Raw genomic sequence first — 42,384 nt, 5'->3', positions numbered from 1 at the left:
ACCTCATCTTTCGCTCGAAACGCTATATGTTATTCTACCACAAATATAGTCTGTATACTTACGCCGAGCTGTACTAGGTATTTCTCGTGAGGAGGTGAAAGAAATCCGGCGGGCGATAAACCTCAAGCATGAGCAAGAGCTTTGGCAAGTGACGGAAGCATTAGAACCAAATGGTTCAAAGACTAAGTTATTGAGCGTCCGCGAACAATACCGCCTCCAACCAGCAGCGGAGAATCTTTAGTTTTTGATAACAATTTATCTCGTTAAGTGAGCAATGGCTAAAAAAACAGAATACTCAGATACCCGACTTCTTAAAGAAGTCGGGTATCTAACAGCCCTGATAACACACATTTAAAGGCTGAGCCTTCTACTTCTGATGCGACACCTCAATCACGGTGTGGACGTTCCCCCGCGGCGAAAAATCGCCCTTAATCGTCGCTTCCAGCGGCGCGCAAGCCGCCACAAAATCGTCTAAAATTTGATTGATCGATTCTTCGTGAGAAATGTAGCGATCGCGATAACTGTTGACGTAGAGTTTCAGCGCCTTTAACTCTACCACCCGCTCGTCTGGCACGTAAGTAACGTGAATTGTCGCAAAATCTGGATAGCCAGAAAACGGACACTTGCAAGTAAACTCGGGCAACGTAATGTTAATCGAGTAGCGCCGCCCGACTCGCGGATTCGGGAAAGTAATTAATTCCCCTTCCAAAATCTGGCGTTCGCCGTATTTCATTTCCTCGGTGCTTGACTTTTGCGACATAGTTTGTTCCGGTGCGTGGTTGTTCATAGCGATCGACTAAAAACTTGTAACATTAAATTAATTTAACGTTCAATATCTGTAACAAATATCTTGACGAATTGTGTTGCGATCGATCTAATTGCAAATACTCTCAGGCTAAACTAAAACAAGCTCACCCTCGCCATCTACAATTATGCAAAATACTACCTTATCTGACAATACTTCCCCTGAAAACTCAAATAGTTACTCTCCATCGGTACCAATTTCCCTCTATCGAGAAGTCACGGCAGAGCTCCAAGCAGCCCAAGCGATGGTGGACTCCCTCAAAACCCACAATCAGCAATTAGTCCAACAAAATCAACAACTGCGGCGAGAAGTAGAAACAGTAGTTCAAGTATCCCAACAGTTACAGCAAGTAGTCAACTCGGCTCAGAGTATCACCCAGACAGGGATGCCTCAAATGCCGTCAGTCAAATTCAATTTCAGCGTTCAACCTCCGCCCCCACCACCTGCAACCTCGCAGACTAACTCTGGCATACCTCAACCACCTCAGACAGTGGCTTTCCCCTTCCCCCTACCGGAACCGGAGCCAACAGCCACCTCAATGCCGCAGCCACTTCCCGAAAAATTATTTACAGAGATGCCGGAAACTCCTTACCGTGTGCGATCTCAACTCAAAAAAACCTCAGACTTAAGCGGATTGTGGTTGGCGATCGCGATTTTTCTAATTGTGATTGCAGCTTTCGGTGCAGGTTATTTAGTTGTTCGCCCTTTATTAATGAAAAAGTAAATTCCAACAAGAATCCCACGGTTCGATCCGTGGGATTTTAAACAAAACCTAGCATAAATTGTTCAAAGTTACGCTAATTGGCCATCATCCTCTGGCGGCAATCGTTTCTACTGAACGAGGGGCATACTGCTCTTCACAAGCAGAACCTACGATGCCCACTCCTGGCTCGAAACCGCGCGTGAACTCAGTGAGTTTTACCTGTTTAGCTTCCAAAGCTGTCTGTAGCACCTTCATGGCTCGGTGAGGGTCGCCGGCTCCGCAGAAAAATAAGTCTGCGGCAAAATAACCGTGTTCAGGCCAAGTATGGATTGCTATATGAGACTCTGCCAAAGTAGCAGTAGCTGTCACTCCGTGAGGACTAAACTGGTGGACGCACAAATCGATGAGAGTAGCTCCTCCGGCTTCGATCGCATCGAGAATAGCGCGGCGGATACGTTCAGGATCGTTGAGCAAGTCTCCAGGAGACTGCCAAGCATCAGCGACCAGATGGGTTCCCAATTGTTTCATTCTGCGGGGTTTTACCTCTATTGATTTTAAGTCTCAAACCTTTTAACGTTAGCACGAGGTCAAAAATTTTGCAAGTATTTTTCACAAAGAAAGATGCAGATTAGGAGAAGTACGCATCCCCAACCGCTGACCGTATGCTGGGGTCAAACTGGGGAGCATCTCAATGAAAGGAGCCAAGCTAGAAATTGGAGTTGGGAGCCAGGAGCTAGGAGCCAGGAGGAAAGAGGAAGCAAGAAGGAGGAAGAACGAAGGAGGAAGAACGAAGGAGCCAGAAGAAGTGTTTTTACAAATATGAGATGCTCCCTCAAACTGTCTCACAAGCAGAGGTCACTAATCGAATTCGTGTTATTTCAGCGCTGCCTTGTTCTGATCGAACAACCTTCTTTGATTAAAGCGATCTGTTGTTTTACTTGGCGGCAAAAAAACCAAAGCTCGATCGTTCCGGCTGTGGCGAAGTTGATATGAGATCGAAAGGCAAAAGATGGACGGCTATGCTCTCATGCGTAAAATTCGCCAGATCCTAGACGATCGCCCAAGGGCAGATTCCGGCGATCGCTCTTGCCGTCTATGCTGGAGAAGTTGACCAGCAACAGGCGATCGCCGCTGGGTTTCTGGCCTGACATACCTAAACCCGCCAGGTCAGCAGAGATAATGAAGATCGTTGCCCGTTTCTGTGGGCCCAATGGAAAGACAAGCGCATGATCCAGCAGTATCAACTCGTCGAACAGATTTTTGCAGGCAATAGCGAGATGGCGATGCTGATGCGATCGCACGATTGGTCGCTTTCGACCCTTGGTGCCGTTGAAACCTGGTCGCAAAGCTTGAAAACCGCGATTCGGATCATCTTAGGCTCTCGCTACCCCATGTTCGTCTGGTGGGGACAGCAGATGACCAAGTTTTATAACGATGCTTACATTCCTATCCTCGGCAAGCGACATCCGCAAGCACTAGGTCAGCCTGCCTCACGGGTATGGGCTGAAATCTGGGACACGCTAGGGCCGCAAGCAGAAGCGGTTTTGAACCAGGGACAATCGACGTGGAATCAAGAATTGCTTCTGGTAATGGAACGCAACGGGTATACAGAGGAAACCTACTTTACCTTTTCCTACAGTCCGGTGGCGAATGATGATGGCCCAGTGGGGGGCATTTTCTGCGCCTGTAGCGAGGACACTCAGCGCGTTTTGAGCGATCGCCGCTTGGCAACGCTGCGCGAATTAGCAGCAGAAACAGTCACTGCCAAGACGCAAGAAGCAGCTTGCGAGATTTCCGCCACCGTATTGACCAATAACGCCTATGACATCCCGTTTGCGCTGTTTTATCTACTCGATGGCGAAAGCGAGATCGCACGACTCGCGGGTACAACCAGGTTAGCAGCCGGAACCATTGCCTCTTGTGAAGCGATCGAGCTTACATCCGCCCAAAAGTGCCAGTGGCAATTGAAGCAAGTCATCGAGACGGGCGAAAGCAGAATCATTGAAAATTTGGAGGCGCAATTTGGACTTTTACCCGGCGGCGCGTGGTCGGAATCTCCTCATCAAGCGGTAGTTCTACCACTAGCTCGATCGGGAGAAACGTTCGGGTTCCTGATTGCTGGAGTGAGTCCGCTTAGAACGTTTGATGATGATTACAAAGGTTTTTTTGACTTGATGGCAGGGCAGGTGACAACAGCGATCGCCAACGCCCAAGCCTATGAAGCAGAACGCAAACGCGCCGAAGCACTGGCAGAACTCGATCGCGCCAAAACCGCGTTTTTTAGCAATGTTTCGCACGAATTCCGCACGCCGCTGACCTTAATGCTGTCGCCGTTGGAAGAGGCGATCGCCAACCTGGATGGAACAATTCCACCTCAAGAACGCGAACAATTACTACTGGTGCAGCGCAATGGAATGCGGCTGCTCAAACTCGTCAATAGCTTGCTCGATTTCTCACGCATCGAAGCAGGTCGAGTCCAAGCATCTTATGAACCTGTAGATTTGGCAACCTATACGGCGGAACTTGCCAGCACGTTTCGATCGCTGATTGAACGGGTGGGAATGTCGCTGATTGTTGACTGTCCAACCTTGCCGGAAGCGATTTATGTCGATCGCGAAATGTGGGAAAAAATTGTTCTCAATTTATTATCAAATGCCTTTAAGTTTACGCTAGCGGGAACAATTACTGTTCGATTGCAATGCGTCAAAAATTGTGTTAAATTAACGGTTTCAGATACAGGAGTCGGTATTCCGTCCGAAGAACTACCGCATTTATTTGAGCGATTTCATCGAATCAAAAACTCGCAAGGACGGAGTTTTGAAGGCTCCGGCATTGGGCTATCGCTAGTGCAAGAACTCGTCAAACTACATAGGGGAGCGATCGATGTCACCAGCGCTTTTGGGCAGGGCAGTTGCTTTACAGTGACGATTCCCACTGGCACAGCTCATCTGCCGCCGGAGCGCATTGGCGCCAGTCGCACGTTAGCATCAACGGCGTTAGGGTCGATGCCCTATGTCGAAGAAGCTCAACGGTGGTTGCCTGAGAATGGCGATTTTAGATTAGAAGAATGGAGCATGGCTCCATCCACTAATGAACTCGTCAATCAACCCGCTCAATCTAAAATCCAAAATCTAAAATCTAAAATACTCCTGGCCGATGATAACGCTGATATGCGTGATTATATTCGACGACTCCTGAGCGGTTCTTATATTGTTCAAACCGTCGCCGATGGCGTTGCCGCTTTGACTGCCATTGAGAATAATCCACCCAATTTGGTATTGACAGATGTGATGATGCCGGGGATGGATGGGTTTGAGTTGTTGCGATCGCTGCGTTCTAATCCCGCAACCCAAGACATTCCCATCATTCTCTTATCAGCCCGCGCCGGTGAAGAATCCCGCATTGAAGGACTCGAAGCTGGAGCCGACGACTATCTGATTAAACCGTTCTCGGCGCGTGAACTGCTGGCAAGGGTAGAAGCAAGTTTGAAGTTGGCACGGCTACGACAGGAAGCAACTGTGCGAGAGCGAACCATTCTGGGGCGCGTAACCGATGCGTTTATGGCAATGGATCTCGACTTTCGCTTGACCTACGCTAATGAAGCCGCACAACGAGTGTCGCGAACTCCCCTAGAAGCAATGGTGGGCAAAACGATGTGGGAAGCCTTCCCAGGCACGATCGGCAATCAGTTTGAATTCCACTATCGCCGATCGCTTAGCGAGCAAATCGCGGTGGATTTTGAGGAGTATTATGCTCCGTTTGATTTGTGGGTTGAGGTTCACGTTTATCCTTCACCGACTGGACTGTCTCTTTTCTTCCGGGATATCAACGATCGCAAAAAAATTGAGCAGGAACGGGAACGGTTTCTTGCCGTCGGTTCAGATTTGCAAGTGATTACGGGCATAAACGGGTATTTCCACTGGGTGAGCCCAACCTTTGAACGAACCCTCGGCTGGACACCAGACGAAATGACATCCCGCCCCTGGACTGAGTTTGTCCACCCAGACTACCTCAGGGCCTCCATTGCAGAAGCCGACAGTCTTTTCGCTGGCAACGAAACCTTTTCGTTTGAAAACCGTTATCGGCACAAAGACGGCTCCTATAGCTGGTTTCTCTGGAATGCCCAGCCGTACCCAGAAGAGCAAGTGATTTACGGGGCTGCCGTTGACATCACCGATCGCGTGCGCGTTGAAAACGATCGCAAACAAACCGAAGAAGCCCTGCGAGAAAGTGAAGAACTAAAGCAACGTATTCTAGAGAGCAGCAAGGACTGCATTAAAGTTTTAACGCTAGATAGCGAAATCGTTTATATCAGTACAGGCGGGTTGTGCCTTTTGGAAACCGACGATCCGACACTCATTCTGAACACCCGTTGGCTTGATATCTGGCAAGGTGAACATTATGAAAATGCCTCCAGGGCGATCGCGGCTGCCAAAGCGGGCAATACAGGCCAGTTTCAAGGCTATCTTCCCACCCGAAAGGGTACGCCGAAATGGTGGGATAGCATGATCACGCCAGTGCGGAATACTTCTGGGCAGGTGACCCAACTCGTTGCAATTTCACGAGATATCACGAAGCAAAAACAAGCTGAAACTGAACGGGAACGACTGCTGGCGCAGGAGCAAACCGCACGAGAAGCCGCCGAAACCGCCAACCGCATCAAAGATGAGTTTTTGGCGGTGCTGTCTCACGAGTTGCGATCGCCCCTCAACCCCATTCTCGGCTGGTCGAAGCTGTTGCAGCAAAGCAAACTGGGCGCTGCAAAAACGGCTAGCGCCCTTGCCTCGATCGAACGCAACGCCCGACTCCAGTCACAACTGATTGATGATTTGCTCGACATCTCCCGCATTCTGAGCGGCAAACTGAGTTTGAATCGGATGTCCGTTGATTTGAATATGGTGAGCTCAGGCGCTTTAGAAACCGTTCGACTAGCCGCCGAAGCCAAGTCGCTGCAAATTCAAACCACCTTTTCACCTTCCCAGGGAATGGTAATTGGCGATTCCGGGCGTTTGCAGCAAGTAATCTGGAATCTTTTATCCAATGCGGTGAAATTCACCCCTCAAGGCGGGCAAATTACGGTTAGGTTAACCCAAACTAAAACTTATGCCCAGATTCTGGTCACCGATACTGGAAAAGGCATCAATCCTGAGTTTCTGCCTTATGTGTTTGAGCATTTTCGGCAAGAAGATGGAGCCACAACTCGTAAATTTGGGGGTTTGGGATTGGGGCTGGCGATCGCACGTCAAATTGTGGAACTGCACGGCGGCAAAATTTGGGTTGAGAGTAGGGGTGAAGGACAGGGAGCCACCTTCAGCGTTGAACTTCCTCTTTTGCATACCGCGAATCTGCTTGAAGAAGTTGCCGATACAACTGAAGCTCAATGGGACGATCTTCACCTGGCCTCTGTGCGCGTGTTGGTTGTGGATGATGAACCGGATTCACGCGAGTTTGTGGCATTTGTAGCGGAACAAGCCGGAGCCAAAGTGACTGCCGTTGGGTCTGCGATCGAGGCGTTGCAACTGCTCTCAACCACACCCTTCGATATCCTCCTGTGCGACATCGGAATGCCAGATATGGATGGCTATATGCTAGTGCGGCAAGTGAGAGCTCTACCACCAGAGCAGGGCGGGCAAATTCCGGCGATCGCCCTGACTGCTTATGCAGGAGACTTTAATCAGAAACAAGCTCTTGCTGCTGGGTTTCAACGTCATGTTACAAAACCTGTCGAACCCAATGAGTTAGTCAAAGCGATCGTGACATTGCTTTGAAGACTCGATCGCTGACAACGATCGTTGGTGAAACCCGCCCCCCACAACTTAAAACTCAAAACTATTTTCTTTTAATCAACTCATCAATCCCGGCTGTGAGTAGCTCCATTGGGCAAAATCGCCCCGCCCAAAGCTGCTTCATTCAAATTATCAACATTCAAGCTCGCCCCAATCAAATTAGCCTCCGACAAATTAGTTCCTGTCAAATTCGCCCCTGTGAGAGAACTTAGCAGCAAACCCGCTCCCGACAAATTGGCGTGACTCAAATTCGCCCCCCGCAAATCCGCTTCCAGCAAGCTAGCACCTGCCAAATTTGCACCGCTCAAGTTAGCTCCCCGCAAAGAAGCTTTGTTCAAATTCGCAGCCCTCAAATCAGCATTGTGCAGAATCAAACCATTTAAATTAGCTTTACTCAAATTAGCTCCCTGCAAGTCGGCACCGCTCAAATTAGAGCCATTGAGATTGGCCGATTGCAAGTCAGCGCCGCTCAAGTCAGCACCGCTCAAATTAGCAGCGCTAATAGAAGCCTCCCGCAGACTTGCTTCGCTCAAACAAGCCCCAACTAAATTGACGCCGCTGAGATTTCCGCGATTGAGATAAGCCCGAGTTAAAGTTGCTCCGCTCAGGTTCGCCCCGGTCAAATCTACCTCGCTGAGAATCGCTCTAGTCAGATTGGCTCTGCTTAAATCTACTCCGCTCATAATTGCTCGGCTCAGCGTCGCCCCGCTCAAATTAGCCTCCGTTAGTTTTGAGCCGCTTAGCAAACAAGCTCCTACTAAACTCGCTCCCGTCATCACAGCTTTGCTCAAATCAGCCTGAGACAATATTGCTCCGCTGAGATTTGCCCCGCTAAAATCTGCGGCGATCGCCACAGTTCCAGTTAAACTAGAACTCCCGATGTTAGCTTCAATTAATTTCGCCTTAGACAAATTAGCCCCGCTCAAGTCTGCGGCGTTTAAATTAGCTCCAATCAGTTTGCTTCTAATTAAGTTTGCACCTTTCAAATTAGCGTTGCTCAAATTTGTTCTACTGAGATTAGCTTCACTCAAATGAGCTGCAATGAGGTTAGCCCCTCGAAAATCTCGTTCCCCGTTTCTATGTCTAGTTAAAAGTTCATCGCCACTTAAAATTTCAGTGAAATTCATAAAAAAATTGAGTGAGTTTCCTTAATTTCTCGATGTTCTATGTTGTGCGAAAGTTTGTACTATCGTGTTTGCCAGTCAGTTTTTTAAACCAATACTGCCACATTAACAATTGTCAAAACTGCTTGATTTCTACCATCACCCTGCTCACCTAGTTAGAATTTAGGAAAATAAACCGGATTATGGTAAAATCTGAAGTTGGCTAGCGCGGAAGTTATGAAAAAACCGCGTTTATCGCCGCCTGTAAGTCCTGTAAGTATTATTTTGCTAGTAATTAGTTGGCGGTAGATGTTAGTTGTTAATGGTTAGTTATATTTATACTAACTGCTAACCACTAAATATTACCTGCTAACTCTTTACCAAAATACCGAGAAGTTGTCGATCGATCTTGTCAAGGTCGATCAAATATTGGGGGTATTGCTGGCGGCATCCGTGCCGACTTCTGACCGGAAAAATTGCCAGTACAGGCGATCGAATTAATTAGTGCAATCAAGAAACAAGATATCGGAGCTTCAACCCCTAATGCCTTCTACATAAGTGCCTTCTACCTTCGAGTAACCCGCACGGCAGCGCCAGGCCAGCTCAGCTAGTGTCACCTCCCCCTACTGTGATCCGTGCCAGTGAAAACCAACAGGAAGGCTGTTTCCCTCGGAGTGCTGAGCGAGTCGTCGGCGAAGCAAGCAATACGCTGTGCTGAGCCTGAGATTGCGCGAAAAAATGGATCGCGAGTCGTTCCCGTATTCCCGCGCTGCTGTGCTTGCTGTTAATGTTTTCTCGATCCATGAGCGCTTGCGGTTCTAATTTACAGAACACTCGACACCAGACGCGCTCCCGGACATAAAAGCTGTTCCTGGGGTTCTCAAATACTTCCCTGAGACATTCCCAGAAAAACTGTATTCATGCCGCAGGTCTTGCCAACAGCAATTGGGCTGCTACAGCCAAGCAATGACCAGCCTAAGTCTTGCGGGAAGGCGACGACAATATTATTCTAATAGTTGCCGACCACTGCAGGCCATACTCGGCGCGCGGGACTGGCTACTTCACCTGTATAAGTTGCTCAAATTAGCTACCCATAATTCAAAGATAGTCGCTCTTTGACTAACTGGGCAATATCTGTGGTAATTTAGGTCATTAAATTTGATAATACTGTGGGGTTTAAAATCGAGCAGTAGTGAGTGTTACAGACTAAAAAAACGCTGCGGATTTCTGCTGTAAAATTTCAGGGAGCCGATCGATCCTCCGGCGCAAAGCCCAGCTCACGGATTGAACCCCTAATCAAAATTAAACTTTTGAGAGGTGGCGTTTTTAGGTTTCCAGAACAAAACAAAAGCCGGCTTTCAGAGAAAAAGCCGACTTTTGAGATTATTTTACCGACGAAGCATAAAACCGCTAGGTCGCCGCTGTTGGTTGCATCACTTTCCACAATCCGAGTGCGCCAGTGGGACTAGCCTGCTGAAAGTAGAAACAATGCCCAAACAAAGTCTGAATTATTAAACCCGACGGTTGCCGGTAACGCCCTGATTGGGATCGTAAATACCAGGCGTAGTATCAACCCCTGGAGTGCCAGGAGCGCCGTAATCAGCCCGAGCACTATCGACGCTGGGATAGTCGTAGGTGTTCCAATGTTGAATACCTCCGCGGCTCAGAATGCTTTCGGCTTTAGCGACTTCTGCTTCGCTGCCGTCAACCAGTACCAAGTAATCTCCTCTCGCCACGCGATCGTTGTATACTCTAGCTTCCTCTTCGGGAATTCCCATACCGACTAAAGCTCCGATCAAGCCGCCTGCTGCCGCACCCAAAGCTGTACCGGCTAGTGTAGTGGCGATCGCCGTAGCTGAGGCTCCTGCCAGCATAATCGGCCCGATGCCCGGAATTGCCACTAGGCCCAGACCTACCAACAAACCTGTCAAACCGCCCAAAGTACCACCTGTGAGTGCGCCCTTTGTGGCGCCTTCATCGGCCTTGTTGTCCGCGTTGTCGTGCACGTCAATGCCTGCGATGTCCCCTTTAGAGTCAGCATCCTTAGCGATGACCGAAACCCGATTCATGTCGAAACCGGCAGTTCTCAGTTCTCCCAGTGCGTGTTCCGTCTCGTGGCGGGTTGAAAATACTCCCACGGCGCGCTTCTGGCGACCCGAAGCTCTGCGGCCAGTATCTGCAGGCACATCGTAAATGCCCCAATCCTGAATGCCCCGCACGGTCATAATTCCTTCGGCTGTGGCAAGTTCGGCATCTGTTCCTTCTACGAATACCAAATATTCTCCGCGCGAGACGCGATCGTTATAAACTTTAGCTTGTTCTTCGGGAACTCCCAAGCCGACCAAACCGCCTACCAAACCGCCTGCTGCTGCCCCAATCGCGCCTCCAACCACAGTATCTGCTAGCAGAGTTGCGATCGCGCCCCCCGCCATCACCGGGCCAACTCCCGGAATCGCCAGCGCCCCAATGCTTCCGAGTAACCCAATCAAACCGCCCGTCACGACTCCCGCTGTCGCGCCTGCTTTTGCGCCGCCGGCCACTTGGTCGTCAGTATCCTTACCAGTACCAGTACCAGTACCAGTACCAGTGCTAGCGCCCGCAATTTTGCTGCGATCGAGATTTTCGCCAACTACCGAAACTTTATTCATCGGAAACCCGGTACTTTGCAGTTCCATCAGGGCTAGTTCCGTATCTCGATAACTAGAAAATGCTCCTACAGCTCGCTTGTGTTGACCTAAAGCCATTTTTTTTCTCCTGGAAAATATACTACTTTTACACAACCACAGAATTTATGCTCTGCCATCAATCACATTTAGTCATTTTTTCCCAACAATTTTCATCGGTCGCTGGGAATAAATTACCGCTCTATCTTCAGGTTGGTTTCCCACTAATTCTCCGGGATGGAAATCGGAAATTGGGAAGGGGAAGTTGCAGGTATTGCGCGAGTTTTGAATGGTTGAATTTAAAATTCAATTTAAACTCTTTCACTTAAAATCCCGTTCTTCCTAGAGAGTCACCTAAGCCTTGCAATCTGCTCCGCAAGCAATCTTACAAGGCCAAACTTTACCCTCTTCCCTCAGACTTCTCTCTTAGATAACTACATCTTTCTCCCTTCTTTCCCTCGGAATTCTTCCGGCTAATTTATTGATTGCTGCTAGGCGATGCGGGTACAGCGGGGGCGACAACAGCCGTAACATTGACATCTTTAACACCCTTAATCTCTTTAGCTAGTGGCTCAATTTTAGCTAAATCAGTTTGATTGGGAACTGTGCCACCTACGGTGACAAGCCCGTCTTTTGCCTCAACAGTTAGCTGACCTTTAGTGATGTTTACTTCTAACTTGGACCGCACTTCACTTTGCAGGTCGCTATCAGCTCTGATTGCATCGCCTCCCGTCACATTGTTGCGCTGTTCTCTGGCCCTGATATCAGCATTTGCTTGGTTTTGGCGAATCTGGCTAGTGGCGTCACCCTGAGTTTTTTGAACAGTATCGGCTGGGGGCGGGCTAGTGGTATTTCCTGTGGGAGAATTAGGAGAATCAGCGCTAGTTTTAGCCACGTCACTGCAAGCAGCACCTCCAAATAAGAGGATGCTGCTGAGGAGAATTGGTGTTAATTTGTTCATAATAGGTTAATACCCTCCGGGTAAGCTTTCAATGAGGCTGACTTGGTTGAGCCAGATGGGAGCCAGATGGAGCAAGACAGCATCTTTATTTGTGCTTTCTGCGATTTAAAAATCCTTATATCAAAGATATAAACTTGAGGAAGTATCTACATCGCTCCACGGGTGTAAATTTTATCTATGCCGTTAGATAGAGTACAAAAAATACAATAAGGTACTAAGTCAAATTTAGCGTAATTTAGTTCTGACTACATTCTTCCTCAAAAACGCGGTTGATGGGCATCTTTTTTGTTGCCCAAGCCAATATTTTCCTAAACACCCAGTTGCCAAGCATAAGTTTTATTAATGAATTCGATCGCCATTCCCAACTTATTTTTCTCTCTTCCCTGGAACCTGTGATTTATTCGCTCAACATCTCTCCGTTAAATCTGTTAAATCTCGTACACTACTCATTGCCAAACTTCCTGCTTCAAAACAAACGAAAAGAGTCGAGAAATTTTTGAGCATTTTCTGGTTCTGGGGTAGTGGCAACCAGCCCGTAAACGCGGGTTTCCACCAAAAAAACTTGACCTACACCTATCGGTTCAGTGGGGGAAAGCGGCTGAAACTCAAACTCTTTTCCCGGATAGCCTCCGAGGGAAATATCCCGCACTTGCAACAATTTAGCATTCGCTCCCACGACGAAAAAATCAACGGCACTATTTAAAGTTATTCTGATATTATTGATATTATTATTACTCAGCCGAAAATCTAGGTCAAAGTATTGAAGCAAATAAGTTTCTTTGTTTTTTAAGTTCGATCGATATGTATGAGCAATAATTTGATTTGAAAAAATTTCGGAATTAATTTTGGGATTTCCCGGCATATCGATCGCAAACTGACCCATCGCCGAGCAAAATGGCTGCCACTCTGGCGTCTGAAGTGCTTCCCGCAGCGGGGCTCGTTGAGATGCAGCGGGACTGGCAAACTTGGCAGGCGAGACAAGCAATGTAGCAGTAACTAGAAGTATATACAGAAATTTCATTTGGGTAAGAAATATATTTGCCCGATCGATCTGCGCTAGCCTAGAAATATATCCGCAAAGGGGGGATTTATGCTGAATATTATATTTACTCAACGGCGAGGCAACTCTCAGGGGCGATCGCCAGCTAAAACCAGTAAAACCAGTAAAACCAATATACTCGCTGCTGTAAATACTTGGCTAGCGGTGTGTCTGCTGGCTGCTGTCACAGCTTGTGCAAACAGCCCCAACAGCAAGGCACTCGAAGAATCTTTAGCCGCTGATCCGCAATTAAAACAAAATCCAGTGGTTTTCTCTTCCCCGCCACCAGCGACAGCCATTGAGACAAACTCTACCGCCAAACTTCCTCCCGATTTCCCAACAGAGATTCCACTCTATCCTAATGCTGAGTTAATCGAAGTTGGTGGGCAAACAGATCCGTCGCCCAAAAATGTGCGGCTGCGCTGGGAAAGCACAGATCCTGTTAATTCGATTCAGAACTTTTACTCCACAGAGTTTGGGCGTCGCAACTGGGAAATAGTCAGCCGCCCCACTGCCGAGGGACAAGGTTCTTTGGTAGCAACGCGAGATAATTTACGGGTAACAGTGTCGCTTTCTCCTACTCAGAAAGTAGGGGGTTCTACAGAATTTGCGATCGACTACAGCAAAGAAAGCCCCGAAATTGCCGCCAGTCCCCAACCTAATAATTCCGAGTCTAGCGCATCTCCAACCGCTTCACCAACTCCATCTAATTCAGAGGAAACTACTTCCACACCATCCGCCTCTCCAAAATCAGCAAAAGTTAGCCAACTAGACACCCAAATTCCTCAACAGTTGCGGCAGTATGTGGCTGATTTAAGTCAGTTGGAAGTGCTAAAAGTGCGAGCCTCAACGACAGAAAGTGCTAATTTAGAAACAGCCAGCACTTTGCCCAAACCCAACAAAATTGTCACTCGCCGCGAATACGCCCGCTGGTTAGTCGCAGCTAACAACCAGATTTATGCTAGCCGTCAAGCCAAACAAATTAGATTAGCAGTAGACTCTAGCGAACCAGCCTTTTCTGACGTACCCAAAACAGACCCGGATTTTTCAGCAATTCAAGGTTTAGCAGAAGCCGGTATAATTCCGAGTTCGCTTTCAGGAGAAACTAAAGATGTGAAATTCCGCCCGGATGCACCTTTAACTCGCGAAACAATGATTCTCTGGAAAGTGCCTTTAGATAGTCGTCAAGTTTTGCCGACAGCTAACATTGAAGGAGTGAAAGAAAAGTGGGGTTTTCAAGATGCTTCTAAAATTGATTCCCAGGCATCGCGGGCAGTTTTAGCTGATTTTAACAATGGAGATTTGGCGAATATTCGTCGCGTTTTTGGTTTTACTACTCTGTTTCAGCCGAAGAAATCAGTGACTCGCGCCGAAGCTGCTGCTAGTTTGTGGTATTTTGGCGTTCAAGATCAGGGATTGTCTGCTAAAGATGCCCTGGAAGCAAAGTCTCCACCTGCTGAGTAGAGTTGTTTGGGGTGGTTAAAAGTTTTGAACACAGCATCTACTTACCAATACCTCAAAAACCGGGTCTTTTCTCTGTAAGCAAACCCGGTTTTTGCGTCCAACACTGACGAAATTGTACCAATTTTTGATTCATCCGCGTGCGATCGCCCGACACAAAAATTGCAGCTTGAGTTTCTAGGATTTCGGTGAATATGGCTTACCCCGAAACCGACTTTTATCTACGAAAACGCCACCTAAAACGCGAGGCAGATCCGGTGAAAAACCTTATTTCTTTAATTCCTATGGGGGAGTTCTCGTAAAAACCCTGTGTATCATAAATCGGCTTTTCTGTCGTTGTGGCCTACCCTAGGAGATAGATTTTTTTTGCTTTAATCTTAATTTCTGTATCCTGCCATACAACCGCTGCATTTGGCGGGCAAATTTTATACATATTTTAACTAACACTTTGTTCAAAACTCTCAGTAGGATTCCGGATGGCTTAGCGGCCTTAACGATAAATGAAAAACAGTGTTTGAGCTCTTGGAGAGCATTTTTAATGTACGATATTACCTTATTTACCTCGCAAAACATGGCGAAATGCAGCTTAGTCCTGCGCCACTTAGGTAGAAATACTGCTAGTATGGAAGCCAGCAGCCAGAAGATTGTTAACTATATTTACCGACATTTTTGCGATTCGCAAACTGGAGAAAATACCTGTGCCTTAGTGCGTTTGTTCAAAACTCATCCCTACGGGGAATTAGAACACTCATTGCAACAATCCGCCCGCCGCTTGATGAAGGGCAATTCCCCCGCCGCCGGCATGAAATGTTGGACTCTGCTAGCAGCCGCAGGCAGAGAACCGCAGTGGAATTCTCGGCACACAGCAGCAGAAAATACAGCTATTCCATTAGTTAGTACAAAATTAGTGGCTCAAATGCCGGCGATTTCGGAAATAACCCGGCAGTTCGGTTTAGACATTCCTACATTCCTCGGAATTGAGCGAGAAAGGTTCTTGCAATTAGAGCCCGCAGTATTAAATATTTTTCACGTATCAGAAGCAAAAGGCAGCCCCTTTATTCCTGAGCAAAATTCCTTAATTATCCCCTACCAAGTCAAGTCTGTCTTGGGATTTGGGGGACTTCTGCCGTCAGGAAGTGTGTTTGCGGTAGTGATGTTCCTGAAAGTTAAAATTCCCCAAAGCAGGGCTGAAATGTTTAAAGATTTGGCACTTAGTGTAAAAACCGCATTATCCATGCCCGACGAACAAAGTGTTTTTGACTATTCAGAAAATCCTACAATTTTTGTTACAAATAACAATATTTACGAAACCCAATTACTGGAATCTCAAGTTGCTAATCTGATTCAATTGCTAGACTTTTCCGAACAAGAAATGCTCAGACAAGCCGCTTGCTTTCAACAGAGAATTGACAATTTACAGCGCGAACTGGCAGAAGTTAAAAATAAGTAACAAGCTTTGAGAGTAAGCCAAAATTCGTTTACAGGCATCCTCACTATTTCCAAAGATGCTATTTAGCGCTTAGATAAAAATCAAGGAAGTCAGCGTTTTAATCAAGGGGAAGAACAGATTTAAACTAAGGTCTGTGTTTAGCAACCCGGTTTATTTATGAAACCGAGTTGTTGCGGTGTTTGCGGATACGAATTTACGATCGCACATTTTCCCGATCGAGTTTTTCGCTATCAGCCAACTTACAAATGGCTAGCGGCGCGCCTTTCTGCGGGAAATTGGTCGCACTGGCGAGAAGGGCTAAACGCTTTGAGCGTAACTTTTGTAGCATTTGCTATTTCCTTAAGTGTTAGTTCGTTTTTGCTTCCGGCTCCCTATGGAAGCGCCAACTTAGATTATTATTTGTTAAGGAGGAGTCTATTTTGGTTGAGGCTAAGTATCATGCCAACAATATTTTTTATAGGGCCGGCTTACCCCTACAAATATGACTGTAAAATTCAACATCCGAAAAGCCTGAGTCGTAAGTTTTTGGCAGGGGAGAATTGATGGGGATCTACACAAAAGCGCAGTTACAATAGGAAAAGAAAATAACTGCTGGGACTAACGTGCGGCGCGATGGGGATACTGAGTGAACGAAGGCTACAAATCTCCCCGATTTGAAGCCTTATATTTGTCAATAGGAATTTTTGACAGCAACAACGCGAATTCGGCGATAATCTGCACTCCAATTACCATCGCGGTACAGCGTCGGCCACAAACGCTCTTCAACGGAGTTAATTACCTGCGATCGCACATTATCAGACAACCCCGACAAAAACCCACCAGCAAACATTTCAATCCAATTTACCATACCCGCGCTGCCACCTTCTAGGGGAGTCGGTCGATCGAACAAAACCGCATAACCCACATCAAATCCCTGCTTTTCCAAAAGCCCAGCATACTCGCCAATACTCGGAAAATACCAAGGATTAAGCGCTTGAGGCTCCTCGCACCCAATTTCTGACAAAACACTCAAAACTGCCCGGACGATCGCCCCCACGTTCCCTTTACCCCCAAACTCAGCCACAAAACGCCCTCCCGGCTTCAACGATTTTTCCACACAATTAATCACAGCATCCGGCTGTTTAACCCAGTGCAAAACCGCATTAGAAAACACAGCATCTAACGGCTCTTCTACTTGAAAACTCCTCGCATCTGCGACTGAGAAGTTAATGTGAGGGTAGTTAACTTTTGCCGTAGAAATCATCGACAAAGATGAATCAATACCTTGCACAAAAGCACCACTTTTAGCAATCTTTTCAGTTAACTGTCCCGTACCGCAGCCCAAATCCAGAATTTGTTCACCAGCTTTCGGAGCGAGTAACTCCAAAAGCGATTCGCCGTACTGCCAAACAAAAGCATGATTTTGCTCATAAAGAGCTGTATTCCAAGAATTTTCTGACATCTCTTCTCTTCTTTCCTCTTCTCTTTTCTCTATTATTCTCTTCGCGTTCTAGCGCTAACGCGCCGCTTCGCTAACGCGCCTTCGCGGTTCGTTATTAAATTATTTGCTAGCAAGCAGATTAATTCCATCCCCATCAATACGGCAAACTCTAATATTTTCCAAAATCCGCGCTCCCTGCTTTTGATAAAAAGCAATTCCCGGCGCATTGCCAGTATTAACAGTCCATTCAATCCGCCCGCAATTTGTGGACTCAGCAATTTGTGCTAAATACTTTAACAGCGCTGTACCGACTCCCATACCGCGCATAGGAGCTTGCACAAATAAATCATCAAGCCAAAGACACGGCTGCGTCAACAAACTTGAATAGGAGGAATAAAAAAGAGCAAATCCTACGGCTTTTTCGGCAACTTCCGCCAACAAAACCCGCACTAGCGGAGGCTGGCAAAACAACGTTTGCTGCAATTTCTCGACTGTTGTCGCCAACAAATTTTTAGATCCATCAAACTCGCTTTTTTGCGAAATAAAATCCACAATTAATTCCAAATCTGCTAGCTCTGCTTCTCTAATTTTGATATCCAAATTACCCATTGTTTAATTCTCAACTTCGCCTATTAATCACTGTACGAAATATCATCATCAATGTCCAATATATGTTTAACTAACCACTTATACTTTTAAAATATCAATGATTGGGGAGCTATGGAACTTCGGCATTTGCGTTATTTCATTGCAGTTGCAGAGGAACTGAATTTCACTCGCGCAGCCGAAAAACTGCATATTGCCCAACCTCCGCTGAGCCAACAAATCCAGCATTTAGAGGGAGAGTTGGGGTTTCAACTGTTTCGCCGCACCAAGCGGACGGTGCAGTTAACGGCTGCGGGACAGGTTTTTTTCGAGGAGGCCGGGAAAATTCTGCAGCAAGTCGATCGAGCAATTCAACTCGGGCGACAAACCAGTCGGGGCGAACTCGGCCAACTGACGATCGGCTTTGTGAGTTCCTCCGCACACAACGTGGTTCCAGCGATTTTGCAAGCCTTTCGCACTCGGTGTCCCGCCGTTAAGCTCGAACTGCACGAACTGACGACAAACGAACAGTTGCAGCGGCTGCGGTTCGGGCAAATTGATATCGGCTTCGTGCGTCCTCCGGTTGAGGAAGATGGGATAAAGTCTGAAATCGTTTTTCGAGAACCGCTGATCGTGGCACTGCCAGAAACGCATCCGGCGGCCGATCGCGCGAAGGTGGAATTACACGAACTCTCTACCGAACCGTTCATTTTATTTCCGCGATCCCAGGCTCCGGGATTGTACGATGCGATCGTCAGTCTTTGTCAGCAAGCAGGTTTTAGCCCGATCGCGGCTCAAGAAGCCATTCAAATGCAAACGATTGTGAGTCTGGTAGCCGCTGAGATGGGAGTGGCGATCGTCCCGGCGTCGATGCAAAATTTCCAGCGCAGCGGGGTTGTTTACAAAGCGTTGCCAGAATCAACCTGCATTGTGGCGATCGCTCTGATTTGGCGCAGCGATCCAACGGCAGCGGTGCAGCGGTTTTTGGAAGTTGTCAGAGAAATCAGCGGATTTGATATTTGAGATTGTAAATTTTAGATTGACTGGTAATTTGACAAAGTTATCAAAACTCAAAGATTTTCTGTGCAACAACACCCGTAGAATGATTAGTTGATGCTCGGAGTTCGAGCAACTACCGCCGTAAAAGTCGGCACAATCCGACCCCAACGGCTCAGAATATCCCACGTAACTATTCAGTACAAGAGAGCAAGGGATGGTATTGGCAACAGAAATGGGTTCGTCCCAACCGGAATCCTCTTTCGATTTATCTACTTATCTAGTCAAGCGAAAAGAGGCGATCGAGGTAGCTCTCGACAGTGCACTCCCGGTCATCTACCCAGAGAAAATTTACGAAGCAATGCGCTACTCGCTGCTAGCGGGGGGCAAGCGCCTGCGTCCGATCCTGTGTCTCGCTAGCTGCGAACTGGCCGGCGGCACTACATCTATGGCAATTCCGACAGCTTGCGCTTTGGAAATGATCCACACGATGTCGCTGATTCACGACGATTTGCCGGCAATGGACAATGACGACTACCGGCGTGGCAAACTGACGAACCACAAAGTCTACGGCGAGGATATCGCCATTTTGGCTGGCGATGGTTTGCTGACCTATGCTTTTGAATTTATCGCCACTAAAACTGAGAACGTACCCCCCCAACAGGTGTTGCAGACGATCGCCCATTTGGCGCGGGCATCGGGCGCTGCTGGACTTGTAGGAGGTCAGGTGGTTGATTTGGAATCGGAAGGAAAGACAGATGTTTCTTTGGAAACTTTGAATTACATTCACGCTCACAAAACCGGCGCGCTGTTAGAAGCCTGCGTAGTTTGTGGGGCAATTCTGGGTGGGGCCTCGGCTGCCGATTTGCAGCGGCTGTCTCGTTTCGCTCAAAATATTGGGTTGGCTTTCCAGATCATTGACGACATTTTGGATATTACTGCTACCCAAGAAGAACTGGGCAAAACTGCTGGCAAAGATGTTCAAGCAGGAAAAGTCACTTATCCCAGTTTGTGGGGAATTGAGGAGTCTCGGCGCCAAGCTTCGCAGCTTGTTGCTGATGCTAAGGCTCAATTGGCAGTGTTTGGGAGCAAAGCTCTACCGCTGCTGGCGATCGCCGATTTTATTACCAGCCGCAGTAACTAGAAATACCAAACACTATGCAGGAAATTTGCAGCAGCGTCTTAAACAATCATGTACTGGTGGTTGCTTTGCTCGCTTGTCTGGCAGCTCAGATCATGAAGCTGCCGGTCGAGTTGGTCAAAAATCGCAAGTTTAATCTTCAGTATTTGGTAACAACGGGGGGAATGCCCAGCGCTCACTCGTCTTTTGTTGGCGCTTTGGCTGCTGAAGTGGGACAAACGATGGGATGGGAAAGTCCGGACTTTGCGATCGCTGCGATCTTTGCAATTATTGTGATGTACGACGCAGCAGGCGTCCGCCAAGCTGCAGGCAAGCAAGCTCGCATCCTCAACCAAATTATTGACGAGTTTTTTGAGGAAGATCACAACCTTAATGAGGCTCGCCTGAAAGAGTTGCTGGGACACACTCCTTTTCAAGTGCTTGTCGGTTTGGGGCTGGGAATCACGATTGCTTGGATCGCAGGGCCTGCATATTAGTTAACAGTTAACTGTTAACTGTTAATTAATGACTGTTAACTGTTAATTAATGACTACTGACCGAATTCTGCTTGCAGAATATCGTCATTATCATCGGCGATCGTGGCGACAATAGTAATAACCCGAGAAATTTCCCCGGCCGAGATTTCGGCGATCGTCCGAGTCGATATTACCGCAACTTTATTGTCAACAATGGCAAAATGAGATTCCAAAGTAGACAGCCAATTCATTTCTAGAAGTTTCCGCATTAATTGAGCTTCATTCTTCGCGGGCAACTGCAGAACAAAAGCCCAAACAGTCAAAGTATCATCTTCGGTGTCGCCGGTGAGTTGCACGAACACTTCAACACTGCCGTACTTAAACTTCCAAAGATGTCCGCCAGCTTCATTTTGACCGACCATCACTTTTTGGTCTACAGCCATGCTGGCGATGACAGTTTCAATTTCTTCTGCATAGGTTACGGCTGTGGCTTTTTCGACCTGCTCGGAGGCGATCGCGCTTTCCCTCGATTCGCTTTCTGCGGAAGCTGTTTGTATGTTCGGCTCGCTGGTAGTCATGATTATATTTAGATGGAAAACTATTCCAATAATCAGTTTACTTGCTAAAGCTTAAAATTATGACTTTAAATAACTGGTTCCGAGGCTATCCCTGGGAACCAGTATATCTCGCTTGTTTGCAGAGGCAGAGGGAAGTTTGACTTTCAGAGCGGTTTCAACCAGGTTCGCGATCGTATTTAAGCCTTGGGCTTTGCCGGGGCCTGCTTCTTCTCAATGGTATTCAAGCCGTTGAGGAACATGGGCACCAATTTCTCCATAAATGCCTGCGGGTCGCGGTTCCAGGCGCGCTGAGCTACATCGACTCTGGTCATTTGCAGGTCGGGGGCCAGCAGACTTGCGGGCAAGCGTTCCATCAGGTATTGGGGGCGTTCCCACATCGGCATGGTGTTGGCAATATCCACGAGGCGGGTCACGCGGCGGAGTTCTGCCCCCAACATGATATCCATTCCCGATTCAAAAGCTGCTTGTTCGATCGCCACATACTTGCGCTTTGCCTGTTCCACCTTCTGGCGGTGTTCCGGGCTTTTGGCAGCTATGGAGCCCAGCCAGCGGTTGCCCCAGCGGACGTGACCAGCTTCTTCGGGAAAAATCTTTTCGATTGTTTCGCGGATTTTGATGTTTTCTGCCGTTTGGGGAGCCTGTTTGAGGGCGTGAATGTGCGCTGAGAAGTATTCGCAGCCACGCTTTTCGGTGACGTTAATCGCGGCGAGGGAAGAAATTACGAAGTCTTCGCGGTTTGTGGTGGGGTCTTGTTGTTCCCTGTCATACAACCTTTCAAATTCGTCAATGTAGGAGACTCCTGGCGGCGTTCCCACATTTTGGCCGAGGTCTACCAGCAAGTCGGTGAGCCACATGGCGTGCCGCGCTTCGTCGGAAATGTGCCGAGAAAGGTCGCGCACGAGTTCGGCTGGTTCCCCGTTTAGCTGTTCGATCACCTCGGTGAGGTCTTTGCAACTGCGCTGTTCGCTGTAGCGGTAGCGGTTGAGGGTGATCAGGTGAATTTCGCGATCGCGCACTACATTAGCTAAAATTTCGCGCGCTCCCATTGTGTTGCGAAGCTTGCGGGGATAGGCAACAGTCATGCTTTTATGTTGTTTTGTAAAGATACCTATATAAGTGTAACGCAGTTTTTGGGCTTCCTAATTCAGGAAGCAAGTTAGAATTTTGTTGTCTATAGCCTATTCCCAATGCCCTATTCCCGATGCCCTATTCCCAAAGTTGATATCAAGTCTCAGTTGATTCTGAAACCCGATCCTCCGAAGCCGACTCTTCTTGAAATTTTCGTGCCTCCTCCACTTCCAGTCTAGCCAGCGTACTCGCGGCATCCGCCAACTGCAAAGCCAGATTCATTCGACCAACTGGGTTTTTCTCCTTCCAAAGGTCTTTTGCCAAGAATTGCACTCGATAGCGGAACATTTTAATTGATTGTGATGGAATAACTTTAGCTGTCATGGTCATAACCTCTCTTCAACTGTAGCTAGAATGCGAAGCAGTACCCGTTCCGCTTCTAGATAAACAAATGTCAGTATGATGACTTGATCTTCCTTGCTGATCGTCACATCCCATGTGGCAGATTGTGGTTCAACCCGTTCGTGCCTGACTATTACAGTATATTGTCCTGCTGCCAAGTCATCAAATCCCGCATCTGCCTCCATCAAGGCAACCGTCTCCTCGGCCAGTACCCGTCCGTCCCGACTCAGTAAAGTAATAAAGGCAATGCCATCAACTGAGGTCATGGCAATATTATTTTGATTGCGTACCATCACAAAAATATCGGACATTCTTTGGTTATTAGTTATTGGTTAATTTGTTATTTGTTATTTGTTATTTGTTGTTCCAAGACCGCCGTTGCAGACGGTCTTTTTTCGATTAAAAATCAAACATCAAACACCCAAAATGACAGTTTTAGATTTTTGATGTTTGATTTTCAACTACAGCAGATTGCAGGTTTATGAGGTACGCGGGGCAATCCCATGCCCCATGCCCCATGCCCCATGCCCGACCCCAGACTGTACCTATATTGCTGAAAACCGCTGTATCTAACAGTCGTAGTAGAGAGCAAACTCGTAGGGGTGAGGACGCAGCCGCATCGGGTTGACTTCATTATCGAGTTTGTAGGAAATCCAGGTTTGGATGAAGTCTTCGGTAAATACGCCGGTTTCTGTTAAGAAACTGTGGTCTTTTTCTAAAGCTTCTAAAGCGCCTTCCAAAGAACCGGGAGTTGAAGGAATTTTGCTCAATTCTTCAGGGGAAAGGTCGTAGATATCCACGTCCAAAGGTTCGCCCGGATCGATTTGATTCTTGATGCCGTCTATGCCGGCGCACAGCATGGCTGCAAATGCTAAATAGGGGTTGGATGTGGCATCGGGACAGCGGAATTCTAACCGCTTGGCTTTGGGGTTGGTTCCCGACAACGGAATCCGCACTGATGCCGATCGATTCCCTTGAGAGTAAGCTAAGTTTACAGGCGCTTCAAAGCCCGGAACTAAACGCTTGTAGGAATTGGTTGTGGGGTTTGTGATTGCCAAAAGTGCCGGTGCGTGCTTGAGAATGCCGCCGATGTAATGCAGTCCCATTTGACTGAAACCTGCATATTTATCGCCTGCAAATAGAGGTTGACCGTCTTTCCAAATCGACTGGTGAACGTGCATCCCGGAACCGTTGTCGTTAAACAGCGGTTTGGGCATGAAGGTGATGGTTTTGCCGTATTTTTTGCCGACGTTTTTGATGACGTATTTGTAAGTCAGCAAGTAGTCAGCGGCTTGAACTAAAGTTGCAAAGCGGAAACCGAGTTCGCATTGACCGCCGGTGGCGACTTCGTGGTGGTGTTTTTCGATGGGTACGCCGCATTTTGCCATTGTCAGCAGCATTTCCGTTCTCATGTCTTGTGAGGTATCGGTTGGTGCTACTGGGAAATAACCTTCTTTGTAACGCGGTTTGTACCCGAGGTTGCCGCCTGCTTCTTCTTTGCCGGAATTCCAGCGACCTTCGATCGAATCTACGTAATAGTAGCCGGAATTTTGGGTTTGGTCGAAGCGAACGTCGTCAAAAATGAAGAATTCTGCTTCCGGGCCAAAGAATGCTGTATCGCCGAGACCGGTCGAAAGCAAGTAGTCTATGGCTTTTTGGGCAATGGTGCGGGGACAGCGACTGTACGGTTCCCCCGTGCGGGGTTCTTTGATGCTGCAAATGAAGCTGATAGTCGGTTCTGCCATGAACGGATCCATCCAAGCGGTGGTCGGATCGATGACCATCGTCATGTCTGATTCGTTGATGGCTTTCCAGCCTCGAATGCTGGAACCGTCAAAGGGTACGCCGTCTGTGAATGCGGTTTCGTCGATTTGGTCGTGGTACAGGGAAAGGTGTTGCCAGATCCCCGGCATATCGATGAATTTGAGGTCAACGATCTGGATCTTATTTTCTTGTATGTAGTTTAAGGCTTCTTGGGGTGTCTGGAACATGACTTACTCCTGATATTGGTTGTGTCTTGGCGATCGGCCGATTTCAGACTGTGTGGGCGATCGTAGGCCTTCAGTATCCACTATTTTGTATCTATGGCTACAAAATTTTGAAATAGGGGCCCAGTGCGGCCGGGCAGTTTGAGATTCTTGCCCTGTGGATTTTTCGGCTGAACATACTAGGCAAACGGCTGAATTTTACGACAGTTTGCCGGGGATAGACTACCCTTCGTGAAAATCCCATCTCAAATCTTAATCAAACGCCGATTTGTAGTAGTCTACAATAGGCGGTCTGTCTCAGATAGCAAAGTATTGATAAAGATTTTTGGGAGAGAAACTTATGCGCGATGCAGTGACGAGCCTGATTGAAAATTATGATGTTGCTGGTAGGTATTTAGACCGAGATGGTATCGATCGGTTGAAATCTTATTTTGCAACGGGCACGGCACGGGTACAGGCGGCGGCTGCAATTAACAGCAATGCTGCGGCAATTGTCAAGCAAGCTGGTATCCAGCTATTTGCTGAACAGCCGGAACTGATCCGTCCCGGGGGAAATGCCTACACGACTCGTCGCTACGCGGCTTGTCTGCGGGATATGGACTACTACTTGCGCTATGCTACTTACGCCTTGGTGGCTGGAAGTACCGACGTGCTCGACGAGCGCGTGCTGCAAGGTTTGCGAGAAACTTACAATTCTCTAAGCGTTCCCATTGGCCCGACGGTGATGGGGATTAGCATTATGAAGGAGATGGTTAAGGCTCAGGTGGAAGCTGCTGGCTTATCTGTGGGGCCTTTTTTGGATCAGCCTTTTGATTACATGATTCGCGAATTGAGCGAACAAGATATTTAAGTCAATTTGCTAGTTCTTTTAGCAGCAAATTGCACTTGTGGCTGGCAGTTAGCAGCCGTTAGATTGATCGCTTTTTTTGGTCTCACAGCCTCCAAGCGATCTTTTTTTATGGGTTATACAATTTTAGATTAAAGATTTCAGATTAAAAATTATAGATTAAAAATTATAGATTAAAAATTTGAATAATTGGGAATGACTTATGAATTAATGGTTTGGAGCTTCCCTATAATTGCATTCTTGTTTGAAACTGGTGCTAGAAATCGTCAACACATCCCCAGACGAGGCATTTGTCTAGGGGATTTTTGGTTTGGCGCAGATCGATTTGTGCGACGGTTGTTGCTTCTACTTCGCCATTGGGGTAAAGAATGTGGATGATGTCACCGCTGACGAAGGCGAGGGGATTTTCTTGACAATTACCCGGATTTCTGATAGGAAAGTTAATTGTTTTCATCGTCGATCGCCCTGATGGTATTTGTAGCGCTTTTAGCTGCATATAAATCATCCGCTAGCAGCCAAAATTTTTGTGTGATTCTATGAATTGTATATCTGTGATAAAACTACACACTCAGAGCGATCTCAGTCACATAATGTGAGCTGGGGGCGATCGCCCTGCGATGATCGAAAAACCAAAATGCTAGCAAAAAATCAGCAGTCCGGCTTGTGCGTAAGTGCTAATCTGGTACTGTCCTTAACCCTATCCGTACAGATTAAAAACCTTGGCTAAACAGCGACTAGACACTTTATTGGTCAGCCTCGATTTGTGCAGTTCCAGACAACAAGCTCAGGCATTGATTAGGACTGGGAAAGTCTCAATCAACCAACAGGTAGTTGACAAACCGGGTACTGAGGTTGACATTGCAGCAAAAATTCAGATCAAAGAGCGATCGCGCTATGTTTCCAGAGGCGGCGACAAATTAGCCAAAGCTTTAGAAGTTTTTGCGATTCCCGTTGCAGGCAGAATTTGTCTCGACGGCGGCATCTCCACAGGAGGTTTTACCGACTGTCTGCTGCAAGCCGGCGCCGCGCTAGTGTATGGCGTAGATGTTGGCTACGGTCAAGCAGATTGGGGCTTGCGTAACGATCCGAGGGTAATTTTGAAAGAACGCACCAATTTGCGGTACATGACTGCTACTGAGCTTTACGGCGACTCTGCGCCAGCAGATTTGGCGGTAGTAGATGTGTCGTTTATTTCCCTGGATAAGATTTTACCCGCGCTGTGGGAATTGTTGACACCACCGCGAGAAGCAGTGTTGCTGGTAAAGCCGCAGTTTGAGGTAGGGCGCGAGAGAGTCGGGAAAAAAGGCGTAGTGCGAGACTCAGCAACTCAAGCTGATGCGATTTTTCAAGTGTGGAAGGCAGCCACAGCTTTAGGATGGCAGGAAAGGGGCTTAACGTGGTCGCCTTTACTTGGCCCGGCGGGTAATATCGAGTATCTTTTATGGTTGGGGATCGATCGCGAACAAGAAACAGACCAGAGGGCGATCGAAGAGAGTGTTGTCAAGGAACGGATCGCACAAGTTACCAAAGCGGCCGCGCGGGAACTTGTCGATCGATTGTAGATTTTACATTTTAGATTGATTTCAAGATGTCAAGCTAATCTATTTTAAAAGTCAAATTTTGAACTCCTGATTAATCTAAAATTTCAAGTTTTTTCGTCAATCGGACTCCTCAACTTTCACAAGAGTGAATAATTCCATGCAATCATTCAAACAAGCCGGTTCGATTTTACTCTACGTTCTAGGTGCCATTGGGTATGTGGCGATTGTAGCTATTATTGTAGGCGTTTCAATTCTCATCAAGTGGGCAGCTTTGCTACTAGCAGACAAATTATTATATACAATTCTCATTATCGGCGATTTGTTGAGAGGTATCGAAATTATTGAACTGTTAAATATATTAATATTTGCTTTTATCGGTATGGGAGTGGGTGTGGCGACAAGGCTTTTACACCCTCAATACGGTCGCAAAATTAGTGCAGCTTTGTTGATAGTTATAGTTCCCTTAGTTTTCATGATTACGCCAGCCATTAGATATAATTCTTGGCTGGACAAAGTAGAGGAATCGGATAACTTATTACCCGCGCAAACTGCAACCTTAACTAACTCATTTTTGAATAGAAAAGTAGGATTGCCTGGTTTTATGGGTTATTACGTATATACTGGTCAGTTTCCCGTTATTCCGGCGAAACAATCGGAGATGAAAGATCTTGACAGTTTTGAAAAAAAAGTTAATTCCAGATTTGTACAGTTCACAGGTATTGCTCCGACTATTGTTACTTGGTCAATGCGGGTTTGTTTTTGGCTGATTAGAATATTTTATTTTTCTATAGCGGTAATTGCCACGATCGCCCATTTTAGGGAAGGTGTTAGAATCGCGAGACGGTAATACGATTTTAGATTTTAGATTTTAGATTAAAGAATGGGGTATCACTGATGAGTATGGTGATTTGGAGTTTACCTACAGTTGCATTTTTTTTGGACAATTGTATAAGAATAAAGGTTATTCCTTACTTGGTATGCTAAACTAACAATTAAAATGCCAATAAGCAAACATCTATTTTTGTAATTTTCAAAATTTCTAAAGCCATACGCCGAACTTTTTACAGCGGATTCCAGGTTTATGAAGTACAGTAGCAGCAGCTTCTAAACCAGTTTTTAAAGTGCTGTGGATTAACCAAATAAGCGTGCCGTAGCTAGTAAAACGTCAACCATCTTGGTAGTAATTGGCGAAAACTGACGTAAAAAAGCTTTCAGTGGTGACCACCATAATTAGATCGGATTAAAGTCAGGAGAATAAGGTGACAAATTCAAGACACTGGCACCAGCGGCTTGAATCAATGGTTCAATCATCGCCAACTTACAGCATATTCCGGCGTTGCTGAGTTAGAGTATGAATAGGAGGAATAATTTATACAATGCCCAGAATGTAAATCAACCCATATCCGTAAAAATGGCAAGAAGAAAGGAAAACAGAATCACATTTGTGTCCAATGTGGTCGTCAATTTATTAATCACTATGAACCCCATCGAGGTTATAGCGAGAGTATCAAACGTGATTGCCTAAAAATGTATGTCAATGGTATGGGATTACGGGCGATAGAACGAGTTAAGGGAGTTCATCATACCGGGCGTAATAAATTGGATAAAACAAGTCGGAAAACTGTTGCCAGATGTTTATGATCCTGAAGTCATTCCAGAAGTTGGTGAACTCGATGAATTACAAACTTATGTAAAAAAAAACAGACAAAATCTGGCTGTGGACAGCGGTTGACCACTTTCAACCAGGAATTTTAGGCTGGGTATTAGGGGATCATAGCGCTAAGACATTTGAACCATTATGGGACAAGGTAAGTGCATGGAAATGCTACTTTTATGTAACTGATGGATAGTCTGTATATCCCATGTTTATTCCTGATGAGGAGCAGATTATTAGCAAGACTTATATGACACTCCTTAGAAGGGGAAAATACCAGACTAAGACATTATTTGGCTAGGCTAAATCGTAAGACTCTTTGTTATTCTAAATGTGAGGAAATGCTCAAGCATTCTATTAAGGTATTAATACATTACTTGAAATTTCATGATATTCCCATTCCTGGGGCATTCATACCTTGATTCAGCAACACCAATAATTGTTGTTTGAGAATGCACGCACGATTTGGCATAATGGAGGGAGATATTTTGGTTTGTAAGGCAATTATCTATGTATATCTTGCCTTACAGATTTTTTTTGGCTCACTTTTTCAGTGCCATTGGACTGAAGTCCTCACTACCAACTTTATAACAGTTATTGTACTGGAGATAATATTACAGATTTCCTTTAATCCCGATCGCCGTAACAATAGTCCACGCATCCACCAACAGCAGAAGCAGCGTACATAAAAGTAAAATAATATACATCCAAGGCTGCGACAAAGGGCGGACATCTCTAGTATCAATAGCTGTTTTTGCTTCCACCAAACCGACTAATTTACCAAACCCAGCCACTCGCATTGGCAACAAATAACCTTCACCCGAATGACTCAAAAAATAGTAAACTAAACCTCCTTGACCTGTCGATCGAGGTTTGAGAGCTTTTACCTCAGTCCAAGGTAGCGACCAACCCTTGCGAAACAAACGCGGAAACCACTTGGGATATGTGACTTCAATCCCTTCCTCGCTCAAAATTACCCTTTCACTGAGCACGCCGTACAGGCCCACAGCCCCGACAACAATTGCCGCCCAGAGTGCCGCCGGGGGAACCGGTGCTTTTGTTACTTCCGACAAAAACGGCAATGGAATTGTCAGGGCTGTGTACAAGCTCAACAGCGTGATTCTAATCAGGGGAGAAAGCCGGAATACCGCCGGCTCAAATACTGGGGCAGAAGATGGGGAAGAGGCAAGAGGTTGTGCTGACATGGCTGAAATTCGAGAAGCTGTTTAAGGATATTTTTGCACAGCTTTTGGGCCCGCCAACCAAACTCAGGGAAATAGGAAAAACCGGACAATCTTTGCAGTCGGGAGTTTTGATCTAAAATTCATTTCACAAACTTTGATTCTTAAGTGTTGAGTTTTTACCACTTTGCTGAAGTTGGAATTTTGAGCGCGGAGTTATCAATTAACTGACAATTTATAACTCAAAACTCACAACTCCGATTAATCGACGGCGGTTAGGGCCGGTACAGTCAGAGGTTCTGAGATTTCTCGCGATTTGGGGCGGCCAGCCATGATTGTTCGATCGCCCTGAACTGCCTCTCGCGATCTGCTAGGATTGACGTTTGAATAGGGGCCTTCGTTAATCTGCAAGCGATCGCAAGGAATTTTATCCGACAAAATTGCACTAGCCATCATCCCGGTGTGAATTTCCAATGCTGCGGCCGGCATCGCTTCAAACACTAAGCGCTGTCCGGGAAACACCACTCGTTCAAAGTACCAGTTAGGAATGTTGGTGATACGAGCAATCTGAATTTGACTGGTGGCGTTGACGTAGCAGCACAGAATCTTGCTGTCGGTGTCTGAGGGTACGGGGTCAAGAATTTGAGCCATAACTGCTGAGGGAGCCTTGCCTAAAAGTTTTAGTTATCTTCTCAGGCTAACACTAGGTGATCCCGCCTACTGTAAAGCCGACTACCAACTCCCTAATACATGAGAGACCGATCGAACCTAACTTAAAATCTAACCGGATAAATATCGGCTTTTTGACTCCCCGCTGGGATTTTAAGTCAAAATACGCTGTATAGACTTAAAAATTAGCTTTTTTCTGCTGCTGTCGCCGATCGACACCAACAAGCTCGGCCTTGAGCTCAATAGAAAAATTTAAGAATATTTAATGTCAAATTGCGAAAATTAGACATATTGTAAAGTTATATTAAAAGAATATTAACATAGCTGAAAAAGTTCCACTTTAGGATATGGCAATCATGGAAAACCGAGAAAACCGAGTCCTGTACGTTCGCCTCCCTTGCAATCCTATTTTCCCGATCGGAGTTGTGTATCTTTCGGATCACGTACACAAGCTGTTTCCCGATGTCGAACAGCGCATTTTCGATTTAGGCGCCGTACCCCCCCTGGATTTCGCTAAAGCTTTAGATGCCAGCATAGACGAGTTTAAGCCGACTCTGCTGGTTTTCTCTTGGCGCGACATTCAAATTTACGCGCCCGTGGGCGGCCGGGGCGGAAATCCGCTGCAAAATGCCTTCGAGTTTTACTACGCCAAAAATCCGCTGATCAAGTTCCGGGGAGCCCTCGGAGGACTGCGTTTAGCCGCATCTTACTACACCGAACTCTGGCGCAATTTGGGACTGATTAAGCGCGGATTGAAGCGGGCCCGTAAATACCGCCCCGAAGCTCGTGCAGTGGTCGGAGGCGGTGCTGTGAGCGTGTTTTACGAGCAGTTGGGTCGCAGTTTGCCGACGGGAACTGTGGTTTCGGTGGGGGAAGGCGAAGCTTTGCTGGAGAAGTTGATTAAGGGCGAAGATTTGGCCGAGGAAAGATGTTATGTGGTGGGAGAAACCGTGCCACGCGCGAAGCTAATTCACGAAAAACCAGCCAACATCGAGAAAACAGCCTGCAACTATAACTACATCGAAACCATTTGGCCGGAATTTTCCTATTATCTGCAGGATATGGACTTCTACGTCGGAGTCCAAACCAAGCGCGGCTGTCCTCATAATTGCTGTTACTGCATTTATACGGTGATTGAAGGGAAACAAGTGCGGATCAATCCAGCGGATGAGGTGGTAGCAGAGATGCGGCAATTGTACGATCGAGGTATCCGCAATTTCTGGTTTACCGACGCTCAATTTATCCCAGCACGCAAATTCATCGACGATGCAGTTGAATTATTGCAAAAAATCATCGCCGCCGGCATGGACGATATACACTGGGCCGCTTACATCCGTGCGGATAATCTCACACCAGAGTTGTGCGATTTGATGGTAAAAACGGGGATGAATTACTTTGAAATCGGCATCACCAGCGGTTCCCAGGAACTGGTTCGGAAAATGCGGATGGGCTACAACTTGCGAGTAGTTTTAGAGAATTGTCGCGATTTAAAAGCAGCCGGTTACAACGATGTGGTTTCCGTGAATTACTCGTTTAACGTCATTGACGAAACCTTTGAAACCATCCGGCAAACTATTGCTTATCACCGAGAACTAGAGCGGATTTTCGGAGCAGATAAAGTAGAACCTGCTATTTTCTTTATCGGGTTGCAGCCGCACACTATTTTAGAAGAATACGCCTTTAAAAAGGATATTCTGCAACCGGGTTACGATCCGATGAGTTTGATGCCTTGGACAGCGCGCAAATTGCTGTGGAATCCCGAACCTTTGGGTTCGTTTTTCGGGCAAATTTGTTTAGAAGCTTGGCAGCGGAATTCCAATGATTTCGGCCGCGAAGTGATGGCTATTTTGGAGGAAAAACTCGGCTGTGCGGATTTGGAAGAGGCATTAACCGCGCCTGTGGAAATCAAAGACAAACAGTTGGCAGCAGTTAATTAATTACCAGGTTCGCAGTCAGGACGACGGTTATTTTAAAAATGGGAAATGGGAGGAAAAATGTATCTTCTGTTTCCCTTTTTATTATTCACTAAATAGCTAAGCACAAATAAACATTACCCTGTAACTGAGTCAGTTCGCGATCGCCTGGGCGTCTAGAAACCCGGTTTCTACGAAAATTAAAGGTTTACTAACGAGAAATATACGAAGAAACCCGGTTTCTCAGATCAGCGTGAACAAGCCATAAAACCTTAAATATATCCTAAATACAAGAGATTGCTTTCCTTCGATCGCATTGACATACTTATGTATTTTCACTGGTGTAGGGTGAACAGTTCACACCTTACTTAAACCGACGGTGTACCGTGTTCCTGCACCTTTCACCTCTGAGATTAAATATTATTAATATCCAGCAAATATCGCTTAAGATGTAATTATATAGTTAAAACCAGGAGTGACCAGATGTTTTATAAAGAGAGAGTTAAGGGCATTAAAGGAGTAGTTCTAGTTATGGCAGGCATTAGTGCGATCTGCTTTTTGACTGCCTCAGCACAAGCAACTCCACTAAATCAACCGATTGGCAAAGTTCGGGCGATCGCACCCAACACTTTGGGCAATAACCAACCGCTGCAAATTGCTCAAGTTGAGGGATGTCCGAGGGCCGAAATGGTGCAATCTTTCGCAACGCCCAACTTTTCTATATACATTTGCAAAACCCAGGAAGGCGATATTTTTTACCGCGGCCTCAGCAAGATAAATGGCACCCAAATCAATGTCATGCAAGTAACTACAGGTGATGACGGAAGTTATGAAGCGACTAACGGCAATATTATCTATTCGATTAACCCCGAACGCCTGCAAGTCCGGCAGAATGGTAAGGTAATCTTGACCGAAGGTGTTATCAAGTAGCCCTAATTGTGATTCAACGATCGCTCCTCTAAATTTAGGGTGTATTTTATTTAAGTGAAAAATTCAAGAGTCGCCAAAACATATTGATTCCTTAATTATCAAAGCTCATCAGTGGTAACGCTTATAAAATTGACTAACTTTTGTTTAAATACCTCTCAATTAGGACGATCGCCACAATATCGTCCACTGGCTTCGGTGGCGTCCGCATTCCCTGGGGAATCAAGCGAGAAAGTCCCGTCGGAGGGTACATTTGCCAGTAGCGTTCCCTCGCTTCTAAACTGCTGTATCTCTCGTCAACCTGAACAATTTTGAGCGCAGGCGACAAACTCTGCGTCAGTTTTTGTTTCCAACTCTTAGAAGTCGTTTGATCTCCGATTACCAATAACTCAATGGGAAACTGTTCGCACAAAGATTGAATAGTAGATATCGCTGCTTCGGACTGCACAACTTGATGGTAGCAGACCTTCTTATCTCTACCCATTACAGCTATGCCACATTTGTCTTTACCTGGATCGAAACCTAAAATCATATTTATTAGTTCTGAGTTCATAAGTTTGTAGTTGCGCTGTTGTAGTCGAGGAAACCCATCACCAACTTATATCTAATCTGACACTTGCATTCTTGAATGTCTCAAAATCTTTGCGGGGGAGCGCACTTATTTTGCTTGACTTTTTTGCAGGATTGACATATTATATCATCATGGTAATTCGTGTGGCCATATAATATCATTCTCGTTCGATTGAACGCAATAAGATTCGCTCGTAGTGCGGACTTGAGTCCGCAGCCGGAGAGCGGACTTAAGTTTTTGTAGGGTACGTCGCTGTGAGATTTTTGATGGAATTTGCAGATTTGAGATGGCGACGCACCTGACTGACTGTCTAACTCACAGATGCTAGCTGAAGTCATTGAAGTTTCTCCTCATTAATTATTGTTTATAAAGGATAAAAAATTAAGCAGGAGAGGCTAAAGAAACAGTTTACCGCAAATCATAGAAACTGGAAAATATTCATTTTTTTTATTGGCTCTTGACAGGGAAGAAAATATGCGGCACAATAAAAATTATATTCTTTGAGTAAAAATGTAGGTCAACATCTAAATTAAGCTTTAAACCATCAAACAAAAGATTAATTTATGAATCAGCAAAATTTATATACGGACTTCAGTGATATTCCATTAGGCATTACCATAAAATCGGGAATTTTGTTAAATCAGAGCCTGAGATGCTGTCGGTTTCGTATTTACTCTGAACAATATGATTCTTGCAATGCTGATGCCTTAGTCTATTTTTTTGAGATTAACCTAATGAGGGTTAATGGGGATAGAATAGAGCCTACTGAATATTCAACTTTTCATGACACTCAAAGTCAAGTATGGCAAATTGATAGTTTCCGGGAGAACTCTCCTCCAGATCCTCCTGGACTTATCTTTTGTTTGACTCGTAGAAATTGACAGAACACAACATGGACGCTAGTTTGGGTCAGATCAGGTTTTTATGCAGCATTTGCTGGTTAAGACTTAGTTAAGTAGACAAGTTCAAACTTTAATTATATCAGGGTTGAATTTATGGGAGAGGCAAAACGACGTAAGAAACTTAATCCTAATTATGGGAAGCCCACTTCTCAAAATGATCCAATAGGCATAGAAGAAAACTATGAGTGTTATGGAGAACGTGCAAAGTATTTCAGAGATTTAGATTTTTATCTAAATCAGGGTGGGGCTTTTGAAGAAAGTCTTCCTAAATACCATAAATATAGATCCGTTACAGAAAGTCAACTTTTTCAGTTTATTCAAAATGCCGTTGATCAGGAAGAGCAAACTGCTACTTACATTCTCAATAAAGTGAAGTCATTGTCTGACCTCACTGAAATTCAGAGCGATTTATTAAGCCTAGTGGATCAGTCGATTATGTCAAAGAGATCTGGCGATCTCAATCAAGCCTTCAAATACTACGATCAAGTATTTAGTCATAATCAAACATGGTTTATGCTTTGGTACGGTCTTGCCAAGCTATTATGCCTATTTCGAGAATACAGAATGGCTTTTGCGTGCATAAAAATTTGCACTTACTTATACCCGAAAATGTGGAATGGCCGTCAATACCATTCCGATCATAATTTGTCATACCATTATGACCAAATAAATTCTTTAGCTATAGCTGGCGAGGAAAATGAATCTTATCTCAAGACACTAGGTCGTCCCCTTGATACAATAGCAGATTCTAAAGGCAAAATAAAAGTAGTCAAGCCAGAATCGCTCTCTTCAGATATCAAAACGCAGGTACAAGGTGATAGTCACAACATGGTAAGGATTAAAGTTGTTGATGTTGGTCGTTCCGGTAATCCTGAGTATGCTGAATATACCCAAACACAGTTGGAAGAGTTCCGCTTTACAATCGTCACAGTGCTGACAAGAAACTTGATGCCTACTGCTGATGATTTTATTGAGACAGTTTTAGGTGCTTCTCTTGGGTGTCATTACTGGCGCAAAGATTTAAGTTTTGTTGGTGCTGTTGAACAAGTTGTACAAGATATAGAAAGAACTATGGGAAGAGGATATTGACATGGGAAAAGCAAAACGCCGCAAGCAAACTCCTAATTATAGGAAGCCTACTTCTCAAAATAAACCAACAAGCGTAAAAGGGAACACTGAAATACATAATATAGATTTCCCCATAACACCGAAAAAAGCTTGTGAATTAAATAAAAGGCTTAGGGAAAAAGGATGGGGATTGTTTTACAAAGAATTCATGAGTCAAAATAATATGCTTACATCCCGCTACTATAGAACCGAGGTGATACTAAGTACGAGTTTTTACATGGGGGATAGCAAGTTTAGTGTTGAGGGACAAGACTTTTATGTTCCAATTGTCTGTTTTCATCCCCAAAGTAACATAGTTAAGGTACTGGGATTGAAACACGACGAAATTGTTCTTGTGTCTCGTTTTCAATACTTCGAGCATCTTCAAAGGAAGGCTATAAAACCACAATTTTTCGGTTGCGTAAAAATGTTAAGTAAGGATATTATACGAGAGTATGGATATGTTTCAAATTCTAGTTGGCATTCTTTTGGTGGGGACAAATCAGACGAAAACTCTTTGATTATAAATACTCTCAGAAATTCGGAGGACAATCAAGAAGAAAAAGTTAAAACTTTTACAGAAAGAGAAGAGTTAGGGATATCAGCAGATAGATTACTAATTACAGTAAAGGTATATTACCCAGATGAACATGAAGGGCAAAAATGCCAAGAAGTTTTAGTTTATTTGCTAAAAAATGGGGGATTTGATGATTATATAGGTTATGACCATAGAATTACTACGATAATTAATGAAAATTTAGGTGATAATTGGTTGAAAATCAGTTGTACAGGTGGGTTATACTCCAGTTCCTACTGTAACCCAAAAAGTTGATCGCACTTATTATTTAACTTTCACCTCTCCACCGCCCGGTGGTTGTTGTCCGGTGCGGAAAACAACGACTCCGTTTTCAAGAGCCACTAAATCTATTTTAAGCGGGCCGGCGATGTAAGTGACATCTGCTGCGATCGCCTGAACTTCCAGCGGTTTCTCGTACTGCTGCAACTGCTCGATAAAACCAGCTAAAGTTTCAATCTGATTGTCGGCCACTTCGAGTCTACCGCCGACAACGCCAATCAGGCGAGCGCGAAATTGACAAGCTTCTATCAATTGCAGCAACTGCTGCCGCACCTGTTCGTCGGTCAAAGTCACCGGATCGACAGCAATCCCTGCAATCACATCTCCAGCGCGGAAAACAACTCGATTGATTTCTGCTTCTGCAAATACCTTAATTACCTTTTCTTCCCGCAAGTAATTAGCGCCGGCGACAATCCGCACCACGTAGTCTTGACCGTCTTTAATCTGACTAATTAGTTGATCGATTTCTGCTTTAGTAATTTGAATAATCTGGTCTCTAACCTTCCTATTTTCCGGCTGCATGAGTCCGACGGTGGTTTTATTTGCTTCTTGCAAAAGTCGATCGATCGCGCCACTTGCCATACCGGGTTCGATAATGCGAACGACGCCAGCAGCTAAAATTTGACCGCGCCTGATGGCAACTGTACCCTCGCGGATTGCCTGAAAGTCCCGTTCCAAAACTTGCACTTGCTGCTGCAATAAAGTTTGCTGCTGTTCTAGTTGAGCTTGTTGCTGTGCCAAGGTTTCTAACAGTGCTTCCCTCTCGGCAATTACTTTGTCGCGCTCGACAATTATTCGATCGCGCTCTGCCAGATTTTGCACCCGCTGAGCAATTTCCTTGTCTCGCTGGGCAATTAGTTCGTTGCGAGCGACAATTTCCTTGTCCCGCTGGGCAATTTCTGCCTCTCGCTTGGCAATTTCTCGATCGCGCTGGGCAATTTGAGTTTTTACCTGCTCTCGCTGCTCAATTAACTGTTGGCGTTCCTCTTGCAGTTGAGCGATTTCCGATCCTAAAGTCGTTTTTTGAGCAGAAACTGTTTTCAATTGGTTCTCGGTGCGATCGAGCTGAGCTTGTGTATTCGATCGGGCCGTTTCGACCAGTTTCAATTGTTCTTCGGTGCGGGATTTAGCTGCTTCCACACTGCTGAGCTGTTCTTCTGTCTGAGATTTAGCCGCTTCTACCTGACTTAACTGCTGTTCAGTTTTAGACTTGGCTGCTTGCACGCTGTTGAGCTGGGCCCGCAGCGAGTTTAATTTTGTTTGCGTCCGAGCTTGCTCAGCATTAGCCGTTTGGAGGGATTGATTAATTTGCTCTAAATTGGCTCTAGCTTGCGCTTGAGCGGCTCTGGCTTGAGTTAATTCAGTTTCAACTCGATTTTTTTCTTGAGTGGTTTGGTTGAGTTCTCTGCGGGCGTTGTTAAGTCTTTTTTGAATTTCGTCTATTCTAAAAACTCCTGTTCGCAGCGGTTTGCTAGTCGCAAACAAAATGCCCAGAGTCAGTGCGGACAGGATGCTGCCGGCCATTACTGTCACAACAACAGCAGTATCGCGGGGGCGAAGTTTGAACAAGCTCAACCTTGCCTTGCCGACTTTCGTCCCAAGGCGATCGCTGACAGTGGCGATCACACCCCCCAACACTAAAATTACAAATACCAGGATGTATCCAGCAGTCATTCCGATTTTAGATTTTGGATTTTGGATTTTGGATTGAATCTAAAATCCAAAATCCAAAATCCTATACTTTCTCGGCATCAAGTGAATTGCTGGCTTAGGGCCACCGGGTTGTGGACTGTGATCTTTTTCTTGTGGATCGAGATCATTGTTTCTTGCCTGAGATCGCCCAGTAAACGAGTCACAGTTACCCGTGTCGAGCCGATCGCTTCGGCGATCGCTTGGTGGGACAGCTTCAAATCTATCGTAATCCCCTCTGTACCGGGTACGCCAAAATCCCGGCACAGAATCAGCAAAAAGCTGACGAGTCTCGAACCCATATCTCGGTGGGCCAGCGTTTCGATCATCATCTCGGTTTGCAAAATCCGAGATGACAGTCCCCGCAGCATCACCATGGACAATTCTGGGTCTTCCTTGAGCGCTTTCTCAACTTGTTCGATCGGCAGCGAGATCAATTCCACCGGTGTAAAGGCTACCGCATGGTAAAACCTGTCCGATCGGTGTCCCGTAATCAGAGACAGCACCCCAAATACGCTATTTTCGCGCAGGAGGGCGACTGTAATTTCTTCCCCTGCTTCGTACACCCTGGAGAGCTTCACAGCACCTCTAATGAGAACGTAGACGCGCTCAGCCGGGTCTCCAGGGAAAAAAATTGTCTTGCCCCGTTCAAAGGTTTCCACAATGGGTGGAAACGCCCCGCCGCTGATTTGGCGGAACACGGCTGCTAGCGGTCTATCATGCGTCACGACTAGATCCTTTGTACTAATCAATACTTTATAACTTGCCGATTAACCTTATTGAGTAAATATACTTCCTAACCTCCAATATCTAGGGATTCTGTTACTTCCATCTAATGTTAAGGTAAACACACGCTGTATGATTAAATCTAGCCCTTCTCTTAACTTTTTCAATTCCCCCCCATGTAGCTCCACAGCAAAATTAATATCAATTGTGTCTCAATTGTGTCTCAATTGTGTCTCAATCAGTTAAATCTGAATCAGTTGTGTCTAAACTGGCGGGGTTGTCGCATAGAGCCAATGAGAACGGTGCAAGTTGCTTTTAGATAAACTACAGATGATAGATTTGACCGGAAAAAATGCTCTTGTTACGGGCATTGCCAACAATCGCTCGATCGCCTGGGGCATCGCTCAGCAGCTCCACAAAGCTGGGGCCAACCTCGGCATAACTTATTTGAAGGACGAGAAAGGCAAGCACGAGCGCAAAGTCGCTGAACTGGTGGAACCGCTCAATCCCAGTCTGTATTTGCCCTGCAATGTCCAAGACGAGAGCGAAATTGAGTCTACTTTTCAAACCATCGCCGACAAGTGGGGCAAGTTAGATGTCCTGATCCACTGTCTGGCTTTTGCCGGCAAGGACGAACTTTCGGGAGACTTCACCAACACTTCGCGCCAAGGTTTCTCCAATGCTTTGGATATTAGCGCTTACTCGCTGGTGCGGCTTTGTGCTGCAGCTAAACCCCTGATGGCCGAGGGCGGCAGTATTGTGACCCTGACTTATTTGGGCGGCGTCCGGGTAGTTCCTAACTATAATGTGATGGGAATTGCTAAGGCGGCTTTGGAAATGAATGTTCGTTATCTGGCTGCTGAACTCGGCCCGTTAAATATTCGGGTAAATGCGATTTCTTCTGGCCCGATTCGGACTCTGGCTTCGTCAGCAGTTGGCGGTATTCTGGACATGATCCACCACGTTGAGGAAGTGGCGCCGCTGCGGCGGACGGTGACTCAGCAGGAAGTGGGAAATGCTGCGGCTTTTCTGTGCAGCAATCTCGCTAGCGGGATTACGGGTCAAGTTTTGTATGTCGATGCCGGTTACGAAATCATGGGAATGTAACGGTAGTCGAGAGTTTTGAGTTATGTAAGGGCGGGTTTAGACAATAAACTTTTACTTTAACAAGTAAGTTTTATGCAAAAACCGCCCCTTTCGAGAGTTTTGAGTTTTGCATAATTCTCTTAACTAAACACTTGAGAATCAGCGCTGCTGAAGCTGTAATCTTCAATTATATTATGTGCGGTCGATTACCCCTAATAAGGTAAGGGCGGGTTCACGAAAAATATTTGCCAATAATTGACAATCTCAAAAACCCGCCCTTTTAATCGCTTGATCGGACATGATATTACTAATTATCAATAACTAATGAATGACCAATTGCGAATTATGGAGATAATCGATCGCCCTTCTGTACCTCCTGCAAGTTCAGTTCAACCAGCTAGGGCCGCCTTGGTGAAACGCACGACACTGGAAACGGATGTCACGGCCAGCCTCAATCTCGACGGTGTGGGAACTTGCAAGGCGTCTACGGGGATTCCGTTTTTAGACCATATGTTGCACCAGATTGCTTCTCACGGATTGATCGATTTGGATGTGCAGGCGATCGGGGATTTGGAGATTGACGACCACCACACGAACGAAGATGTGGGGATTACCTTGGGCCAAGCCCTAGCAAAAGCTGTCGGGGATCGATCGGGCATTTCTCGCTTCGGGCATTTCATCGCACCTTTGGATGAAGCTTTAATTGAGGTAGTGCTAGATTTTTCGGGACGGCCTCACTTAAGTTACAACTTAGAAATTCCCAACCAGCGGATCGGCACATACGATACTGAATTAGTGAAAGAGTTTTTTTCGGCGGTGGTGAACCACACTCAAATGACACTGCACATTCGACAGTTGCAGGGGGGAAATTCTCATCATATTGTGGAAGCGGCGTTTAAAGCATTTGCGCGAGCTCTGCGGATGGCGGTGGAAATCGATCCGCGGCGGGCTACTCGGATTCCGAGTTCTAAAGGGGTTTTGTAATTTGGGGTTAGTAGTAGCGTTTGGGCGCTACTACTAACCTGTAAATCAAAATATATCTGCTATATAGTTAAAAACACCTTGACTTCCCTCGCCGTACTTTCCGATAAATTCAGCGATGATTCGCTCGCTACACCTTTCTATAGCTTCATCAATAGAACTTTGTGCTAAAACTTGACTAGCCGAGTGACGCAACACTTCAAACAGATTCACAGTATAGCGAGTATCTTCACTGACAAAATCCCACAGTTCTCGACCTATTAAAGTTATCATGTCCGAATTTGGCAAAATTTGCTTCAGTAAACCAAGTGTGACAGTTTTATTAGTTCTTTTGCCGTAAGCTATACCAATATAAGCGCGATCGCCCTCCTGAATTTTTTCCTCAATTTTGGCAGCCCAATATACTATCTGGTCTTTATCCATATCATTCGGGCCGCTTTTTACCTGTATCCAGCATTTCGCGCCATCACTGGTAGTTTTAATTGCGTCCCATCCTGACTCTTCCGGTGGAATTTCTGCACTTTCAGAACAAGATATCAATAGTTTTTGAATAAAAAATCCCATTGAAGTGACAATAGACCTAGTAGCAGTCATATAAACATTGAGCCTGACAACTTCTTCGGGAGTGTCCAAATTTAACGCCCTAATTAAAAATGGGTTGGGATGAATTTTCCCTAAAGTCAGATTTTCAACCATAACTAGCTGTCGCCCAGTAAAATCTCGACAAATGCTGGCTAAAAAATTTTCAGCGATAGTAAGTTGCAGCGACAGCTTGCCTGAAGATATAAATGCTAAAATGCGTTCAATCTCATCGGGAGTGAATCTCAGCGCTCTTTTGCCCGATATGCTGCTGATGCCGTTTCTAAGTGTTTCTGCTTCTAAGTTAATAAATTCTTCTAACTCCGCAAAGTGACCGGCTAAAGATTGAGACTTTCTGGCCGGCAGTCCTACTTCTTTTTCTAAAACAAATGCTAATAATTCATGAAGTTGCTCTGACACTTTTATTTCTCCTAAACTCTGTTTTAAATATTAGTTAATTAAAGAGAGAAAGCTCAGGGTAAACGCATCTAAATTAATTTGACAAACACCTAAATTTGTGCATTACTAAATAACTAAAAAAAACTTTTAAA

Annotated in this window: 40 protein-coding genes and 1 pseudogene; 19 read left to right on the top strand and 22 right to left on the bottom strand. The window is 45.8% G+C overall.

What is annotated here, in order from left to right; all coding sequences use genetic code 11:
* Positions 1-94: 94 nt before the first annotated feature.
* Positions 95-241 (top strand): hypothetical protein, encoded by a 147-nt coding sequence (locus QUB44_RS23560; protein WP_333371243.1) that lies wholly within the window; start codon positions 95-97, stop codon positions 239-241.
* 126 nt (positions 242-367) lie between these two features.
* On the opposite strand, the gene queF is transcribed toward QUB44_RS23560, so the two are convergent.
* Complete coding sequence (gene queF / locus QUB44_RS23555) at positions 368-787, bottom strand: preQ(1) synthase (protein ID WP_333154950.1); 420 nt, start codon at positions 785-787, stop codon at positions 368-370.
* Between the two features lie 145 nt (positions 788-932).
* On the opposite strand from queF, the gene QUB44_RS23550 reads away from it, so the two are divergent.
* Entirely contained in the window at positions 933-1,529 is a 597-nt protein-coding gene (locus tag QUB44_RS23550) for a hypothetical protein (RefSeq protein ID WP_333371241.1), read from the top strand.
* 84 nt (positions 1,530-1,613) lie between these two features.
* Here the strand turns inward: QUB44_RS23550 and speD are convergent, their stop codons facing one another.
* Positions 1,614-2,036: an adenosylmethionine decarboxylase gene (gene speD / locus QUB44_RS23545; RefSeq protein WP_190743421.1), complete on the bottom strand. Its 423-nt coding sequence runs from the start codon at positions 2,034-2,036 to the stop codon at positions 1,614-1,616.
* A gap of 497 nt (positions 2,037-2,533) precedes the next feature.
* The gene (locus QUB44_RS23540) at positions 2,534-2,659 is read right to left on the bottom strand and encodes a hypothetical protein (RefSeq protein WP_333371239.1); all 126 of its coding nucleotides are present in this window, start codon (positions 2,657-2,659) and stop codon (positions 2,534-2,536) included.
* A 75-nt stretch (positions 2,660-2,734) separates the two neighbouring features.
* Between QUB44_RS23540 and QUB44_RS23535 the strand changes: the two genes are divergently transcribed.
* Positions 2,735-7,276, top strand: coding sequence for an ATP-binding protein (locus tag QUB44_RS23535; RefSeq protein ID WP_333371237.1), 4,542 nt, complete (start codon positions 2,735-2,737; stop codon positions 7,274-7,276).
* A gap of 83 nt (positions 7,277-7,359) precedes the next feature.
* Here the strand turns inward: QUB44_RS23535 and QUB44_RS23530 are convergent, their stop codons facing one another.
* Positions 7,360-8,421, bottom strand: coding sequence for a pentapeptide repeat-containing protein (locus QUB44_RS23530; RefSeq protein WP_333371235.1), 1,062 nt, complete (start codon positions 8,419-8,421; stop codon positions 7,360-7,362).
* 1,172 nt (positions 8,422-9,593) lie between these two features.
* Between QUB44_RS23530 and QUB44_RS23525 the strand changes: the two genes are divergently transcribed.
* Entirely contained in the window at positions 9,594-9,866 is a 273-nt protein-coding gene (locus QUB44_RS23525; RefSeq protein ID WP_333371233.1) for a hypothetical protein, read from the top strand.
* Between the two features lie 42 nt (positions 9,867-9,908).
* Here QUB44_RS23525 and QUB44_RS23520 read toward each other — a convergent pair whose 3' ends face one another.
* The 3 genes from QUB44_RS23520 to QUB44_RS23510 form a co-directional block, all read right to left on the bottom strand.
* Complete coding sequence (locus QUB44_RS23520; RefSeq protein WP_333371231.1) at positions 9,909-11,141, bottom strand: histidine kinase; 1,233 nt, start codon at positions 11,139-11,141, stop codon at positions 9,909-9,911.
* Between the two features lie 397 nt (positions 11,142-11,538).
* A complete protein-coding gene (locus tag QUB44_RS23515) occupies positions 11,539-12,021 on the bottom strand; it encodes a BON domain-containing protein (protein ID WP_333371229.1) in 483 nt (160 codons plus the stop codon).
* Positions 12,022-12,487: 466 nt separating this feature from the next.
* Positions 12,488-13,042 carry a hypothetical protein gene (locus QUB44_RS23510; RefSeq protein WP_333371227.1) on the bottom strand — a complete coding sequence of 185 codons (555 nt, stop codon included), beginning with the start codon at positions 13,040-13,042 and terminating at the stop codon, positions 12,488-12,490.
* Between the two features lie 69 nt (positions 13,043-13,111).
* Between QUB44_RS23510 and QUB44_RS23505 the strand changes: the two genes are divergently transcribed.
* Both QUB44_RS23505 and QUB44_RS23500 read left to right on the top strand, forming a co-directional pair.
* Positions 13,112-14,524, top strand: a complete 1,413-nt coding sequence (locus QUB44_RS23505; protein ID WP_333371226.1) for an S-layer homology domain-containing protein — start codon at positions 13,112-13,114, stop codon at positions 14,522-14,524.
* Between the two features lie 535 nt (positions 14,525-15,059).
* Positions 15,060-15,971 carry a histidine kinase gene (locus QUB44_RS23500; RefSeq protein WP_333371224.1) on the top strand — a complete coding sequence of 304 codons (912 nt, stop codon included), beginning with the start codon at positions 15,060-15,062 and terminating at the stop codon, positions 15,969-15,971.
* Positions 15,972-16,164: 193 nt separating this feature from the next.
* On the opposite strand, the gene QUB44_RS23495 is transcribed toward QUB44_RS23500, so the two are convergent.
* From QUB44_RS23495 to QUB44_RS23485, 3 genes are all read right to left on the bottom strand, one after another.
* The gene (locus QUB44_RS23495) at positions 16,165-16,299 is read right to left on the bottom strand and encodes a hypothetical protein (protein WP_333162078.1); all 135 of its coding nucleotides are present in this window, start codon (positions 16,297-16,299) and stop codon (positions 16,165-16,167) included.
* Positions 16,300-16,641: 342 nt separating this feature from the next.
* On the bottom strand, positions 16,642-17,412 hold the full coding sequence (locus tag QUB44_RS23490) for a methyltransferase domain-containing protein (protein ID WP_333371222.1): 771 nt from the start codon (positions 17,410-17,412) through the stop codon (positions 16,642-16,644).
* A gap of 99 nt (positions 17,413-17,511) precedes the next feature.
* The gene (locus tag QUB44_RS23485; RefSeq protein ID WP_333371220.1) at positions 17,512-18,000 is read right to left on the bottom strand and encodes a GNAT family N-acetyltransferase; all 489 of its coding nucleotides are present in this window, start codon (positions 17,998-18,000) and stop codon (positions 17,512-17,514) included.
* Between the two features lie 111 nt (positions 18,001-18,111).
* Between QUB44_RS23485 and QUB44_RS23480 the strand changes: the two genes are divergently transcribed.
* From QUB44_RS23480 to QUB44_RS23470, 3 genes are all read left to right on the top strand, one after another.
* On the top strand, positions 18,112-18,999 hold the full coding sequence (locus QUB44_RS23480; RefSeq protein WP_333371218.1) for a LysR family transcriptional regulator: 888 nt from the start codon (positions 18,112-18,114) through the stop codon (positions 18,997-18,999).
* Between the two features lie 190 nt (positions 19,000-19,189).
* The gene (gene crtE / locus QUB44_RS23475; protein WP_333371216.1) at positions 19,190-20,116 is read left to right on the top strand and encodes a geranylgeranyl diphosphate synthase CrtE; all 927 of its coding nucleotides are present in this window, start codon (positions 19,190-19,192) and stop codon (positions 20,114-20,116) included.
* A gap of 14 nt (positions 20,117-20,130) precedes the next feature.
* A complete protein-coding gene (locus QUB44_RS23470; RefSeq protein WP_333162069.1) occupies positions 20,131-20,589 on the top strand; it encodes a divergent PAP2 family protein in 459 nt (152 codons plus the stop codon).
* A 53-nt stretch (positions 20,590-20,642) separates the two neighbouring features.
* Here QUB44_RS23470 and QUB44_RS23465 read toward each other — a convergent pair whose 3' ends face one another.
* The 5 genes from QUB44_RS23465 to glnA all read right to left on the bottom strand — a co-directional run bounded on the left by QUB44_RS23465 (position 20,643) and on the right by glnA (position 24,607).
* A complete protein-coding gene (locus QUB44_RS23465; RefSeq protein ID WP_333371214.1) occupies positions 20,643-21,146 on the bottom strand; it encodes a YbjN domain-containing protein in 504 nt (167 codons plus the stop codon).
* 176 nt (positions 21,147-21,322) lie between these two features.
* Positions 21,323-22,228 (bottom strand): ferritin-like domain-containing protein, encoded by a 906-nt coding sequence (locus QUB44_RS23460; protein ID WP_333371212.1) that lies wholly within the window; start codon positions 22,226-22,228, stop codon positions 21,323-21,325.
* Between the two features lie 142 nt (positions 22,229-22,370).
* On the bottom strand, positions 22,371-22,598 hold the full coding sequence (locus tag QUB44_RS23455; RefSeq protein WP_333371210.1) for a hypothetical protein: 228 nt from the start codon (positions 22,596-22,598) through the stop codon (positions 22,371-22,373).
* 2 nt (positions 22,599-22,600) lie between these two features.
* Complete coding sequence (locus QUB44_RS23450; protein WP_333371208.1) at positions 22,601-22,927, bottom strand: hypothetical protein; 327 nt, start codon at positions 22,925-22,927, stop codon at positions 22,601-22,603.
* Positions 22,928-23,185: 258 nt separating this feature from the next.
* A complete protein-coding gene (glnA, locus tag QUB44_RS23445) occupies positions 23,186-24,607 on the bottom strand; it encodes a type I glutamate--ammonia ligase (RefSeq protein ID WP_333371206.1) in 1,422 nt (473 codons plus the stop codon).
* A 337-nt stretch (positions 24,608-24,944) separates the two neighbouring features.
* Here glnA and apcB point away from each other — a divergent pair, with 337 nt between their 5' ends.
* Entirely contained in the window at positions 24,945-25,454 is a 510-nt protein-coding gene (gene apcB / locus QUB44_RS23440) for an allophycocyanin subunit beta (protein WP_293258696.1), read from the top strand.
* Positions 25,455-25,707: 253 nt separating this feature from the next.
* Here apcB and QUB44_RS23435 read toward each other — a convergent pair whose 3' ends face one another.
* A complete protein-coding gene (locus QUB44_RS23435) occupies positions 25,708-25,947 on the bottom strand; it encodes a hypothetical protein (RefSeq protein WP_333311999.1) in 240 nt (79 codons plus the stop codon).
* Positions 25,948-26,170: 223 nt separating this feature from the next.
* On the opposite strand from QUB44_RS23435, the gene QUB44_RS23430 reads away from it, so the two are divergent.
* From QUB44_RS23430 to QUB44_RS23420, 3 genes and pseudogenes are all read left to right on the top strand, one after another.
* A complete protein-coding gene (locus QUB44_RS23430; RefSeq protein ID WP_333371204.1) occupies positions 26,171-27,013 on the top strand; it encodes a TlyA family RNA methyltransferase in 843 nt (280 codons plus the stop codon).
* 136 nt (positions 27,014-27,149) lie between these two features.
* Positions 27,150-27,839 carry a hypothetical protein gene (locus tag QUB44_RS23425; protein WP_333162052.1) on the top strand — a complete coding sequence of 230 codons (690 nt, stop codon included), beginning with the start codon at positions 27,150-27,152 and terminating at the stop codon, positions 27,837-27,839.
* A 524-nt stretch (positions 27,840-28,363) separates the two neighbouring features.
* Positions 28,364-29,068 (top strand): annotated as a pseudogene (locus QUB44_RS23420) (IS1 family transposase).
* A 192-nt stretch (positions 29,069-29,260) separates the two neighbouring features.
* Here QUB44_RS23420 and QUB44_RS23415 read toward each other — a convergent pair.
* Entirely contained in the window at positions 29,261-29,851 is a 591-nt protein-coding gene (locus QUB44_RS23415) for a hypothetical protein (protein WP_333371202.1), read from the bottom strand.
* A gap of 237 nt (positions 29,852-30,088) precedes the next feature.
* Complete coding sequence (locus QUB44_RS23410) at positions 30,089-30,478, bottom strand: DUF1830 domain-containing protein (RefSeq protein WP_333371200.1); 390 nt, start codon at positions 30,476-30,478, stop codon at positions 30,089-30,091.
* Positions 30,479-30,852: 374 nt separating this feature from the next.
* On the opposite strand from QUB44_RS23410, the gene QUB44_RS23405 reads away from it, so the two are divergent.
* Both QUB44_RS23405 and QUB44_RS23400 read left to right on the top strand, forming a co-directional pair.
* Positions 30,853-32,433 carry a photosystem II high light acclimation radical SAM protein gene (locus QUB44_RS23405; protein WP_333371198.1) on the top strand — a complete coding sequence of 527 codons (1,581 nt, stop codon included), beginning with the start codon at positions 30,853-30,855 and terminating at the stop codon, positions 32,431-32,433.
* Positions 32,434-32,892: 459 nt separating this feature from the next.
* Positions 32,893-33,339, top strand: coding sequence for a hypothetical protein (locus QUB44_RS23400; RefSeq protein ID WP_333371196.1), 447 nt, complete (start codon positions 32,893-32,895; stop codon positions 33,337-33,339).
* 133 nt (positions 33,340-33,472) lie between these two features.
* Here QUB44_RS23400 and QUB44_RS23395 read toward each other — a convergent pair whose 3' ends face one another.
* Positions 33,473-33,868, bottom strand: a complete 396-nt coding sequence (locus QUB44_RS23395) for a pre-16S rRNA-processing nuclease YqgF (protein ID WP_333371247.1) — start codon at positions 33,866-33,868, stop codon at positions 33,473-33,475.
* Positions 33,869-34,902: 1,034 nt separating this feature from the next.
* Here QUB44_RS23395 and QUB44_RS23390 point away from each other — a divergent pair.
* Together QUB44_RS23390 and QUB44_RS23385 are read left to right on the top strand one after the other, a co-directional pair.
* Positions 34,903-35,898, top strand: coding sequence for a hypothetical protein (locus tag QUB44_RS23390; protein ID WP_333371194.1), 996 nt, complete (start codon positions 34,903-34,905; stop codon positions 35,896-35,898).
* A gap of 1 nt (position 35,899) precedes the next feature.
* Positions 35,900-36,748 (top strand): hypothetical protein, encoded by an 849-nt coding sequence (locus tag QUB44_RS23385; protein ID WP_333371192.1) that lies wholly within the window; start codon positions 35,900-35,902, stop codon positions 36,746-36,748.
* 9 nt (positions 36,749-36,757) lie between these two features.
* Here the strand turns inward: QUB44_RS23385 and QUB44_RS23380 are convergent, their stop codons facing one another.
* Both QUB44_RS23380 and ntcA read right to left on the bottom strand, forming a co-directional pair.
* Entirely contained in the window at positions 36,758-38,446 is a 1,689-nt protein-coding gene (locus QUB44_RS23380; RefSeq protein WP_333371190.1) for a DUF3084 domain-containing protein, read from the bottom strand.
* 77 nt (positions 38,447-38,523) lie between these two features.
* Complete coding sequence (ntcA, locus tag QUB44_RS23375; RefSeq protein ID WP_006634020.1) at positions 38,524-39,189, bottom strand: global nitrogen regulator NtcA; 666 nt, start codon at positions 39,187-39,189, stop codon at positions 38,524-38,526.
* A gap of 328 nt (positions 39,190-39,517) precedes the next feature.
* Between ntcA and fabI the strand changes: the two genes are divergently transcribed.
* Together fabI and hisB are read left to right on the top strand one after the other, a co-directional pair.
* A complete protein-coding gene (gene fabI / locus QUB44_RS23370) occupies positions 39,518-40,294 on the top strand; it encodes an enoyl-ACP reductase FabI (RefSeq protein ID WP_006634022.1) in 777 nt (258 codons plus the stop codon).
* A 324-nt stretch (positions 40,295-40,618) separates the two neighbouring features.
* A complete protein-coding gene (hisB, locus tag QUB44_RS23365; RefSeq protein ID WP_333371245.1) occupies positions 40,619-41,257 on the top strand; it encodes an imidazoleglycerol-phosphate dehydratase HisB in 639 nt (212 codons plus the stop codon).
* A gap of 45 nt (positions 41,258-41,302) precedes the next feature.
* On the opposite strand, the gene QUB44_RS23360 is transcribed toward hisB, so the two are convergent.
* Positions 41,303-42,253 carry a PmeII family type II restriction endonuclease gene (locus tag QUB44_RS23360; RefSeq protein WP_333371188.1) on the bottom strand — a complete coding sequence of 317 codons (951 nt, stop codon included), beginning with the start codon at positions 42,251-42,253 and terminating at the stop codon, positions 41,303-41,305.
* Between the last annotated feature and the right edge of the window lie 131 nt (positions 42,254-42,384).

The organism is Microcoleus sp. AT3-D2, from assembly GCF_036705715.1.
In the GTDB taxonomy this organism is placed as follows: domain Bacteria; phylum Cyanobacteriota; class Cyanobacteriia; order Cyanobacteriales; family Microcoleaceae; genus Microcoleus.
The sequence above is the reverse complement of the archived record's forward strand: the minus strand, read 5'-3'. Positions and strand labels throughout refer to the sequence as shown.

Bases quoted from the DNA above. Each gene is read 5' to 3' on its own strand.
- QUB44_RS23485 (WP_333371220.1), bottom strand. From the start codon at position 18,000: ATGGGTAATTTGGATATCAAAATTAGAGAAGCAGAGCTAGCAGATTTG.
- QUB44_RS23415 (WP_333371202.1), bottom strand. From the start codon at position 29,851: ATGTCAGCACAACCTCTTGCCTCTTCCCCATCTTCTGCCCCAGTATTT.
- fabI (WP_006634022.1), top strand. From the start codon at position 39,518: ATGATAGATTTGACCGGAAAAAATGCTCTTGTTACGGGCATTGCCAAC.
- crtE (WP_333371216.1), top strand. From the start codon at position 19,190: ATGGTATTGGCAACAGAAATGGGTTCGTCCCAACCGGAATCCTCTTTC.
- QUB44_RS23405 (WP_333371198.1), top strand. From the start codon at position 30,853: ATGGAAAACCGAGAAAACCGAGTCCTGTACGTTCGCCTCCCTTGCAAT.
- QUB44_RS23515 (WP_333371229.1), bottom strand. From the start codon at position 12,021: ATGAACAAATTAACACCAATTCTCCTCAGCAGCATCCTCTTATTTGGA.
- QUB44_RS23425 (WP_333162052.1), top strand. From the start codon at position 27,150: ATGCAATCATTCAAACAAGCCGGTTCGATTTTACTCTACGTTCTAGGT.
- QUB44_RS23410 (WP_333371200.1), bottom strand. From the start codon at position 30,478: ATGGCTCAAATTCTTGACCCCGTACCCTCAGACACCGACAGCAAGATT.
- QUB44_RS23455 (WP_333371210.1), bottom strand. From the start codon at position 22,598: ATGACAGCTAAAGTTATTCCATCACAATCAATTAAAATGTTCCGCTAT.
- QUB44_RS23390 (WP_333371194.1), top strand. From the start codon at position 34,903: ATGGGAGAGGCAAAACGACGTAAGAAACTTAATCCTAATTATGGGAAG.
- QUB44_RS23400 (WP_333371196.1), top strand. From the start codon at position 32,893: ATGTTTTATAAAGAGAGAGTTAAGGGCATTAAAGGAGTAGTTCTAGTT.
- QUB44_RS23435 (WP_333311999.1), bottom strand. From the start codon at position 25,947: ATGCAGCTAAAAGCGCTACAAATACCATCAGGGCGATCGACGATGAAA.
- QUB44_RS23550 (WP_333371241.1), top strand. From the start codon at position 933: ATGCAAAATACTACCTTATCTGACAATACTTCCCCTGAAAACTCAAAT.
- QUB44_RS23510 (WP_333371227.1), bottom strand. From the start codon at position 13,042: ATGAAATTTCTGTATATACTTCTAGTTACTGCTACATTGCTTGTCTCG.
- QUB44_RS23465 (WP_333371214.1), bottom strand. From the start codon at position 21,146: ATGACTACCAGCGAGCCGAACATACAAACAGCTTCCGCAGAAAGCGAA.
- QUB44_RS23500 (WP_333371224.1), top strand. From the start codon at position 15,060: ATGTACGATATTACCTTATTTACCTCGCAAAACATGGCGAAATGCAGC.
- QUB44_RS23470 (WP_333162069.1), top strand. From the start codon at position 20,131: ATGCAGGAAATTTGCAGCAGCGTCTTAAACAATCATGTACTGGTGGTT.
- QUB44_RS23450 (WP_333371208.1), bottom strand. From the start codon at position 22,927: ATGTCCGATATTTTTGTGATGGTACGCAATCAAAATAATATTGCCATG.
- QUB44_RS23490 (WP_333371222.1), bottom strand. From the start codon at position 17,412: ATGTCAGAAAATTCTTGGAATACAGCTCTTTATGAGCAAAATCATGCT.
- QUB44_RS23380 (WP_333371190.1), bottom strand. From the start codon at position 38,446: ATGACTGCTGGATACATCCTGGTATTTGTAATTTTAGTGTTGGGGGGT.
- QUB44_RS23480 (WP_333371218.1), top strand. From the start codon at position 18,112: ATGGAACTTCGGCATTTGCGTTATTTCATTGCAGTTGCAGAGGAACTG.
- QUB44_RS23495 (WP_333162078.1), bottom strand. From the start codon at position 16,299: ATGCTACAAAAGTTACGCTCAAAGCGTTTAGCCCTTCTCGCCAGTGCG.
- QUB44_RS23540 (WP_333371239.1), bottom strand. From the start codon at position 2,659: ATGTCAGGCCAGAAACCCAGCGGCGATCGCCTGTTGCTGGTCAACTTC.
- QUB44_RS23530 (WP_333371235.1), bottom strand. From the start codon at position 8,421: ATGAATTTCACTGAAATTTTAAGTGGCGATGAACTTTTAACTAGACAT.
- queF (WP_333154950.1), bottom strand. From the start codon at position 787: ATGAACAACCACGCACCGGAACAAACTATGTCGCAAAAGTCAAGCACC.
- QUB44_RS23395 (WP_333371247.1), bottom strand. From the start codon at position 33,868: ATGATTTTAGGTTTCGATCCAGGTAAAGACAAATGTGGCATAGCTGTA.
- QUB44_RS23460 (WP_333371212.1), bottom strand. From the start codon at position 22,228: ATGACTGTTGCCTATCCCCGCAAGCTTCGCAACACAATGGGAGCGCGC.
- QUB44_RS23520 (WP_333371231.1), bottom strand. From the start codon at position 11,141: ATGGCTTTAGGTCAACACAAGCGAGCTGTAGGAGCATTTTCTAGTTAT.
- hisB (WP_333371245.1), top strand. From the start codon at position 40,619: ATGGAGATAATCGATCGCCCTTCTGTACCTCCTGCAAGTTCAGTTCAA.
- QUB44_RS23505 (WP_333371226.1), top strand. From the start codon at position 13,112: ATGCTGAATATTATATTTACTCAACGGCGAGGCAACTCTCAGGGGCGA.
- QUB44_RS23535 (WP_333371237.1), top strand. From the start codon at position 2,735: ATGATCCAGCAGTATCAACTCGTCGAACAGATTTTTGCAGGCAATAGC.
- apcB (WP_293258696.1), top strand. From the start codon at position 24,945: ATGCGCGATGCAGTGACGAGCCTGATTGAAAATTATGATGTTGCTGGT.
- QUB44_RS23385 (WP_333371192.1), top strand. From the start codon at position 35,900: ATGGGAAAAGCAAAACGCCGCAAGCAAACTCCTAATTATAGGAAGCCT.
- speD (WP_190743421.1), bottom strand. From the start codon at position 2,036: ATGAAACAATTGGGAACCCATCTGGTCGCTGATGCTTGGCAGTCTCCT.
- glnA (WP_333371206.1), bottom strand. From the start codon at position 24,607: ATGTTCCAGACACCCCAAGAAGCCTTAAACTACATACAAGAAAATAAG.